General features: G+C 35.3%; 53 protein-coding genes and 1 riboswitch (2 of these 54 cut by a window edge). Of the genes, 39 read left to right on the plus strand and 14 right to left on the minus strand.

Translation table 11 applies throughout. The annotated features are described in order from the left end of the window. The 3 genes from pglX to FA727_RS11525 all read left to right on the plus strand — a co-directional run. Positions 1–1,209 carry the 3' portion of a BREX-1 system adenine-specific DNA-methyltransferase PglX gene (gene pglX / locus FA727_RS11515; RefSeq protein ID WP_136831109.1) on the plus strand. The gene continues 2,319 nt to the left of window position 1, outside the view, so 1,209 of the gene's 3,528 nt are visible here — the last part of the coding sequence; the start codon falls outside the window, past its left edge; its stop codon occupies positions 1,207–1,209. Positions 1,210–1,300: 91 nt separating this feature from the next. Beyond that, a complete protein-coding gene (gene pglZ, locus FA727_RS11520) occupies positions 1,301–3,811 on the plus strand; it encodes a BREX-1 system phosphatase PglZ type A (RefSeq protein WP_136831110.1) in 2,511 nt (836 codons plus the stop codon). Positions 3,812–3,937: 126 nt separating this feature from the next. Further along, positions 3,938–7,111, plus strand: a complete 3,174-nt coding sequence (locus FA727_RS11525) for a DEAD/DEAH box helicase (RefSeq protein ID WP_136831111.1) — start codon at positions 3,938–3,940, stop codon at positions 7,109–7,111. A gap of 643 nt (positions 7,112–7,754) precedes the next feature. On the opposite strand, the gene FA727_RS11530 is transcribed toward FA727_RS11525, so the two are convergent. The 4 genes from FA727_RS11530 to FA727_RS11545 form a co-directional block, all read right to left on the minus strand. Then, positions 7,755–9,320: a replication-relaxation family protein gene (locus FA727_RS11530; protein WP_136831112.1), complete on the minus strand. Its 1,566-nt coding sequence runs from the start codon at positions 9,318–9,320 to the stop codon at positions 7,755–7,757. A 79-nt stretch (positions 9,321–9,399) separates the two neighbouring features. Continuing rightward, complete coding sequence (locus FA727_RS11535) at positions 9,400–9,969, minus strand: hypothetical protein (protein ID WP_136831113.1); 570 nt, start codon at positions 9,967–9,969, stop codon at positions 9,400–9,402. A 195-nt stretch (positions 9,970–10,164) separates the two neighbouring features. Next, entirely contained in the window at positions 10,165–10,377 is a 213-nt protein-coding gene (locus tag FA727_RS11540) for a hypothetical protein (protein ID WP_016201516.1), read from the minus strand. 335 nt (positions 10,378–10,712) lie between these two features. Beyond that, entirely contained in the window at positions 10,713–11,270 is a 558-nt protein-coding gene (locus FA727_RS11545) for a hypothetical protein (protein ID WP_136831114.1), read from the minus strand. Between the two features lie 427 nt (positions 11,271–11,697). On the opposite strand from FA727_RS11545, the gene FA727_RS11550 reads away from it, so the two are divergent. Beyond that, entirely contained in the window at positions 11,698–12,789 is a 1,092-nt protein-coding gene (locus tag FA727_RS11550) for a phospholipase D-like domain-containing protein (protein WP_158318840.1), read from the plus strand. A 208-nt stretch (positions 12,790–12,997) separates the two neighbouring features. On the opposite strand, the gene FA727_RS11555 is transcribed toward FA727_RS11550, so the two are convergent. Further along, a complete protein-coding gene (locus tag FA727_RS11555) occupies positions 12,998–14,614 on the minus strand; it encodes a YfjI family protein (protein ID WP_136831116.1) in 1,617 nt (538 codons plus the stop codon). A gap of 347 nt (positions 14,615–14,961) precedes the next feature. Next, positions 14,962–15,330 carry a helix-turn-helix domain-containing protein gene (locus FA727_RS11560; RefSeq protein WP_136831117.1) on the minus strand — a complete coding sequence of 123 codons (369 nt, stop codon included), beginning with the start codon at positions 15,328–15,330 and terminating at the stop codon, positions 14,962–14,964. A gap of 126 nt (positions 15,331–15,456) precedes the next feature. Here FA727_RS11560 and FA727_RS11565 point away from each other — a divergent pair, with 126 nt between their 5' ends. From FA727_RS11565 to FA727_RS11605, 10 genes are all read left to right on the plus strand, one after another. After that, positions 15,457–15,753: a hypothetical protein gene (locus tag FA727_RS11565; protein ID WP_136831118.1), complete on the plus strand. Its 297-nt coding sequence runs from the start codon at positions 15,457–15,459 to the stop codon at positions 15,751–15,753. Between the two features lie 14 nt (positions 15,754–15,767). Beyond that, the gene (locus FA727_RS11570) at positions 15,768–16,019 is read left to right on the plus strand and encodes a hypothetical protein (protein WP_136831119.1); all 252 of its coding nucleotides are present in this window, start codon (positions 15,768–15,770) and stop codon (positions 16,017–16,019) included. 76 nt (positions 16,020–16,095) lie between these two features. Beyond that, positions 16,096–16,392, plus strand: coding sequence for a hypothetical protein (locus tag FA727_RS11575; protein WP_136831120.1), 297 nt, complete (start codon positions 16,096–16,098; stop codon positions 16,390–16,392). A 182-nt stretch (positions 16,393–16,574) separates the two neighbouring features. Further along, on the plus strand, positions 16,575–18,179 hold the full coding sequence (locus FA727_RS11580) for a hypothetical protein (RefSeq protein ID WP_246041839.1): 1,605 nt from the start codon (positions 16,575–16,577) through the stop codon (positions 18,177–18,179). Positions 18,180–18,182: 3 nt separating this feature from the next. Continuing rightward, positions 18,183–18,449 (plus strand): hypothetical protein, encoded by a 267-nt coding sequence (locus FA727_RS11585; protein ID WP_246041841.1) that lies wholly within the window; start codon positions 18,183–18,185, stop codon positions 18,447–18,449. A gap of 280 nt (positions 18,450–18,729) precedes the next feature. Beyond that, entirely contained in the window at positions 18,730–18,924 is a 195-nt protein-coding gene (locus FA727_RS11590; protein ID WP_016201525.1) for a hypothetical protein, read from the plus strand. A 177-nt stretch (positions 18,925–19,101) separates the two neighbouring features. Next, positions 19,102–19,956 carry a recombinase family protein gene (locus FA727_RS11595; RefSeq protein WP_136831122.1) on the plus strand — a complete coding sequence of 285 codons (855 nt, stop codon included), beginning with the start codon at positions 19,102–19,104 and terminating at the stop codon, positions 19,954–19,956. Positions 19,957–19,983: 27 nt separating this feature from the next. Continuing rightward, a complete protein-coding gene (locus FA727_RS24040) occupies positions 19,984–20,160 on the plus strand; it encodes a hypothetical protein (RefSeq protein ID WP_019382811.1) in 177 nt (58 codons plus the stop codon). A gap of 216 nt (positions 20,161–20,376) precedes the next feature. Beyond that, positions 20,377–20,859 carry a hypothetical protein gene (locus FA727_RS11600; RefSeq protein WP_136831123.1) on the plus strand — a complete coding sequence of 161 codons (483 nt, stop codon included), beginning with the start codon at positions 20,377–20,379 and terminating at the stop codon, positions 20,857–20,859. Between the two features lie 62 nt (positions 20,860–20,921). Beyond that, on the plus strand, positions 20,922–21,161 hold the full coding sequence (locus tag FA727_RS11605; RefSeq protein WP_246041880.1) for a hypothetical protein: 240 nt from the start codon (positions 20,922–20,924) through the stop codon (positions 21,159–21,161). A gap of 510 nt (positions 21,162–21,671) precedes the next feature. Here the strand turns inward: FA727_RS11605 and FA727_RS11610 are convergent. Next, positions 21,672–22,679 carry a DUF3231 family protein gene (locus FA727_RS11610; RefSeq protein ID WP_136831124.1) on the minus strand — a complete coding sequence of 336 codons (1,008 nt, stop codon included), beginning with the start codon at positions 22,677–22,679 and terminating at the stop codon, positions 21,672–21,674. Between the two features lie 573 nt (positions 22,680–23,252). Between FA727_RS11610 and FA727_RS11615 the strand changes: the two genes are divergently transcribed. Next, on the plus strand, positions 23,253–23,507 hold the full coding sequence (locus FA727_RS11615) for a hypothetical protein (protein WP_078989023.1): 255 nt from the start codon (positions 23,253–23,255) through the stop codon (positions 23,505–23,507). A gap of 146 nt (positions 23,508–23,653) precedes the next feature. Here FA727_RS11615 and FA727_RS11620 read toward each other — a convergent pair whose 3' ends face one another. Then, positions 23,654–23,857 (minus strand): hypothetical protein, encoded by a 204-nt coding sequence (locus FA727_RS11620; protein WP_078989024.1) that lies wholly within the window; start codon positions 23,855–23,857, stop codon positions 23,654–23,656. Positions 23,858–24,476: 619 nt separating this feature from the next. Between FA727_RS11620 and FA727_RS11625 the strand changes: the two genes are divergently transcribed. From FA727_RS11625 to FA727_RS11635, 3 genes are all read left to right on the plus strand, one after another. Beyond that, entirely contained in the window at positions 24,477–26,510 is a 2,034-nt protein-coding gene (locus tag FA727_RS11625) for an ATP-dependent nuclease (protein ID WP_136831125.1), read from the plus strand. After that, the gene (locus FA727_RS11630; protein ID WP_158318841.1) at positions 26,491–28,374 is read left to right on the plus strand and encodes a UvrD-helicase domain-containing protein; all 1,884 of its coding nucleotides are present in this window, start codon (positions 26,491–26,493) and stop codon (positions 28,372–28,374) included. The genes FA727_RS11625 and FA727_RS11630 overlap by 20 nt, the downstream gene beginning before the upstream one ends. A gap of 519 nt (positions 28,375–28,893) precedes the next feature. After that, complete coding sequence (locus FA727_RS11635; RefSeq protein ID WP_136831127.1) at positions 28,894–29,526, plus strand: copper homeostasis protein CutC; 633 nt, start codon at positions 28,894–28,896, stop codon at positions 29,524–29,526. 188 nt (positions 29,527–29,714) lie between these two features. On the opposite strand, the gene FA727_RS11640 is transcribed toward FA727_RS11635, so the two are convergent. Further along, the gene (locus FA727_RS11640; protein WP_246041843.1) at positions 29,715–29,978 is read right to left on the minus strand and encodes a hypothetical protein; all 264 of its coding nucleotides are present in this window, start codon (positions 29,976–29,978) and stop codon (positions 29,715–29,717) included. Between the two features lie 425 nt (positions 29,979–30,403). Continuing rightward, positions 30,404–32,296 carry an asparagine synthase (glutamine-hydrolyzing) gene (asnB, locus tag FA727_RS11650; protein WP_136831128.1) on the minus strand — a complete coding sequence of 631 codons (1,893 nt, stop codon included), beginning with the start codon at positions 32,294–32,296 and terminating at the stop codon, positions 30,404–30,406. Positions 32,297–32,603: 307 nt separating this feature from the next. Here asnB and FA727_RS11655 point away from each other — a divergent pair, with 307 nt between their 5' ends. From FA727_RS11655 to FA727_RS11670, 4 genes are read left to right on the plus strand one after another with little or no spacing between them, the layout of a single operon-like run. Further along, a complete protein-coding gene (locus tag FA727_RS11655; protein ID WP_246041844.1) occupies positions 32,604–33,860 on the plus strand; it encodes a VCBS repeat-containing protein in 1,257 nt (418 codons plus the stop codon). Positions 33,861–33,873: 13 nt separating this feature from the next. Further along, positions 33,874–34,566, plus strand: coding sequence for a response regulator transcription factor (locus FA727_RS11660; RefSeq protein ID WP_136831130.1), 693 nt, complete (start codon positions 33,874–33,876; stop codon positions 34,564–34,566). Between the two features lie 3 nt (positions 34,567–34,569). Further along, the gene (locus FA727_RS11665; protein ID WP_136831131.1) at positions 34,570–35,958 is read left to right on the plus strand and encodes a sensor histidine kinase; all 1,389 of its coding nucleotides are present in this window, start codon (positions 34,570–34,572) and stop codon (positions 35,956–35,958) included. A 14-nt stretch (positions 35,959–35,972) separates the two neighbouring features. Then, positions 35,973–36,611, plus strand: a complete 639-nt coding sequence (locus tag FA727_RS11670; RefSeq protein ID WP_136831132.1) for a lysozyme inhibitor LprI family protein — start codon at positions 35,973–35,975, stop codon at positions 36,609–36,611. A gap of 201 nt (positions 36,612–36,812) precedes the next feature. Here the strand turns inward: FA727_RS11670 and FA727_RS24045 are convergent, their stop codons facing one another. Beyond that, positions 36,813–36,971 (minus strand): hypothetical protein, encoded by a 159-nt coding sequence (locus tag FA727_RS24045; protein ID WP_158318842.1) that lies wholly within the window; start codon positions 36,969–36,971, stop codon positions 36,813–36,815. Positions 36,972–37,459: 488 nt separating this feature from the next. Between FA727_RS24045 and FA727_RS11675 the strand changes: the two genes are divergently transcribed. The 8 genes from FA727_RS11675 (at position 37,460) to FA727_RS11710 (ending at position 45,975) form a co-directional block, all read left to right on the plus strand. Next, positions 37,460–38,353, plus strand: coding sequence for an endonuclease I family protein (locus tag FA727_RS11675; RefSeq protein WP_136831133.1), 894 nt, complete (start codon positions 37,460–37,462; stop codon positions 38,351–38,353). Positions 38,354–38,566: 213 nt separating this feature from the next. Further along, entirely contained in the window at positions 38,567–39,721 is a 1,155-nt protein-coding gene (gene ltrA, locus FA727_RS11680) for a group II intron reverse transcriptase/maturase (RefSeq protein ID WP_281280895.1), read from the plus strand. Positions 39,722–39,965: 244 nt separating this feature from the next. Next, positions 39,966–42,389, plus strand: a complete 2,424-nt coding sequence (locus tag FA727_RS11685; RefSeq protein ID WP_136831135.1) for a choice-of-anchor I family protein — start codon at positions 39,966–39,968, stop codon at positions 42,387–42,389. Positions 42,390–42,435: 46 nt separating this feature from the next. Then, positions 42,436–43,014: a class D sortase, LPxTATN-specific gene (gene srtD / locus FA727_RS11690; RefSeq protein WP_246041845.1), complete on the plus strand. Its 579-nt coding sequence runs from the start codon at positions 42,436–42,438 to the stop codon at positions 43,012–43,014. Positions 43,015–43,484: 470 nt separating this feature from the next. Further along, entirely contained in the window at positions 43,485–44,225 is a 741-nt protein-coding gene (locus FA727_RS11695; protein WP_136831137.1) for a hypothetical protein, read from the plus strand. 97 nt (positions 44,226–44,322) lie between these two features. Beyond that, a complete protein-coding gene (locus FA727_RS11700; protein ID WP_136831138.1) occupies positions 44,323–44,808 on the plus strand; it encodes a hypothetical protein in 486 nt (161 codons plus the stop codon). After that, positions 44,805–45,335 carry a hypothetical protein gene (locus FA727_RS11705; protein ID WP_136831139.1) on the plus strand — a complete coding sequence of 177 codons (531 nt, stop codon included), beginning with the start codon at positions 44,805–44,807 and terminating at the stop codon, positions 45,333–45,335. Before FA727_RS11700 ends, FA727_RS11705 begins: the two co-directional genes overlap by 4 nt. A gap of 142 nt (positions 45,336–45,477) precedes the next feature. Then, entirely contained in the window at positions 45,478–45,975 is a 498-nt protein-coding gene (locus FA727_RS11710; protein ID WP_136831140.1) for an LURP-one-related/scramblase family protein, read from the plus strand. A gap of 108 nt (positions 45,976–46,083) precedes the next feature. Here the strand turns inward: FA727_RS11710 and FA727_RS11715 are convergent, their stop codons facing one another. After that, complete coding sequence (locus FA727_RS11715; RefSeq protein WP_136831141.1) at positions 46,084–47,268, minus strand: MFS transporter; 1,185 nt, start codon at positions 47,266–47,268, stop codon at positions 46,084–46,086. An 80-nt stretch (positions 47,269–47,348) separates the two neighbouring features. Here FA727_RS11715 and yeiL point away from each other — a divergent pair, with 80 nt between their 5' ends. The 3 genes from yeiL to FA727_RS11730 all read left to right on the plus strand — a co-directional run bounded on the left by yeiL (position 47,349) and on the right by FA727_RS11730 (position 50,097). Beyond that, positions 47,349–48,020 (plus strand): transcriptional regulator YeiL, encoded by a 672-nt coding sequence (yeiL, locus tag FA727_RS11720; RefSeq protein ID WP_136831142.1) that lies wholly within the window; start codon positions 47,349–47,351, stop codon positions 48,018–48,020. 280 nt (positions 48,021–48,300) lie between these two features. Then, positions 48,301–49,470, plus strand: coding sequence for a ParM/StbA family protein (locus FA727_RS11725; RefSeq protein WP_136831143.1), 1,170 nt, complete (start codon positions 48,301–48,303; stop codon positions 49,468–49,470). A gap of 12 nt (positions 49,471–49,482) precedes the next feature. Next, the gene (locus tag FA727_RS11730; RefSeq protein WP_136831144.1) at positions 49,483–50,097 is read left to right on the plus strand and encodes a hypothetical protein; all 615 of its coding nucleotides are present in this window, start codon (positions 49,483–49,485) and stop codon (positions 50,095–50,097) included. A gap of 73 nt (positions 50,098–50,170) precedes the next feature. On the opposite strand, the gene FA727_RS11735 is transcribed toward FA727_RS11730, so the two are convergent. Beyond that, positions 50,171–51,271 (minus strand): DUF2804 domain-containing protein, encoded by a 1,101-nt coding sequence (locus tag FA727_RS11735; RefSeq protein ID WP_206663837.1) that lies wholly within the window; start codon positions 51,269–51,271, stop codon positions 50,171–50,173. Positions 51,272–51,422: 151 nt separating this feature from the next. Here FA727_RS11735 and FA727_RS11740 point away from each other — a divergent pair, with 151 nt between their 5' ends. Next, the gene (locus tag FA727_RS11740) at positions 51,423–51,764 is read left to right on the plus strand and encodes a zinc ribbon domain-containing protein YjdM (protein WP_136831145.1); all 342 of its coding nucleotides are present in this window, start codon (positions 51,423–51,425) and stop codon (positions 51,762–51,764) included. A gap of 46 nt (positions 51,765–51,810) precedes the next feature. Here FA727_RS11740 and guaD read toward each other — a convergent pair whose 3' ends face one another. Further along, complete coding sequence (guaD, locus tag FA727_RS11745; protein WP_136831146.1) at positions 51,811–53,175, minus strand: guanine deaminase; 1,365 nt, start codon at positions 53,173–53,175, stop codon at positions 51,811–51,813. A gap of 206 nt (positions 53,176–53,381) precedes the next feature. Further along, positions 53,382–53,483: riboswitch (purine riboswitch) on the plus strand. Positions 53,484–53,623: 140 nt separating this feature from the next. Between guaD and FA727_RS11750 the strand changes: the two genes are divergently transcribed. From FA727_RS11750 to FA727_RS11765, 5 genes are all read left to right on the plus strand, one after another. Continuing rightward, entirely contained in the window at positions 53,624–54,979 is a 1,356-nt protein-coding gene (locus tag FA727_RS11750; RefSeq protein WP_136831147.1) for a nucleobase:cation symporter-2 family protein, read from the plus strand. A 16-nt stretch (positions 54,980–54,995) separates the two neighbouring features. Next, the gene (locus FA727_RS11755; protein WP_136831716.1) at positions 54,996–56,006 is read left to right on the plus strand and encodes an aromatic ring-hydroxylating dioxygenase subunit alpha; all 1,011 of its coding nucleotides are present in this window, start codon (positions 54,996–54,998) and stop codon (positions 56,004–56,006) included. Positions 56,007–56,264: 258 nt separating this feature from the next. Next, a complete protein-coding gene (locus FA727_RS11760; RefSeq protein WP_136831148.1) occupies positions 56,265–56,864 on the plus strand; it encodes a hypothetical protein in 600 nt (199 codons plus the stop codon). Then, the gene (locus FA727_RS24050; protein WP_158318843.1) at positions 56,861–57,019 is read left to right on the plus strand and encodes a hypothetical protein; all 159 of its coding nucleotides are present in this window, start codon (positions 56,861–56,863) and stop codon (positions 57,017–57,019) included. Before FA727_RS11760 ends, FA727_RS24050 begins: the two co-directional genes overlap by 4 nt. A gap of 486 nt (positions 57,020–57,505) precedes the next feature. Continuing rightward, positions 57,506–57,671, plus strand: partial view of a tyrosine-type recombinase/integrase gene (locus FA727_RS11765; protein WP_136831149.1) — the 5' portion only. Its footprint extends 653 nt past the window's final position; 166 of the gene's 819 nt are visible here — the first part of the coding sequence; the start codon lies at positions 57,506–57,508; the stop codon falls past the right edge of the window.

Here is a 57,671-nt window from a genome sequence, read left to right on the forward strand (position 1 = left end):
CCAAAAGGTTTCTTGTTTGATAATGCTGGATCTTCTTGTTTTGTGGAAGATACTTTCGTATTAAAATATATACTTGCTATATTATCATCCAGCATTGTGGAATTCTTACTACCATTTATTAATCCTACGATGAATTATCAGCCGGGTACAATAGGTGCTTTGCCTATAGTTATCCCTGATGACAATGAAATTGAGACGATTAACTTATACGTAGATGAAGCAATTTCTATATCAAGAGAAGATTGGAATTTAAATGAAACTTCGTGGGAGTTTATAAAAAATCCTATTATTAGTTATAATTCAAAATATATTAATGAAAATTATTTGGAATATCAGAACGAACTTTCAAATCGAATAGAAGCATTAAAAAATATAGAAGAAAAAATCAATAATAAACTGATAGACATTTATCAGTTAAATAATGAATTGTCTACTCAAGACGATTCAATAAAATTAAGTTTGTATTGCGCAAACAAATTGAAAGATTCAAGGAATTTTTTATCTTATTTTATTGGTTGTTTATTAGGTCGTTACTCATTAGATGTAGAAGGGCTAGTATTTGCGGATGGAAATTGGGATAATAGTAAGTACACTTCATTTAAGCCAAATCCTAGTAGTATAATTCATATTACAGAATCGCCCTATTTTGAAAATGATATTATTCTACGTTTACGTGAATTCCTTGCAACTGCATTTTCTCCAGATACAGTGGACGAAAATATGCAATGGCTTGCTGAAGCTCTCGAAATGAAAAAAGGGGAAGATGCGGAAACACGTTTACGTCGTTATTTCTTAGATGAGTTTTTTGCAGACCATTGTAAGATGTACCAAAAACGTCCGATTTATTGGTTGGTGGATTCAGGTAAGCATAAGGGATTGCGTACACTGATTTATATGCATCGATACCAACCAAATACAATGGCAACAATCCGTTTTGAGCATTTGCAGGAGATTCAAGCGAAGTATCAAAATGAAATTAATGATTTAGAAAACCGATTAGTGAATCCAAACTTATCAGCAAGTGAGAAAAAAAAGCTAACAGCAGAAAAAACTTCTTTTGAAAAGAAAATGGATGAGCTACGGGAATTTGATAAGCGTTTAGCTGAAATTGCTAACGAAGAGATTGAAATTGATCTAGACGATGGTGTGAAAGTGAACTATGAGAAGTTCTATCGTGGTGGTAAAGGTGTATTAGCGAAGATTAAATAAATAATCATGGCCTTCTTACTTTTGTAAGGAGGCTTGTTTCATATTAAGGTATAATACATATTATTAGTAATATTCATAATGAGGTGACACAATGAATGTCATTGAACTGTTAAAAGAGCGAATAGAGGACGAGCTATATAAAAAAAATAAGCCGCGCACGGTTATTTTTTGGTTTGACGAGCAAGGAGAATATACTGTTTCTGATTTAGAAGAAACATTAGCAGAGCAACCGATTCATATCCGCCAATTAACGCGAAATAATTTCTTTACGCTTAAATTAGAGATCGAGTTGGAAAAGAAAAAGGATTCTTTTTTACTATATGCTGATTTTGCAAAACCAGCGATTGAAGACAACTTTTTACTGGATATGGAGCTTTACGGTACAGAGTTTAAAGCTGATACGAACGCTTTACTTGCAGAGCAGTTGCAAGTAAGTGATGCTATTTTAAGACCTTTGATTAAGGAGTATGGAGAGTTTTTTAAAAGTGCAGAGCGTAAAAATAAATTAAGGAGAGTTGTACCTCCTAATGCTAGTGAACGTGATATAGAGTATGCAATGTTAGCGGTGCTAACAGGCGCACCCATTGCAAATATGGAAGAAATTACTCGCTATTTATTGTTGCGTGGTTTAAAAGAAGAAACAAATGAAGTATATAAAGCCATATCAAAACGGTTTAGCACGAATCGCATGTGGGAGCTTATTTCGGAATACTTTGGTTTGCATTCAAGTGATTTGACATTGCAGTATTTAATGGAACATGTACTATATGCGCATTTCAAACGTCATGCACAATTCGAAGAACAGTCATTACAAAAGAATTATGAAACAACACGTGGAAATGTATGTGCTTTATTTATTGATGACTGGCTACATACAAAAGAAAGCGAAGTAGAAGTCTTAGAAAACTATATGAAGGAAATCGAACAAAAATTTTCGATAATTGATGTGTTACGCGAACGTCCAATCGAGCTATTTGCTGACATTTCAACTTTCCCAATAATTGACCATTTAATGATAAATAGGCTAACAGCGGAACTTCTTCATCAAACATCCAATTTTGATACTTGGACAGAAGTTTTGAATAGACGGTTGAAGATGCATTGGGCGAAACGAAATGAACGAATCCGAAGCTTGTTAAATGTAATGATAGATGCAGTTGATTTGACAAAGTATAAATTGTACTTGAAGCAATATGATACTCGTGAGCCTTTATACGTTCAATACACAAGTGAACTTTACTTAATTGATCAAGCTTATAGACGCTTTATGACAGGGTTTATTCAATTAGAAAATAAAGAAATGCTTGAAGAACTAGCTGAGCAACTAACAAACTGGTATGAAAATAAATATTTATTGAAAATTGCTCAAGAGACCAATTATCTTTTAGAAACAGAAGTGGTAGGGAAATTAACTAAACAGGCTAAGTTTTATAAAGATGTTTTGCAGCCAATACTTGAGAAAGAATCAACACGCGTATTTGTAATTATTTCAGATGCTGTACGATATGAGGTAGGAGCGGAATTAACATCTCAATTAAATTTACGTTCAAATGGGGTTGCCTCTATCAGTCCGTTAGTTGCGAATTTACCAACGTATACACAGTTAGGTATGGCTTCATTATTACCTCATAAACAATTAACAATTACTGAAAATGGGATAGTTTTAGCAGATGGTCAACCGACAAATGGACTGGCTAATCGTATAAAGATTTTACAAAATGCCCACCCAGAAGCAATTGCCTATCGCTTGACTGATTTATTAGACTGGTCAAGAGCGACAGCAGATGAAAATTTAAAAGGAAAACGTCTCGTTTACTTATATCATGATGTAATCGATGCAGCAGGTGATTCTGCAAAATCCGAACGAGATACTTATAAAGCTGCAGAACGAGTAATAAAAGATTTATCAATTGCTGTTGATCGATTATCTAAATTGCAAGCAAAACGAATTTTTATAACAGCAGATCACGGATTCCTTTATCAGTATCCAAGAATTGAAAATGATATTAAAGTAGTGAGTGTTAAAGGTGAAATTATTGATTCGAATCGTCGCTTTGCTGTTGGTCATAATCTACTTATAGATGATGGGGCTATTAAAGTGCCAGATGATTTTTCAACATTAGAAGGTGTTGAAAAAGTGATTGCTAAAGGCGTAAACCGATTTATTGGTGGTGGAGGATTACAGTTTGTACACGGAGGTGCAACACCTCAAGAAGTAATAGTACCACTAATTGATTATCGTCGTACTTCACAATCGCTTTCTGTTGAAATCAGTGTAGCAATGCCAAAACGTGTAATCACAGGTTACCGTATCCAAGTACCAATATATCAAGAACAAAGTATTTCACTGGAATATAAGGCACGTACAATTAGGGCTGCATTTTACCTGAATGATTTGCGAATTTCAAATGAAATTGAATGGACATTTGATATGGTGGGAGAAAACCATGAACGTACGGATCAACTAACATTTAATCTTGTAGAAAACTATTATCCAACAGGGCAAACGTGTGAGCTAAAAATGGTAACTGTGGAAGATGATAAAGTCATCCCATACCGTGAAACGGAATTTACGATTCATATGTATAATGCGCTTTACTAAAGATAAGCTAGAGAACTGATTATTCCGTTCTCTAGCTTTTTTGTCTTATATTTCTTCTAACAGTATCTGGGAGTTTACTATATAATTTAAACTAAGAGAACGTAAGTAATGAGAGGGATGTTATTTTTGTTAAAGATTGGAGAAATTATTAAAGGATCTTTTTGGCCAGAGATTGTTGAAATTAAGCATTTTGAAGAAATTGATGATGATTTATTTTTAGTTGAATCAATTGGGCGTAAAACAAATAAATATTATGAACAGTATTTAGATAGGGCGCAACTAGCACAATTAGAAAATATTCAAGATGAGGAAAGTTCATTTAATTCTGAAAGATTGCAACACTATCTAAAATATTACATATTAAAGACAGAGGATAAATTTTCGAAGTCTCGTGCGCGAGGAAACAAAAAGATTATCCCTCTCCCACACCAAATTGAAGCAGTGTATAGCCGCATGTTACAGTCACCTCAAGTACGATATTTATTAGCAGATGATCCGGGAGCAGGGAAAACGATAATGTCAGGAATGTTAATACGTGAGTTAATTGCAAGACAAGCAGCAGAGCGTATTTTAATTTTAGTTCCCCCTCTAGTATTGAAACAATGGCAGGAAGAGCTAAAAGATAAGTTTGGTGAAGAGTTTACCATTGTAAATCGAAGTTTATTAAATAGCTCAAGTGAAGTAAATCCATTCGAATCACATGACAAAATAATTGCATCAATTTATTGGGCTTCACGTGAAGAAATTAAAGCATTTATTTTAAAAGCACAATTTGATTTAGTAATTGTTGATGAAGCTCATAAAATGGCTGCCTATACACATGGCGTCAAGAAACGTAAAGTGAATCGTACGAAAATTTACCAGCTTGGTGAGAGTTTACTTCGTCATACAGAGCATTGCTTATTACTAACGGCTACACCCCATAAAGGAGATAAAGAAAATTTCCGACATTTAATGAGTTTGGTAGACCATGATATTTTTTCACGGTTAAATACAGGTGATTCTATATATGAAAAGAGTAATCCTTTCGTTATTCGTCGATTAAAGGAGACAATGAAAAATTTTGATGGTACACCGTTATTCCCGAAAAGAACAACAACGACAATTACATTTGATTTAAGCTATGGTGAACGTGAGCTTTATGAAGATGTAACTGCATATGCACGCGAGCATTTTAATCGAGCAAAGCAAAATAATAAACCAAACGTAGCATTTGCGATGATGATTTTGCAACGTCGCCTAAGTTCATCGCTAGATGCCATTTATTTATCACTTAAACGACGTAAAGAGAAGTTAGAAGAGTTATTAGAATCTGAGTTAACGGCCAATAAATCAGTTGAGCCATTTGAATACGACGAACTTTCAACAGAAGAGCAAGAAGAAATAGAAATTTTAGTTGAAGGAGAAACGGATGTTATTGATATAGAGGAACTAAAGCTAGAAATAGAGATTCTAGATGGTTTAGTTTATAAAGCAGAGATGCTGGTAAATCAAGATATTGAACGTAAATACTTAGAGCTTGAAAACACATTATTTGGTCCGGATGGATTGCTTTCTAAAGGAGAAAAAATCCTCATCTTTACGGAATCAAAAGATACTTTATATTACCTTGAACGAAAGCTCCTACAGCATGTCCCTGAAGTTACAAAAATCGTTGGGAACTTTTCGATGGATCAACGTCGTGAACAAGTCGAGCGATTCCGAAATGATGTACAAATCATGCTTGCTACAGATGCCGGGGGAGAATCTATCAACCTTCAATTCTGTAATCAAATGATAAACTATGATATTCCGTGGAATCCAAATCGTTTGGAGCAGCGTATGGGGCGTATACATCGGATTGGACAAAAAAATGAAGTGTTCATCTTTAATCTTGTTGCTAGAGATACACGTGAAGGAGATGTACTGATAAGGCTACTTGATAAGATGGAACAAATGCGCACAGATTTAGGGCAAGATCAGGTATATGACTTTATTGGTGAGGTGCTTGAAGAAAATAATATTGATTTATCTCACTTAATGGAGGAAGCAATTAGCGGACGAGAAAATTTAGATAAGCTGATTGCACAAATGGAAAAAACATTATCTGAAGAACATGAACGATTATTAGAATTAGCAAAACAAGAACGTTTAGATGATTCCAGTTTTGATTTACCGGGTGCAAGACGGGCTTATCAAGAAATTTCAATTAGTAGTATGCCATCGCGGGTCTATGGTGAGTTTGTAGTAAAACAGTTTGAAGAAACACGAATTAAAGTAAATATCTCCAATGATGGTAATACAGTTCGAATTGATCGTTTCCCTAAAAATATTCGTGAACTAATTAAGAAGCGAAAATATTCTTTAAGAACTGATGAATCATTACGGTTTACATTAAGACCAGATAAACAAACAGAAGAGTTATTTATATTACAAAATGACCATCCATTAAAAAAATTAGCAATGGAATTAGCGAGTCAAGAGTTACAACAAGTGGCTTTACCAATTTGCACAGTAAAAACACATGTTAGTGAACCATTAACATTAGAAATTAGCCGTATTAGTGTAGTTGATGGTACAGGACGAGAATTAGAACAAGAGTTAATGTTATTAGCTAAAAGAGAAACTGGTGAGTTCATTCAAGTAGATTCGTATTTTCTATTCCAAAAGCAATTTGAAGTAATCAATACAGTAGGTACAGAAGATAAATCATTTAAAAAAGAATCGATTCTTCAAGCGAAAAAGATACTTCAATCTGTTCAAATGAAACGCGATGATTATTTAAATCGAAAGAGTACTTATTTACGACGTTCATTTGATGAACAAATGCAAACATTACAGGAAAGAGTAACTAATTATTTAAGTGATAACGTAAATAATAAAAATAGCGCATTAATTAACCAAACCTATACTCAAATTGAAGACTTGGAGGAACGTAGTAAAGATCGACTTGAAAATATTGAAAGAGAAAGAAGTATTCAGTTACAGTCCATTAAGCCGATTACACAACTTCATGTACAACCAATTTTAAGTGCAGCACGTGTTATTCCAAAAGATTTCGTAGAAGTTGTAAAAGAGTATGAATATCAAAATGGACGATTAAACATCCGTGTTAAGAATGCATTTGGCTTAGTTGATTTCACGAGTGAAGAAGCAGAGGGTAATACACGGTTTATTTTATTAACACCGTCTTTAGAGTTGCTTTCACAACAATTGGAATTAAATGATTACCGCGAATTAAATGGATCGGTATATGTTTATGTAGTAAATCAAAATAAAATTGTTGAAGAATTGAAAATGGAACAAATCATTGGAATCTAGTTAGAGAGAAAGTTATTTGATATAAAAACTTCATTTTTCTCAAGAAGAGGTATTAAATAATCTAAAAATTTGAATCAATGCTTAGTAAATATTTATTTGATCAATTGTAGAGAAAGTAAATAATATTATCGAATTAATGCTGGTAAATTGAAAATTAGATTAAGAGTGCGAAAATAGATATTATAGCACTCTTATTTTATTCAGTTACATAAATTGTCTGTTAGCAATAAAACCTTTTAACGAAATGCACAAGGTAAAGAGAGTACACTAAAATGGAGAACTTTTTAAGATGAATGCGCTGATAATACATATGTTAGGGGGAAATCCAGAATAATTGCTAACAGCGGATGTACATAAGGTAAAGAGAGTACACCAAAATGGAGAACTTTTTAAGATAAAATGCGCTGATAAGAGAGATCTTAGGAAAAAACCTATTATAAATGCTATCAGCCGGATGTTTATAAGGTAAGAGGGTACACCGAAATGGAGAACTTTTTAAGAGAAAATGTACAAAAAGAGTACTTCATGGATAAAAAACCGTTCAACTACTACCAGCCAGCGAGGTGTTTACAAGGCAAGAGAGTACACCAAAATGGAGAACTTTTTAGGAGGAAGTATATACAAAAGCCAGTTATTCATAAGACTAGAATAACTGGCTTATATCGATCTGCTTCTTATTAGCATTGTAAAGAAGGAGTTTACCGTTGGATATTTCATCTATAGCAGCGAATACTATATTGTCTATATTCATTCCGTTGTTATCAACTATTTCGTTTGTTATCTTATTGGTGTTTACTTTCTTTGTTTTCCGAATGACATCATTAACTAGTTCTTCTTTTCTTTTATACAATGCCAAGATCTTTGCAGTGTATTTGAACCGACCATTGGCTGTAGGAACTGCATAATATGCCAACCTCTCCATGTCTTTTACGTTTCCTTCTCTAATAAATACAGGAATAAAGTATTGTTCGTATTTATCTTCTGTATCCTGATAGTATCTAAACAAAAAATCTGGAATAAAGTTTAGACTGTTTGTCGATATGCCAAGAGTTGGATAAAAGTGTTTACCGACAACCATAAACTTTAAATTTTTCCAATTCGGTTTCAACCCTGCCTTAATTAAAGTGATAAATGTTTTTTTGTAAACTTCATAGGAATATGATTTTATGTTATTGATCAGTTCTAGATATACTGCTTCAACAACTGTGTAAAATCTTTTCATACCGGTAACATAAACCTCAATTTTCCAGTCTTTGTAGTCGTTCATATGAGCAATTTCATGTTTTAGGTTGGCAATACGAATGTCTTTGTTGCTATGGATGTTCTTGGTTATTACCACATCACTATCATCCATTAAAGCGAAGATGACTTTGTGGTTATGCTCTCTATCGTTCTTAGCCAACTCTTCATATCGGTACAGTTTTCCTTCGATAGATCTAACATCATGCTTTTCGATTATCGTATTGGTATGATCACGTTTAGTTTTTATTTTTTCATTTCCACTATCCACTTCGATGTAGAGGTATGTGTCCCTAATTTTGAATATCCAATCTGGTATTAATCCAGTCTTTTCACCAAGTTGATTATTAATAAGGGTGAATTCCTGTGGGACAAAAGATTGCAGCACATCTAATTCTTTGTGTCTGTCGATGAATGTAGCCTTGTACTGTGATAACGATTTTAATGGAGGAATAAAATCATTACCGAAGTTTTGTTTCTTAAAGATAATGATAGGTTCTTCTAACTCTTCATCCTTATCTTCTCTGAACGGAATAACATATTTTCCTCCATCAGCAATATAAAAAGGCTCTTTTTGACTAACGCATTTTAAAACTTCTATAACAGATTGTTTAATAGCGAGGGTATGATCTAAGTTGCTTTTTGCTTGATATTTCAGTTTTTCTTCCATACCCAAGTAGCCGAGTTTTTTGAGAATTGTTTGGCCTGCAGGTGTTAAGTTGATAATTGCCATTTCATATCCATTTTGCATTTTTTCTTTACTTTTTTCTACAATGTTAGCATTGTCCCAACGACTCATTTTTCTACGGAAAGCAGCATCACTTATATGTTTTAAGAGAGAGTAAAATTCATAAAACTGAGGTTGTGATAATATGCCCTGTTCGTTCAAGAAAAGAAGTGCGTATATATCGACGCTTTCTAATTGAATACGCCGTTTTTTCGATTTAGATAAATAATAATATACTTTCAAATGACTATTCTCCTTTTTTCCTTACAAAAGATAAAGGCACACTCCTTAGAGGAAAATGTGCCATCGGGTTATTCGTTCTCTATGAAGTTAGCAAGTGTTTGTTATACTGCTTTAAAAACTCATAAAAGGTGTTATTATCCATTTCCTTTATGCTTTCACATTCGCAATTTTTTTGTTGACTGTTTTCTTTATTGCTAAGGGATCTTGAATTATTGATGGCTTTTTTATCTTCAATAATTTCTTTGATAGAGAAGGTTTGACTGAAGATATCTATATTCCATTCGACATATACATTTGTGAATTTACTCTTTGCCTTCTCAATTTCAATATGGTCACCTAAAAATATTTTGTGGCTTACCTCAGTTTCAGTCTCGAAAAGATCGATAACATTTTTAAGTGAATATTCATGAATGAATCCAAGCCCAGAAAAACAGTACATGCCTTCCCCTTTCCAAGATATTTTCAAGGAAAGGTTTTCATCAATATCTTTGTCCTTCTCATCAATGTAATTTTCATCTATTAAAAATTGCAACGCTTGCTCTTCTAGATCCTTAACATTTGTTACATAAAATTTTCCTTGATAATTCTCTTCATTAATTAGCATTAGCTCTTCGTAAAGCGCATCATAATCCTTTTTATTTAATATCACATAGATTCCTCCAATATATTTTAATCAAAAATAAAAGCCCCATAATGACGTTTAAACGCAATAGTACGTTTGTTTAAACTCAGCAATGGGGCTTTCCCTTATTCCGTTTTAAATTTATATAAATTACACGTAACGACGATTTTATGAATGGTTTAATTAAAATGACATGTCACTTAAAGGAAGTTAAAAAGTGTTTTACTTTCTTCTGCCGGAGAACCACCTATCCCAAAGTTCTTGAAATAGTGTATTTCTTTTTATCATGACAACATATCCAATTGCAAGCATAGCAACAGCAACAGGCTGAACAGGGAGGCCAACGAAAATGTTAACAACAATTGTATATGTCAGAGCCACAGTAAAACAGATACCTAGGATGTTAGCGTATAGTATTATTTTGTTGAAGTCCATGAGCTGTCCTCCCTTAAATTATATCCTGACTATATTTCCCGATTATAAATCAGGAGCATCCTAGTAACAATCTAGTAAAGGTTATTGGATGCGATTAATTTGTGTAGGTTTAATTTATATCAAAAAGGTCTTTCTTTTTCTATATAGTCGGCATTTAAAAGGATTGTCCATATGGCACATAAACCATTGATATTACTGGTATTAGACAAAGAGATAGTATATTCGTTGAACGGACCCCTATAACGGATATACTTCAACGTGCATAGTTCTCCTTTTTGTTGCTTGAAAAGCTCGCTTGATCTAGCTTTAATATGCTTCTTTACACTATAAGTTTCTTATTGGAAATTGCCATCATATAAATCTAAAAAGGTCTCAAGTGCTTTGTTAACAATAAACTTCTTCTCAAGTCCACTAGTGTTGGCAAAGTCGTCTAGTCGCTGCATTACATGCTCTTGGACTGGAACGTTCAGCTGTTTTGTTAAGGAATCTGTATTCCTATAAGCAGCATGTTCAAACAGAAGTTTTCCAAACAATTCGTATTTTAGCGTTTCAGTCTTCCTTTCATAATTCCCTTTTATATATTCTTCCGCAATTTTCTTTAGGGTGGTTATTTCCTGTTCATTCAAATCGAAATTTTCAAAGGTGGTTTTTGATCTATCTTTTGAATAAGATATTGTCCAAAATTGCTTAGTAAGGATTCTTGGATCAATTTTGGTGAAGTTCCATGCGCCGTTAATCTCACAGGTGGCTCCAACGGCTTTTAATCTATTAGAAACAGTAGAAGCAGCTTTGTAGCCTTTCGAGTTACAGATTTCTTGTTCTGTAGTTCCACCTTCAATTAATGAAATGATATCTTGTAAAGTTGCTTTGTCGATGTCTATCTCTATCTCCATTTTAATTATTCCCTCCTTTCATTTAAAGGTAAAAACATTTTAGCTTGGATTTTAGCTTATTCGAATAGAGAGAATAAAAAAATTTACTTTAGCTTAATTTTCATTAGTTTATTTGTTATTAGAATTAAATAAATAGAAATTTAGTCTTTTCTAATAAATTCAATTAAGTTAGTGGACAACTTTATTTAAGTTAAATACAACTTAATTGAAAGTTATGTATGACTTAGGAAGATAAGGCCTTAATTAGAAGTTAGTACTTGACCAAGATAGACTTTTTTAAGAACTATATATGGATAAAGGGAGAAAGAATAAACAGATTTTTCATTTGATAAAATCCTAATCTCTTTTGAAAACAAAAAGGTTTATAATAATAATTGGTTAAATACCAGAACTTAACCAATTATTATTAGCGATGGAGATGACCTTATTGAGAAAAGAAATCGAAATTACTAATGCAAAAATTGTTATGACTAGAGATGAACTTGGTTACAGTGAGGTCCTAGAGGATTTTTCAACTGCGGAATTTATATACATCGTGACCTACAATATATCCGGTAATAATCCGACATTGCTTGATAAGCTAAAAGAAGCCAGCGAAGATACTGAAATTAAGGTTTTTACCAATATACCGAGCCGATTTAATTCTTATTTTGCTGATTGGGCATCTTCAAAGGCTAGAACTCAAATTAATACGTATCTCACTAGGTTAAACCCTGACCAGTTTAATGAATTTTTTTCGAGCTATTTCGTTTTTAATAATCATGCAAAAATCATTATGACGAATAATATTGCATATATTGGTTCTTCTAATTTTTCATCTGAATCAGCTAATAGTATTGAAGCAGGAGTTATTATTAAAGATGAACAAGCAATATTACAACTAAAAGATATGGTTAATAACGAAGTAGAGTCGCAAGCAGAATCATATTACGCTTATGATATTCTTCCACTAATATTCCATGCTAGAGAACTCGAAGAAATAAGAACCTTCCTTAGTGAAAATATATGGGGTTTATGGGACATGCATGGTGTAGAACAAGGACAATATTATAAAGGAGTTAATATTATTCTTGATACAAAAATTATAGCAGCATTCAAGAATTTAACAGTTGATATAGAAAGTACCCTGTCTGAGTTAATCCAAGAAATTGAGTCAAAAGAGGAAGACCAATTAATTTGTTCAGAAAATGTAGTTATTGAACAAATACTGGATCTAAAAAACACTATTAGCAGTTATGAAATTGATCAAGAAGTGGTTGATTTTCTTGAATTTGATGAATCAAGTTATATTAACAAGGAGATGCACGAAAACGCAATCCTTATGACAGAAGATGTATTAGATGAGTATGTACATGACTTTACGCAACGAGCCTTTGAGATTAAAGACGAACTGGCTACTGAGGCACATGCAGGATTTATTGAATTCGAGTCTTTTTTAACTTCAGCAATTGAGTTACTATCAGCACGAATAGAAGATCTACGCTCCCTAATTAATTATAGAATTGATAATACAAGGTAGTTAAAAGTTTTTTAAAGACATACTAAAAAGAGGGGGAGGATTTTAAAGGAGTTTTTAATAATAATTGTTGTCATAATAATAAGTACTAGTAAAAGTTTATTATATGATTATATGAATTAGGGGAATGAGGGAACTTTAGGATTCTCTCATTCCCTTGTTTTTGAGTAGGGATATCAATAGTTTACAGTATTTTAGGGAGGTTAGGACCTTAATTGCTACCATTTTTCAATAGAGCAGGATTTACTAGGATCATTCCCTTGTTTCCGTATTTACCGCCCTTTACTTGTTTAATATAAGAGTGATATTCAAGCAGGTCATAAGCACGTGAAAACCGATCTTTGCCTTGAATCCTCTTTTTCGTTTTCTGATGAATTGTCTGTTTATCGACTACTAGTTTTTTCTCATTTAAGATTTTATCACGTAAATAAATTGCATCATTGAATGTATCATTGCGTTTCATCACCCCAAATACCTTTTGTGCATGAGTAATGAAGTAATCTTTTAGCAAAAAGGCCTTTTTGCAAATGTCCAGACTGACTTCGGATGTTATTTCCTCCAGATTAGAAGAATCAGCTGAATGAGCAACATGCAATAACCCAGCTACCCGTAAAATCTGGCCAACCAATTTACTTCCCCAAAATCTTAGATGACCTTCGAAAATGCCATTGTCTCTGAACTCTTTTTCAACATCCATAATGAGATCTTTTAAAATGTTTATAGAGTCTTCACTTAACCGTAAGCAAATTGTTTCGTTCGGCGTAAACATCAGCAGCTTTCTAATCAATTCTTTATATGCCCTAGAAATTTCGACTGCTGTTGAAGGAGGAAAAGGCTCACGGAAGCCCTGATTATCGTTTGGCATAGAAAATAGAAACCTTGCAGGTATTCCTCTTTCATGGACGTAGGATGGGAAATTTTGAACTACTGTTGGCTGCGCTACGATGCAGATGGTAAGTAACGGCTCAGTTAAAATTTCCCCCGGTCGTGAAACACGGCCTACTTGGAGGTGATCTCCACTATATCCTTTAAGATAAACATCATGCTTTCCTTTTTCAGCTGGATCATTAAATTTAATAAATAAGTCACCTTCGGGGGACATAATAGAAATTTTTTCGTTATTCTTCTTTAATTCTATAACCAAATTTTCAGAAGTTTCATTATCGACCGTTAGTTTAGGCGCTGAAAGCTCTGGATGTTTTTGCAGTTCGTCGCTGATGCCTTCAATTTCTTGTAGTAATTCAGGATTATTCGTTTTTGCATAATCGGTTTGAAGTTTATCAATCCTTTTTTCGAGAGCCTGCCTCTTTAATTTCCTTTTTTCGATTTTTGGTTCCATCTCTTCATAAAGTTCTTGGGCATATTTATATAAAACTTTCGTCATAGCATTATAAACAGCTGATTTCCTTAATCCCGAAGGTAAAAGTGTTGCTGTATACGTATTTAATGGTTCCTTCCAACCTGTTTTTGGTTCAATTGCGAATTTCTTACTTAATGCAGTCGATAACACTCCAATGCAAACCATCGCGGCTAAATCGATTGGAGTTTGAGTATCGATAGCCACTGCTTTCACCATATTTTGAATGGTGGCTGGAAAAATTTCGATTGGAAATGGAATTGTATCATACTCATCAAAAGTTACAGGCATTGCCCACTCTTCTTCTTCGGATAAAGATGGTTTACTTACACGGTCTGTCTCCAATGCCTTTACGACATCATTAAAGAGTTCAGTATTTCCTTCTGATTTCTTTCTGTTTTCTTGCATAGCCAACTTCTCATCGACTGTTAAATATTCTTTTTGGCTTTTTACTACGTTTTCTTTTGTCATTAGTTAAACCGTACCTTTCTGATAGTAATATATTGTTTGCCGAAGCTGTAATACGATACCACCAGTCTTTTTTCGTTCGAACCCCTTTTATAAAAAAAATATAGTTTTTTTCACTAAAAGGGTCCTAAGTACCCTAATTGCACTTGAAAGTAAGTCTATCAAGGAGAGAAGTTAGGGGGAGTAACATTTACGAAAGTACCCTAAATACCTTAAATGCTAGGTAACAATGGGAGTGATGCGGATAGAATAGAACAATGCTGCAAAAGAAAAAGACCTGAATCATGGATGGAACAAACCCATGATTTAGGTCTTTTTGATATAAAAAGTTAAAGTTTTGAAGAGTATTACTATTCTCTGCTACTGGAAAATAAAAAAATGAACAATGCTTTTTTTTGTTCAAATGTCATCTTTGAAACTAATTCTCCGATTTTATGTTCAATTTCTTTGTCCGCATCGACAACTTCTTCAAAATTTATATCCGAAGAAGTTTGGTGATATATACTATCCTTTTCAATCATTTGAAAAAATTGACTTCTTGTAATGTCAAATTCATGACATATAGATTCTAACAAGGAAAATGATACTTCCTGTCTTCCTGATTCAATCTTAGATAGGGACGGCTGGGATATTTTAATTTTTTTAGCGAAGTCAACCATTGTCATATTATTTTTCTTTCTAAGTTCCTTTATTAGTCTTCCAATTATTAAATCACTCATATTTCAACCCTCTGAAAATCGTCATTATTAGTAATCGTATCGTTATTGCATTTTACAATCAATATAAACCATGTTATATTCTAAATATAAATATATTCTTATTAAGAATAAAAGAGGGTGACAATAATGATCGATGGATTTCAAAAGGTAGTAAACAAGTTAATTGAAGAAAGACTCGAACAAATTATTACAAGTGAAGAGTATGTTATGTACTCGGAATTGCTTCATAAGGATCTAGATGAAAAGCTTGGACAATTTGAAAAGTTCGAGGATGAAACCAAAAAAGATGAATTGATTGATGATATTAGAGCTAACATTTTTGAGCAGGTACATATCCAAACGAAATTAGCATATCGCACTGCTTTTAATGATGCACTCGTGTTTGCAATAAACACCTTAGTAAATCCGCAGAAAATGTTTTAATGGGAGGCTCATCTTTGGCATATTCTAAACATTTAGGATTTATTCAAGTGGACTTATATAGAATTACAGAAATATATCAGGATCCTCGTACCGATATTTATGATGAACTTTTAATGGATATAATAACCGTCCTTGCAAAGTACGAGGTTGTAACTGAAAACTTTATTTTTGACTTTAATAGTAGTGAAGATTGCGACAAAAAGGATATTTTTCACCTGTCACTTATAAAGGCGGGTAAGAGAATAGAGAAGGAAAATAACAGCTGAAAAAAGCAGTATATTCGCTATTAAAGGTGAGCGCTAGGGAGGACTAATAAATAGTTATAAGAGGGAGGCATCTGAGATGCAGGTATATTCAGGAAAGCTGGTAATAGATTTAGCAACAATTGTTGATGATGCAGATGAAAACATTATGAAAAATAATGCTCATGAAGCATTAACTTCAGAAGTGACACACGAACTGCGAACGATACTGGGGGCAGCTGGATATTTGGCTGGAAGTGTAGGAGCAACATTGGAGAAAGTTGAAGATGCTAACCCGAACGATTATTCCATGATTAAGTCATATGTAGAACAATCAAAGAAAGATGTACAACGAGTATATAACAAAGCTAACAGATCTACTTTTAGAATTGAGTAACATGGTGCAATAAATGCAGCTGTTCTATAATTCTAGGAGGCGCAGTCAATTCCGGAAAAACAACTATAAAAGGTTATCTTATTAATGTTGGGATAGTCTTTTTTTCGGCGATATTAAAACATCGAAATAAAGGAGAAGCGAGTTCTCTTTTAATTGTAACTGAAAAAAGGGTGTGGTTTTGGGTGGGTACTTATGTTCGTCTGTCTATTCTTCCTCATCAGATTTCACAACAAGATTGGATAAGTGTTTATAAAGAAACCGTGAAATTACTGAAAGCTTATGATTTTGCAGATTTAGGAGAAAAAAAGTTATTTGATATTCAGATGCCTGTATATGTTAAATCCGAAGAACATGAAGAGACTTCTCGATTTTGGAGAACATGTGGGAACTTAGGCAGTAAGAAATTTGCAGAAACTTTCAGGCTTTACTCTGATATTAAAATGTATAGGGAGGCTGCGCCAGCTTTTAATAATGAAACAGATATTTTAAAGGGATACGAAAGCTCAGTTGTTGTTTTTAATGCTAAGACTCAAGGATATCCATACCATCTTTACATATTAGCCATAGCTATGCTAATTGAGAGCCGTTTCCCAAAGTTTGCTAGTGTAAGTGGAGATATAGATCATCTGCAGTGTGTAAAAGCAAAACAATGGGCAGACACTCATCTCTCAACCCCAATAAAGTTACCTTTACGCGTTGATCCACGGCAGTTGCTTAACCGATTTTCTCCAAAAAATGAAAGTGAAAAAATAGAATTGATTGAAAAATGGACTATTGCAGATCAGGAAAAAATCTTAGAGCTAGTTTATACGTACTCTGATAAAGAAACCTTCCACAAGTGGATTAAGGAAAAATTAGTTAAGCACTCTTCTCCAACACAAATTGGAGCTGTTAAGCTCTTGGTCTATTATCTGAATCTAGTTAGGGACGTTAATAGTTTGTTTTCAATGGCTTGCAAGGAGGAAGGTGGCCCCAAGTATAAACCCGAAGAAATGCTAAGGGCAATTACTCTTACTTGGGTAAGTATCCCTCCACAAAACTATGATTTTTTGGAGGCATTTCGCAAAATTGAAGGTCATCCAGCTATTGTTGAAAGAACATTTGGAATGATGGTAATGGATATCAAATTTTCGGGCCGGGAAATTAAAACCTATATACCTTTAAATGAGGTTGTGGAGAACTTCACCAATTGTTATCCAGAATGGGATAATAAAGCGAATCTTTTATTGCAACAAGGTAATAGTAGGATAGAAGAAGAACTTCAGGAATTTTATAGAAGTATTGCTCCTATATTGGATCTAAATAATGAGAAGGAAAGCGAAGGTAGTTTTTTTGATAATGAAGATGCTTTTCTTTATTTTAATAATCATTCGGTTTTGCTTTCCGAAGAGCAGGACTTTCATTTAAAAACAGTAGCATATAGCATTGAAAAATTTTTAACCAAAAATCCTGAAATTAAAGAACGGTTGTATGGGTATGATATTGGATCGATGAAGCTAATACTCGGAAAGATGCTTACTGAAAAGTTTCGGATGTTTCTTACAGAAGATGCTTGGCTATGGATTGAAGGAATTCGGGAAGAAGAGTTTATTATGACGTTACTTGCAAAGCTAATACTCGATGACTCTTATAATTTTAAAATGAAAGCTAATAACTATAGGCTGTTAAGAGGCATGTTTGAAAACAAGCTAATCACTGAAAAAATAACAGAGTATAGAAAAGACCCCAGAGTAATAACCCACATTCAAGAAATGATTGATAAGGAAAAGAACACTAATGAAGGTTGAGGGATGCAAATGAAGCTTCTAATGTGCCTTGAATGTAATGATATATTTAATCTGGATCTGTCAGAAAAAAGCTGCAGCTGCGGAAGAAGTAAGGGGAAATATATAAATCAGCAACTTGCCGAATATACTGGTGAATTTGCATTGCCCCTTGGCTTTACTAATTCATCTTTGATACAGGCAATTAAGCATCAACCGAATGAAGGAATGGGTAAGGAATTCACCGCTTTTGTCATCCCTAAGAACTGTGAGACTTTTTTTAAGAGGTTCTAAGCGCTATTTTTTTACTTTAGAAGTGTTAAATAGATGAATAAAGATAAATTGAGCATCTAGCGATGATAAAATTTTAATCATAGCAATTGGGTTGGCTAAGAAGGATTTCAATGAAAGTAATCAATAGAAGTTTATTTTATCAGATGATGATAAAGATTTGATTCATTTCATTATTAATGAATTCTATTTGCAAATAAGCAAAGAATTATCAACCGCATCGTTAAACAGACCCTAAAAATAAATGATATGTTATTACGGAGTAGGTTGTAGGTGAATTTCAATGTCAGTTTCTTTATATGATAGCCTGATAGAAGAGATAATCAAGAAAGGCGAAGTAAAAGTACCATTAACAGATTGTGATGCTCAATTTTATCTTGAAGATGTTTTAAGGGAGAAAGGAATACGATTTAAGAAAATTGTTCCTCTTAGAAATAGAGGAAGAGCGATTAAAACCCTAATTTTTAAAATTCAATAAAACTATAAATTAGCTATTGCAAAATGCTAATTTAGGTGTTATTATATTTACAACTTAATAAACGGACAAGGGAAAACCCCAACAAATAAATTTACGACATTTTATTAATTCGTAGGTTTATTCGTTGGGGTTTTTTTGTCGTATTTAATCAAAAATATAGAAAAGAGAGTGATTTATATGTCAAAAAGGGACAGTTTAGAGCAAGGAAATAATGAAAACTTATATCAGTACCTTTTAGAAGAAGAAAGAAAGCATAAAGCTGCGAGGATAGCATTAGGATTAAAAAGAGCAAGAGAACAAGGGCAGGTTATTATTAGCAGAGTACCTTTTGGTTACCGTTCCTCATATGGAAAACTACAAATCGATGTACAAGAAGCTAAAGTTGTAGAAAAAGTATTTCAATATTTAGCTGAGGAGAAATCTTATAAGAGTGTTTCTAACATGCTTAATAGTCATGGATATTCTTATAAGAATAGGCCTTGGACTCCAAGTAATATCAGATTAATAGCAAAATCTCCTATTTATATTGGAGAACTATATTTTAACAAGACAACAACTCGGTATCTAGATGACGGCAAATCTCAAATCATTAAAAATCCTCAAAGTGAATGGAAAAAAATAAGTGTGCCATCAATTGTGACACCAGAACTTTTCAACAGAGTTCAAAGGATTTTATCAATGAAGACAGATAAAAAGATTAAACTGGAGGAAAATAAAATGACTAGCAATAAGAAAATCGTATTTTACCATAGAACAAATTTTGGAAGTAAAGAAGATTACCAACCAAGCGCTCAAATACTAAAGAGTAGACTTAATAATATTGATAAATTTTATATTGACGATTCATGCTCAGGTATATCTGATCCTTTTAAAAGAGGTTCGTTTCAGAAAATGAAAAAAGACATTGAAGCTGGAATGATTGGAAAGGTGGTAATAAAGGATTATAACCGTATTAGCAGAAAAAATGAGGATTTAGCTAAAGTATTAGACTTTCTTCGTACAAACGGTGTTGAAGTAGTCATCTGCAATTAATAAAAATATTTGAGAGGTGTTATAAGCTTGAGAAAACACACGAATGACATTGTATCGAAAAAAGGATTAGGCTATGTAAGAGTAAATGATAAAAGGATGCTACAACAATTTGAAGAAAAATTGTTAAACGAGTTGAACTGCTTCTTAGAAGAATACAGGCGAATTAGAATAGCTACGGAAATTCTTCAGAATGGATACCAATAATGAATTAAAAACCGTCTTCAATTTAGACGGTTTTTTAGGTTCATTAGGAATACCCCTATTTTTACCAATATATTGGTGGATAACTAATTTTACTAGTGTGAATTATTCCACAAGAAAAATTGTAAAATTATTTGTATATTTCTGTTAAAATAAAAGGAATATTTATAATAAGTTAGGTTGAAAATCAATTTCATATATTAAGGGGGAACCATCGTAATGAAAATTACAAAGGGGATTATAATTGGAATTATTTTCGGTTTAATTTTATCGTTCTGTATTTCATTTATATTTATGGTAGTTGCACAAGGATTAGCAGGTGGCTTTACATCTTTATTTGGAGAGAGATGGTTATACTACGCAACGTTTATTCCCTTTGTATTAACCTTTTCAATATTAGGATCTTATTTTGCAAAACGAGAAAATGTATCAAACAAAAAACTTTGGTTATTGAGTCTAATATCGGCATTGTTTATAACCCTCTATAGTGGAACTATTGGGGCTTTATTTGGTGAGTATCTTGTCAGGGGAGGAAGCCTTAGAACTTATACAGCGGGTGGTTTTACTGGCGTTAATGTAGAGGGTGTCTTAGTTTGGGGAACCATTTATGCTTTTATTATGTTGCCTTTGACTGTACCATTGGCACGTTTGAGCATCCAAGTATTCTTTCAATTGCTTAGTAAATATAAAATACCGTGTTGAGCAGCAAAAAGTTATCTCTTCGGGTACTGTTATTAATTTGAAAAGGAGAAATTCCATTGGTGATGGTTGAAAAGTTTAACCTTAATGAAGAAACGTTAAATTTTATACTTGATTTTGAAAAGAAAGTTGAAAAGGGTAGAGTTTTTACAAATAAGGAAATGGTAAAGCTGTTTGAATCGTCCTCTTTCTACAACGAGGTGGTGCAGTCTTATTATAAGACGGCAATACAAAAATCTATCTGGTGGGCTGTTAAAAGGAGTAATAACTGGCTCATGGAGAGAGGGAAATATACGAAAATGTAATAGAGTTTAACTATGGGAAGATAGCTTCCAAAAAAAAATCGTAGTGAAGCTACAGTCGAGAGATATGAAATGAATCTGTCGCCTTTCTTTACCTCTTACATAAAGAATTAATTGTATGTTTTCATAAACTAATTAATCCAGAAATATCTAGAGAAATAGACTCACTGCATTAAATAACTATTTAATGCAGTGAGATAGTTTTCAATAAGACCCGTCTTCCATAAACGGGCCAGATTGTGGAGTAACTCATGTATTACGTAGTAGACATATACTGTGCAGCAACCTTTGAAATGACTTTTGGAAAATTAGGACCGTGACCTGTTATTTACTGGTATGATTTTAGTATGAATAATTGTTATGTTTGTGAATTGTTTCACTTAAACTAACGAAGTTGGTTAGTGGAATAATGGCTTTCATATATCTGGTACACTCACCATTTTTTAATGGAGATTTGGAATACTCCTTTGAAAAAACAAAAAAGCTACCGTGCTTTGGTAGCTTTATTTTTCTTTAGCCTTGAGCAAGCTTATCCCTATTTAGTGCAACAGGAGGTTTCTCCATCCACTCATTTTTTATCATAAAGGTTTTTATATTTTCTTCATATTGATACACATCTGCAATTATCTTTGCATATGTAGTTTTTAAATCTTTTCGGATACTTACTGCTGCACTATATCCATAACTGGCGATACCATCACGATTAAGTTGGTCTAATAGATAAGATATTAATTTATCTGAAAAAGGAGATGTTTTACCATCCAAAACATTCGTATCCCAAGTCATTGAAATAGGCAAATCATTTTGAACTAAAATATCACCTAATTTGTCTATAATATTTAAAGATAATTCTTTTCCATGTTGCAATAAACTCATTAATTGCTGATTAGATGTAGATTGTATAAATCCAATTAATAAGTTTTTACCAATATAATTCATAAAAACATTTTTGTGTAGCTCATTTGCTTCTCTAGCCGTTAATTCTCTATTATCATTAAAGAAATTACCCAAAAATCCTTTATCTGCAATCGGGTTTGTTTCATGAGTGGAGGTAATTGAAGGAGGTCTTACAAATACTCCCTTTTCCAATAGAATAGTTGTTGTCCGTTCAAATAAACTTGAAACGTTTTTTAATTGTTCGTGGAAAAAATTGCGGATATCCTCCCTTACTGAATCGGATAGTGCCATACTCGTTAAGGACATTCCAATTTTTGACATATTATTTAAATAAAATAGAATAAAAACATCCGTATACATCTTAGGGGCATTTGGGTTTAAATCGTCTTTAATGTTAAAGCCTTTGGGGATTGGATAGTTTTCACTTCGTAGAACAGATTCAAAAAATTGTACAGCAGATTTAGAAATAGAACCCGCCTCACTACAAAGAGATTTAACTTCTTCTAGTTCTGTTGTTAAGGTCAGATACTCCAAAACAACATTTGACATACTATAATTCATTAACTGTTCCCAACAGTGTGCTAACTCACCAGCAGTTAACTTTGCAGCATTTTTATTATCCATATAATCAATTCCTTTTTAAGATTAATTTATATTCTATAACAAGTATCTGGTATTTTATTATCAAATATGTAATATTGCATGGAAAATTAATAATTTATTGGTTTGACAAGGGAGATTTCATAACTAAGGGGGCTTTTCAAATATTAAGCAATGGGGGAATTTAAAAAAGTTTGTGAAAGATTGTACTTAAACTAATGGGAGCGTTTGTTGAAGAAGCCCCTGTGTTTTAAATGGATCTCTTAATGAACAGTACAACGATACTATTCAATAGACTAATGTTATCTTCAACAATCGACGCGTTTGTGGAAAATCAAAAGCCTAATCCCTCGCAAAAAATATAGAGGGAATAGGCATTTTTTTCTTTCGAAATCCTTAACGTTGTAAATACGACTTTCCTGATGTTACCCATTGGTAACTGCATTGGTGATAAGTAGTAAATCTTCGAGAAAAAACAAGGATATTTAACATTATGTGGTAAAATTTACTTAAAGATTATGAAAACACTGTTATTCAACTAACGCCTTATTAGTTGAAAAGATATGGTGAAATATCTTGAAGAAAGGAGAGCTTTAATTGCGTAAATACTTAGGAATAGTATCCATCTTAATCTTAATTGCCACTTATTTAATTTTACAAGCTCTCGTTGGAAAACAAATTGGACATTTGTGGGTATTAATAATAGTCACTGGATATTTAGCTTCAGCAATTGCTTCTTGGTACAGTAAGAGCGGATTTTGGAGGAAGGCATCAGCGACTATTTTAATTGTACTTCCTTTGGGATATCTGGTCATTATCGCTTTATTTATATTTGGAATGTCTGACTTTTAGATATTTTCTTCTTGAACAAAGGGGAGGCTTAATGGAATAAGAGCACCCACATTTAAAACAAAAAGCTTGGGAAAAGCTTTTTTGTTTTAATTTAATTGTTAATTTACTTGCTATTTATGTGGAGAAATCACTTTTTAGTTAAAATTTTATGTTTTCTCCACGTTATCTGAACTACTTAATGAACTATCCATCTGTTTTTTTGCGTATTGTGTATTTTGTTTTATAACGGCGTAACCTTCTTCATGAATTAGTTGCAAAAATAAATCGATAATTTCTTGCGCTTGAATTAAATCTATCCCTTTTTTATTGGATATTTCTTTAGCTAATCTATCGCGAGTATTTCTTATCATTACGTAACCCCCTATTGTTTTAGATAAAAGGCTGGAAGCTCAACATTTCACTCCGATTTTTGTAAGTAATTATTATTTTACTCCATTACTAATAATATGGAACACCTTGGCTGATTGACCTCTTACCTCCTAACATTGCTTTGTATGAAAAAAAGAATGGCTAACAAGAAAACTTGTCCTTGTGAATGTGGCAAAAGGTTAGGGTACTGCAATTTTCACATTAGATTAAACAAATTAAGGATGGTGGCACCAAGATCATTCTATAAAAAACATTTATTAGAACTTATTTAGTAACCCTATTTTAACTGAGAAATATGAGAACCGTCCCCATGTATCTTGACTTTGTATCTCTAATTATTAGAAAGCGCAGACATGCAGCACAGACTGGAAATATATATCTGAAATGTAGTGAGATTTTAAATGATTATTAGAATGTCTCTTTATTAATTCTATCAAGCACAGACATAAAACTTGTATATAGATAATTATAGACCTGAATGTAAGGGGTATTGAAACTTGTTGGATTATATAAAGGCGTTAGAAGTTAATTATTCAGGTTGATTAATGAAGGTTTTTTTAGGGGTTATTTGTAAAAACTAATAAAAAGGAGTTGTTTGGTATGAAAATAACGAAATTGATTATTAATAATTTTCGATCCTTTGGTCCGACTAATACTGAGTTAGAATTAGAAAAATTGTCAGTTCTAGTTGGAGCAAATAGCAGTGGTAAAACTTCTGCAATCCAAGCTCTACTTAAACTTTTTAGTCCGTATCAAAGAGATAGACTAATAGAAAGGTCAGATTTCCATATACCTGCTAATGAAAATCCATTAGATTATGACGAGTCTTCACTTTCTATAGAGGCTGTAATTGATTTTAAAGAACTGGAAAATGATGCTGAGAAGGTAAATACTACTATCCCCCCGCATTTTAATCATATGGTTGCAGGTGAAGTTGATGGAAGTCCTTATGTACGTATAAGGCTAAAAGCTGAGTTATCAGAAGGTAATACTTTAGAAGGAAATATTGAGCAAGCATTATATTATGTCCTATCTCCATTAGGAACGAAAGCAGAGGATGAAGATTTACAGCCAGTTAAAGCTAGTGAGCGATCCCAAATTCAAATGATATATATACCTGCAACAAGAGACCCGGCCGTACAATTAAAAAATGCATCAGGATCTATCTTAGGGAGGATTTTAAAAGGAATTAACTGGCCTAAAGAAATTAATAGTGACATACAAGAAAAAATGAAGCAAGTTGATGGAATTTTTGATGAAGTAAATGGTGTTAAACGGTTAAGAGAAATACTTAATAGTCAATGGAGAAAATACCATAATGATTTTCGCTATCGTTCAACTATGGTGGCTTTCAACCATGCAGATTTAGACTCAATTCTAAAAAAGGTAGAGGTTTATTTTGAACCAACTGAAACAGGAAGCAAATATAAGGTGGATCAATTAGGTGATGGGCTACGCTCAATTTTTTACTTAACTATAGTAAATTCTTTTTTAGAAATTGAGAATGAGGCATTACAAGATGAAGCTGAGGAAGATAAAAAAGTGTATAAACTTCAACCACCAGTGTTGACGTTACTAGCCGTAGAAGAGCCAGAAAATCATATTTCTCCGCACTTGCTTGGTCGAATAATGAAAGCCTTAACTGACGTTTCTGAAAATGATAATGCACAAGTTTTAGTTGCTACCCACTCACCTTCGATGATTAAAAGAGTTGACCCAAAGTCAATTCTCCATTTTAGAATCGATCAAAAAGCAATAAGAACTATCGTAAATTCAATAATACTTCCTGAGAAAGATAAAGAAGATGAATATAAATATATAAAAGCTGCAATTATGGCATATCCAGAACTGTATTTTTCACAATTAGTTGTTTTAGGAGAAGGTGAAAGTGAAGAGATTATACTTCCAAAGATAATTAACCTTTTAGATACTGATTTAGATCAAAGCAATATTTCTATCGTTCCATTGGGTGGAAGACACGTAAATCATTTATGGAAATTACTACATCAGTTGAATATCCCTTATTTAACTTTATTGGATTTAGATTTAGAACGAAATGGAGGTGGATGGGGTCGAATTAAATATGCATTACAGCAATTGATCGAAATAGGTTTTGATAAGCGTGAGTTACTATCTGTACAAAACGGAGTATTAAGTGATGATCAATTTTCTCAGATGCATACATGGTCTATAGAGAAGGTAGATGAGAGGGAAAATCTATATTCTTGGGTTGAATTTTTAGAGAGTTATGGGGTTTACTTTTCAGCTCCACTAGATATTGATTTCCTAATGATTGAAAGTTTTTTAGAGGCATATAAAAAACTAGTTCCTATACATGGAGGCCCAAAGGGTGTAGATAAAGCGAAAGGTTCTATTGAATATTCTGATCGCTTGGAAAAGGGAGTCAGAGCAACCTTAAAAACCGAGGGAGGTTCTGGATTCACTTATTCAGAAGAACAGAAAGAATTAATGATTTGGTATGATTACTTTTTCTTAGGTAGAGGTAAACCAAGTACTCATATTATGGCATTAGAAAATATAGATTCCAACCTATTAAGTGAGCAATTGCCAATTCCACTACAAAAGTTAATGAAGGGAATTAAATCAATTATTGATGGTGATTTTTCTGAATAACTATGTAAAAAAAGAATCTTGGATTCCAAAAGACGATGTAGTTTTAGAAAGCGCTGCGCAAGATGTAGTAAAGTACGAGAAAAACGCTTATGTGTTAGCTGGTCCCGGAGCAGGAAAAACCGAATTGTTGGCACAGAAAGCTTGTTATTTGTTAGAAACAAACACGAGCACTTATCCTGCCAGAATACTTGCTATAAGTTTTAAGAAAGATGCAGCTAAGAATTTAAAAGAACGAGTTGAAAAACGATCAGGAAAAGAATTTGCAAATAGGTTTGTGTCCTTAACATATGACTCATTTGCAAAACAACTGATGGATAGATTTCGTTTAGCTATACCTGAATTTTATAGACCAACTCCGGAGTATGAAATAGTTAATTTTAATAGAAGAGATGTAACCAAACTTAGAGAAGAAGCAGAAGAACCTAGTGAGGGCAATGGGTGGAATTACTACTTTGATTATGAACTTTTTGCTAAGACTTACGCCAATGATAGACTACCATTACAAACGGACAAAATAAATTCAATAGAATCATGGTATAAGTTTCAACTTTGGAAAAACTATATTAATGATAAAGAAAATTCAATGTTAACCTTCCCCATGATTTCAAGAATTGTTGAATACTTATTTAGGTCAAACCCCAAGATTTTAAGAGCAATCAGAGCTACATATAGTCATGTATTTTTAGATGAATTTCAGGACACAACATTAATCCAGTACGACTTAGTTAGAACAATTTTTATGGATTCAACTGTTTCAGTGACCGCTGTGGGTGACCTTAAACAAAAGATTATGGGTTGGGCAGGTGCGATGGAGGGCGTATTTAATCAATTTAAGGAAGACTTTAAGGCTAAAGAATTTGAGATGGTTTTAAATCATAGGTCTGCTCCTAATTTAGTCCGAATTCAAACATCAATAATAAATGACATGATGGGTGGTTCAACAGTAATATCACCATCTGACAAATGGAAGAATGAGAAAGAGGGAATATGCGAAATATGGAACTTTGCCTATGCTTCTGAAGAAGCAAAAAAATTGGCAATAGAAATTAAAACGTGGATTGATCAAGAAAAACTTGAACGGAGAGATATAGGTATTTTAGTTAGACAACGGGCAGATATGTATTGTGACATGCTTATAGATGAATTAAGTAATTTAGGAATACACTCAAGGATAGAGGATCAATGGCAAGACTTACTATCGGAAAATTTTATGAAATATATAATCGATGTATTTTTTTTAGCCACAACAGATCGTGATCCTAATGCTTGGTCTAGTTTAATATCGAATGTATTAAGTTTACGTGGCGATAATGAAACAGAATCTTATCAAGTAGAAAAAGAAATTAATAGTTTTATAGTTGAATTTAAAGAGACTCTAAAAGATGAGGCAATAAAAGTGACCGAAAAAGTAGTAGAGCAATGGTTATACAAAATTTTAACTTTGATAGGTTTAGATTTAATTAAAAGTAGTTATCCAGAGTATAGGAAAGGGAAATATCTGGAAATAAAAGTAAGGCAAACAGCGGAGTTCCTTTTTTATTCATATGAAAAGCATAAGGTTTGGAATAAAGCAATAGAAGATTTTTTGGGGATTTATTCAATCCCAATTATGTCAATTCATAAAAGTAAAGGTCTTGAGTTTGAGTCTGTGATTTTATTGGGACTAGAAGATAGAGCTTTTTGGAATTTTGAGGATTCTCCAGATGATGAAAAATTTACATTTTTTGTTGCAATGTCTAGAGCAAAAACTCGAATGATTTTTACCTTTTGTAAAAACCGCTTCTATGGACAAGAAAGATCTAAGATAAATGTCATTTATCAAATGTTGGAAAATGCAGACGTTAAACAATTCGATTGGACATAAATAATGTTGATTTTAAAATCAGAAATATCACTAATAAGAAAAAGGGCATTGGTAAAATCGTTTACCAATGCTTTATTTTTGCCTCTTAAATAACTACGGTGAACCTTATCATAAGTAAGTGATGTTTTACCCAAACGTCTCCCCTTAAGGTTTGGGAGATTAGGTAAAGTGCCCGATCTAATAAATAGTTGGAATAACTTCCCTTAATTAAAAAATAGAATAAAAAATACCTTAAATAGACGGAGAAATTCCATCTATCGACTCGAAAAACGAGTAAATGAGTGATTTTTCATTGCGTAATCGGAAAAATTCCCCTTAGTTACTTCCGAAACGGCACCATTCTGTATATAACCGAAAAATCTCCGATTATTTAACTATCTTTATTTACCTTAATTAAGTACCAGAATTCTTTTTGTTATCAAAAAATCCAAGAATACTTGGTTTTAAAATATTTATGTGAACCATACCAATAGTAAATGTTGATTTCTTCAAATGAACTCAATAAAGGTGGATGTAAGTATGCTTAAAGAAGCTTGTGTAGAGAATTTTACGAATGTCCCTGAGGTAATTGCTAATGGGGCTAGAAGGATTGAACTTTGTGACAACCTTGCTGTAGGAGGCACAACCGTAAGTCCCGGTGTAGCAGTAGTGACGATTAACTACTGTCACAGTAAAAACGTTAAGGTTATGAGCATGATCAGGCCAAGAGGCGGCAATTTTATTTACAGTAAAGAAGAAATAGAAATGATGAAGCAGGACCTTGTCCATTTGAAGGAATTAGGAACAGATGGAGTGGTGTTTGGGTGTTTAAATGACTCTGGCTGGATTGATGAAGAGGCTATGATCGCCTTACTAGATTTAGCCAAAGGACTAGAGGTAACCTTTCACATGGCATTTGACCAAATAAGCCCTGAAAATCAGTTTAAAGCTATTGATTGGCTGGAGAAACACGGGGTAAGTCGAATCTTAACTCATGGTGGTCAACCAGATACCAAGATCGAGGATAACCTTGGCAGGTTGAAGGAATATATAGACTATGCAGATGACAGAATCGTTATCCTCCCTGGCGGCGGAATTAATACTAAAAATCTTCCATTAATCACTTCCGAGTTAAATGTTGAAGAAGCACATGGGACAAAAATAGTTGGGTAACCTTTCGTATACTTAGTAAACAAACTCCCTTAGGTACTTAGCGATGAACCTTATCATAAGTAAATGAGGTTTTTGTTTATAATAAAAATAAGCCAAAAATATGCAAGATATGATTAAAAGCTTGCTTATTTTTGGCTTTTATTATGGTTGTCATACCCTTATAAACCTTCTTCAAGAACTACTGGGTTTCATTGGACTATTAGGAACGCAGCAAGGTCAGTCCGTCTCAAGAGCGCTCTAGCACGGTGGCGAGGCATGCGGTGGACAACCTCGTGGTCAAGCGGATCGTGGTAGTCTTTGCCCGGCAGTGTGTACCACTCCTCGGCGCCAACATACGTGATGGCACCGTTGTCATCGCAGGTGGTGCTCAATTCGAGCTTCCTGCTGATCACGTCGACCACATTGGTCATTACACCGTGGGTTGCGATGAAAATTGACGTCTTCTTTTCCATACGAGTGACTCCTTTTTGTGGTTGGATGTTACGCTGCAAGTGCTATAAACGGTCGGGTTGCTAGTACTTGTAGAAGCACTAATGGACTGAGTAGGAGTCGGTCTTTAGCATGCTCTGCAGCGCGGCATTCTCAGACGACTGAAGGTGCTGACCCCAGAGGTACTTGGTGTTGATCCACATTTTTGCGTACGCGCAGCGGGCACCGGAACGCGGTGGCTGTCACGTCGACTGATCCTGGTCACCCTTACTCCGGTTGGAGCTGGCAGTCGCTGCGATGAAAGCAAGCACCTGGAGCGGAAATCCACGCTTTTTTACTGCGATTACTTGTTTTGTTAATAGATTAGCGGGGCTTTATTCTATAATTTCAAAGGATAGGAAACCACTAACATTTCAAATTTCCTCTATGCAGATTGACTCGTATCAATTTATGATGGAACAAATGTTTTGTTTACTACTTGGTTATCAAACTGATATACTTTTTCAATATAAATTTGATGCCATATCATGAATGTGAAGATTGACCATAGCTTTCGACTGTTATCCTTCTTTTCGAGAACATGATCAGCAAGTAACGTATTGATCTCTTCTTTATTAAATAAAGAGTCTGTTTGGCTGTCATTGATTAACTGGATAGCCCAATCATACATTTCATTTTTTAGCCAATGTCGAATAGGCACTGGAAATCCCAGTTTTTTTCTGTTCCTTACATGTTGTGGTACTATTCCTTTTGCTGCTTCCCGCAGAAGGAATTTGGTCTGGCCATTGTTTATCTTTTGGCTGCTGGTAAGTTTTGAAGCAGCGCTGAAAACCCTTTTGTCCAAGAAAGGCACTCTTACTTCTAGCGAGTTAGCCATCGACATTTTATCTGCCTTTGATAAAATGTCTCCTTTTAGCCAGGTTTGGATATCAATATATTGCATTTTTGTGACATCATCATAGGATAAAGAATTAGAGTAAAGTAGATCTGTTATTTTTTCATTTTCTACATTAGATAGATATTTCACCAATAGATGTTTCTTTTCTTTTTCGTTAAAAATATTAGCATTGCCGATATATCGTCTATTTAGGGGGGTAATGCCTCTCTCTATTAAACTTTTTCCTCTGACCCCATCCGGAATGCGACTCGCGACCACTCTTAAAATAGCTTTTATAGGAGATGGGATATAGCTAAACACTTGTAATGATTGGGGTTCTCTATAAATATTATATCCCCCGAACAATTCGTCTGCTCCTTCTCCGGATAGGGCTACCTTTACATGCTTCCGAGCTTCTCTGGACAGAAAATATAAAGGGACAGCAGCAGGATCAGCCAGCGGATCATCCATATGCCAAATAATCTTCGGCAATTTGTTCATGAATTCTTCCGGGCTGATTAAATATGATATATTTTCTACATGTAAATGATGCGCTGTTTCTTTGGCTATATCAATTTCACTGTACCCTTTCGTTTCAAAGCCTACTGAAAAAGTTTTAATCATAGGATTTACTTCTTTTGCTAAAGAAACTATAAAAGAAGAATCAATCCCTCCAGAAAGGAAGGCCCCAATTGGCACGTCACTTCTCATGTGAACGTTTACTGAATCTATTAAACTATCTTGGATTTCTTTAATTAACTTAGAATTTTCCATGTTAGATGGTTTAAATTGTGGCTCCCAATAAGAAACAATCTTCATTCTTTCTCCTGGCTTTTGGGTGAAATAATGCCCCGGTGACAATTTTTTAATAGACTTTGTAATCGTATTAGGTTCAGGAACATATTGAAAGCTTAAAAAATGCTGGAAAGAATGAATGTCCAACTCATCTTTAATAACTTTTAACATCGACTTTTTTTCGGAAGCAAAATAAGTAATATCAGACTGTTCGCTATAAAAGAAAGGCTTAATCCCAAAGTGGTCTCTGGCACCATACAGTCTCTGCTCGAGCTTGTCCCAAATGACAAAGGCAAACATGCCCCGCAGTTTGCGAGCGGTTTCTTCCTTTATTCTGCTATAGAGAGCAATGATGACTTCCGTATCGGTATCCGTGCTGAACATGTGCCCGCATTCCAGCAATTCTGCTTTAAGCTCGACATAGTTATATATTTCTCCATTAAATACAATCCAATATCTTTCATTTTCATAAGATAGAGGCTGACTGCCCTTCTCCACATCTATGATACTTAATCTTCTAAAACCAAAATTCACATATTCATTGAAAAAATACCCTTCAGCATCAGGGCCCCTATGGATAATCGTATGAGTCATTTCCCTTAGTTGTTCTTTATCTTCATTATTCAGAGCCAAGGGACGACTGCTTAAACATCCTACAAACCCGCACATTATCTCCACCTGCTTTTTACTTCATTTTTTGTGTTGATGGTATCGAATTGGTTCTGCATACGGCCATCAAATTTCCTTTTCATCTCACTTGAATTAGTATAAAAGGATGGTTGCAACAATTGGTTACAAAATAGTTACAGAATAGCAGTTAAGAAGATTGATTTCAGATTTGAAAAGTCGTCCATTCATCCAAATTTAACTGCTAATAATATTGTAATTTTTTTGTAACCCTTTATCTGTTATGGAATTTTATAATGAAGTTATCCCATTAGGGGTCAAGTTGGATTAAATGTTAGGAGTATACAGCGTGGATAATAGAGCGAAATGGAAGTTATTGATGTATATCTCGATTGGAATTATGTTATCAGGCTGCAGCATGGCAAAATCGCCCGGAGAATTAATTGAATCCCCTCAGCTGCATGACGGGCAAAATCTGAAAGTAAAGGAAACATTAAAACAGCTTTTGCCATCTGGCATAGAGTATATGACACCCGAACAAGCTGCCATAAAACGGTCCATAATTATTGAAGATATACATGGTGACGGGAAACAAGAAGCCTTTATTTTATATAGAAATATGAAAGAGAACCAGCAAGTGCATTTACTGGTTTTACAGCAAAAAAATCAAAAATGGACGAAAATATCAGATATCGAAACGGATTATAACAATATTCATTATTTCGGACTTCACGATTTGGATGATGATGGAGTAATGGAAGTAACAATGGGTTTAGGAACTTCAGATTTCGAAAATGAGAAACAGCTGATCATATATCAGTGGGATAAGGCTGGGCTCAAGAAACTCATGAAACGAAGCTATCATTTATTGGACATCGCGGACTACGACGGAGATAAAAAAATCGATGTTCTACTTGTAGACGGAAAAAGAAGAACATCCTTTACAGCAGAGTTGTTCCGCTATGAAAACGGCGCGCTAAAGTCTCGGTCGGCCGTGGATTTAGAAGCATATTCCTTTCATGAGAATATGGTGAGCGGTACATTAAACGATGGCAATAAGGCATTATTTATTGATAGCACCATTGGTGTCCATTCCATGTTGACTGAAATTATAGCGTATGATCATGGGGAACTTGTGAAAGTCGGGGAGAAAAATGGGGGCCCACAAATAAAAAAATATCCCCTGTACAGCAAAGATATAAATGAAGACGGTGTAACAGAGGTAGGCGAGATGTATATCCCACAAGGCTGGGAAGATGCCTTATATGAGGACATCCCATTTATCGAATTTTATTCAACGTATTCCATAGATGGGACTTCCAAAAAGATCACGGAACGGTTTATCGACAGGGTACGCAGGTTTTACATAGAGATTCCTTCTGAATGGCATGGTAGGGTCACAGTGAAAAAGGTCAAAAATGGAATTCAATTACTATCGGTTTCCAATCAGAAGCCAGTATTTGAGGTAAAATGGGTAAAAAAAGGATCCTCTGAATCTTCAAAAGCAGTTTTGAAGGAAACAAAGGATACCATTTTTTATTCTGATCGGAAAGAAAATGAAACATTTCCTTTTAATCAGTTTCATTTGCTGGAAAATGAGTTCTAAGTGAGGGAGAGAAATGCATAGAATCCTTGTTGTTGAAGATGAACTATCTATACGCAGTTTTGTTTGCTTAAATCTGAAAAAGAGAGGTTACGATATACGGGAATCGGAAACAGGAGAAGATGCTTTGTCCTTTTTTCAAAAGGAACAATTTGATATCGTGCTGCTTGACCTAATGCTTCCTGGGATAGACGGGTTTGAAGTTTGTCAAGAAATTAGAAAGTTAAATCAGTCGGTTGGGATTATTATGCTAACAGCAAGAACCCAAGAGAAGAATAAGGTGGAAGGTCTTATACTTGGAGCCGATGATTACTTGTTTAAACCATTCAGCATGGTAGAGTTAGAAGCAAGAATTTTCTCGCTTTTACGCAGGATCAATCTAAGTGACAGAGTTTCACTAGAATACAGTGATAGGTTTGTCTCAGGTCCCTTCCAGTTTGAATCAAAAAACAAAAGACTGCTATGCTCAGGCAGAGAAATCAACCTAACACCAACTGAATATTCGATTCTCCATTTTTTAATGAGCCATCCGAACAGAGTGTTTACAAGAGACGAACTGTTAGATGAGGTATGGGGTGAGAACTATGTAGGTGATTTGAAAGTAGTCGACGTCAATATTAGGCGCATTCGCCAGAAAATAGAGAGTAATCCTTCTTCCCCTGTCTATTTATGTACCGATTGGGGACATGGATATCTATGGAAGGGTTAGCCAATGAAACGTAAAGTCATTCTATATTTCATGATTATCATCATCCTGACTTTGGGCTTAGTAATGGCTGTGTATGGGGTTGCGATAACAAAGTATTATTACCAGGGAATAGCTAATACTTTCCAAAACCAAGCTGAAGCCATCAACCCAATTTGGGAAACTGGAAATGAGCTCAATTATGGGAGCCTTGAGGATTATAGCGATCTTGTGATTAAAAGCTATCAATATGAAGGAGCTGAATTACAGCTATTGAATAATGATGGAGAACTTATACAATCATCAACAGGCTTTTACGAAGAACAAAGCTACTCCATCGATCCTGATGTTTTTTCCTATCACACTATATATAAAAAAGAAGAACTTGAACAATCAGGAGAGAGAGTTTTGGCTGTGTACACTCCTCTACTGCTAGAGGGGCAAACGGTAGGTGTCCTTCGCTATGTTTCTTCATTAACTAAGGTGCAGGATTTAATTAGCAGTTTACTAGGATACGGATTCTTGATATGTCTTGTTGTTGCAATTATTGTCTTTCTTGTCAGTATTCACCTCGCTGATTCCATTGTGAGGCCCTTTAATAAAATTATTCAGTTCACTCAGGAAATGTCAAAGGGCCGGTTTGAGAAGCGAATAGAAGAAACCTTTCATTATGAACTTGGTGAAATGTCGAGAACGCTTAATTATATGGCAGAAGAAATTGTTAAGATGGATCGGTTAAAAACGGATTTCATCTCTTCGATTTCACATGAACTTCGAACGCCTCTGACGGGGATAAAGGGTTGGGCAGAGACAATGGAGTCATCGGAGGACCTAACGGAAGAAGAAACCAAATTCGGCTTGCGTATGATTAACAGTGAATCAGAACGCCTCATGAATTTAGTTGAAGAGCTATTAGATTTCTCAAGGTATGAGTCAAATCGGGTCACACTTTTACCAACTGTGGTCAAATTTGATCGACTTATCAAAGATGTAATTTTACAGCTTCAAAATAAAGCTACCGGGAAAGATGTTCAGATGAAGCTAGTGTGTACACCTGCTTTAATCAATGCTGATGGCGACAAGATAAGACAGGTATTATTAAATTTGTTGGATAACGCAATTAAGTTTTCTGAAAGAGGTAGTGAAATTCAAATATTTCAGTACTTAAAAGAAGATATGGCCGTCCTAAAAATCCAAGATCAAGGTATTGGGATTGAGCAGGAAAAATTAAAATATATTATGGATTCGTTTTACAAAATTGATTCAAAATCGATTGGGACAGGGCTCGGATTAGCCATTAGCCGAAATATCATCGATAAACATGGGGGAACCATCAAAGTGCAAAGCAAGTATGGTGAGGGAACAACTGTAATTGTTTACTTGCCTATGAATGGGATGAAAAAGGAGAAAGGCTAGAAGTCGATACGCTCATGATTTATATTAAAAACTTTCAATATGGAGGAATAAAAATGAAGGAATTCATAGCAATTACCCTTGGCATTTTCCTGTTATTAGCGGGATGCGGCACTACATCAAATGATCTGGTTACAGATGAGGCAAAGCCAGTGTCAGAAAAAGGGAAAGTAGAAAAATCAGAAGAAGCAGAAAATATGGAACAGAAAGAAGACAGCAATACAGAATCACGAAATACAAAGAACAGTGTAGAAATCAATGCAGAAAAAAAGAGTCAATCCGCTCCTGTGACAGGGGAAAAGGAAAAATATATTAAACAACTTAATGATATAAAAAAAGGATTAAGCGAATTTGATAAAGCATTGGAAACTGGAACACAATTTGAAATAGGCCAGGCTTATGGGGAAATTTTCACAAGATGGGATAATGCTTTAAATGATATCTATGGAGCTCTAGAGAAGCAACTTTCCGCCAGTGAAATGGATAGGTTAAGAGAAGAACAGCGAAAATGGATCACATACCGAGATGAGACGGCAAAGAAGGCATCACTAAAATTTGAAGGCGGCACCATGGAATCACTAGAATATATAAGCACACAAGCACGGCTTACAGAAGAAAGATGTTATGAGTTAGTTGAAAGATATATGAAGCAGTAAAATGTATAGCCATCAAAAACATTGCTTAACCTCTAGTAGTAAAGGTATAAAGGGAAAACCTTCTATTGCTTTAAGAGTTGACTAATTGGCAGAGTTTGTTAGTTTAATGTTTTTTATTAAAAAGAGGCTTACCCCTCTTTTTTTACTTTATATAAGCGTTCTAGAATCAGTCTCTCTGTTATACCCAATAATCTTCAATACTCAGGCACGATTGTTGAAAAGTATATTTAATGATTCCCATTCATTTTGTTCTAGTTTTGTTGTTTTGGTTAATATCTCTGTTGGTACTTCAACCTTCCCGATATCTTGAAGAAGAGCACCATATCGTACATTTTTTACTTCTGTAGGAGAAAGACCCATATTCTTTGTAGGTGTTCAGCGTATTCATAATTCTTCTGTATGCGTTAGGTGTACTGAACTTTGGAATGTATAATCATAAGAAAAGTTCTTGATGATTGGAGAATTTCCTCTTCATCCTCAGATGAGAATACATGACTTCCTTTTAATTCATCAATAACTGAAGTATAAAGCTGTACTTTGTTTCTACTACCGTATTTTGTTTTATAGAGAGCTTGGTCTGCAACATGATTAATTGCTCTCGTTTTATTTGCCTCATTTAGATAAGTAACGGGAAATCGTAGCACAGTTACAAAAAAATAACAGCACTCTAATTTTGATAGAGATATGCTGTTATTTTTTTTCAGGACTAGATAGGGACTCGTTATTGTCCCTATATTTAACTAGATTCAAAAACCATTCAAAAGTAACTAGGAATCAAAATTTTGAATTGTTAAACTATTAATAACATCATGGGTTGTCTTCAATTTAATCCTATTAGGAGGGAAAAAATGAAGCGAAAAGTGCATGTGATTCCAAATCAAGAAGTAGAACAGGTGGAAAGTGTAAATGAAATCCCGCAAGGAGTAGAGTGGATTCAGGCTCTGAAAATTGGGGACAAAGAAATACTGACACAAGAATTGGACACAGCAAAGGCGGCCTATTTAGAGTACAGCAATAACCAGCCCTACTATGAGGAAGACAGAGACAAAGAAATCAAACAAACCTATTATAAAAATGAGCTTGATAGAAATGAACTTCAAGAATTACTAGAAAAAACACATCGAAATAAGCTGAATTATACGCCTCACCGATATGTCTATCCTTGGGTAGATCTTCAAGAGAATGGGAAACTTAAAAGCATCTATTCAGGGAAGGAAATGGATCCGCTTGCTGTTATGGAAGAGGATATACGAATTCTTGAAGATAGACGTGTGAATCTGACTAGTTTATCAGATGACATGAAGTTGAATTGTGAGCATGTAGTGCCTCAGTCATGGTTTGATGAGCGTGAGCCAATGAGGGGAGATTTGCATCATTTGTTTGCCTGTGATCCTACATGCAACAGCCGTCGCGGCAACAGCCCTTATGAAGATTTTCCTGACTATGTTCCGGAAAGCCTTACTTTAGGGATTGCGGAAGGCTGTGGTAAGGCAGATGAAGGGAAGTTTGAACCTGAATTTGGAAAGGGAATTGTTGCAAGAGCCACCTTTTATTTTATAACTCGTTATCCTGGAGTAATTAACAACAATCTAGTAAATTTAAAGCTTTTACTAAATTGGCATCAGCAATTTCCAGTGTCTATATATGAAAAACACCGAAACCTTGCAATCTATGAATTACAAGGAAATCGGAACCCATTTATTGATTTTCCAGAGCTCGCGGAAAAATGGTTAATTAAATGAATTGAGAACCGAATGTAAAAGTAGGAGGTCGTCAATGACGACCTCTTTTCCAGTTTGCCCAGCATGGGCGAACTCTAACGGGTGAAAGTCCCGAGTGCGACCTGGTAGCGGTAAGCACATAGCCGACAGCAAGGGTGTCCATGGTGACGTGGAATCTGAAGGAAGCTCGAGGCAAACCTCCGGTCTGACGCACAGAAACCATATAAGAGGCAACTGGTACTGAACGAGGATGAAATGATTCGCCAAATTCGAAAAAGAGAATACCAACCACAGCCAGTGCTCAGGGTTGAAATTCCAAAATCAAATGGCGGGAAGCGTCTCCTAGGAGTTCCAACTGTCTTAGACAGAGTGATTCAACAGGCAATTGCACAAGTACTAACTCCGATATTCGATAAACAGTTCAGCGAATACAGCTATGGATTCAGACCGAGACGCTATGCCGAAATGGCTATCTTGAAAGCGTTAGAGTTCATGAACGATGGTTACGACTGGATTGTAGATATAGACTTAGAACGTTTCTTTGATACGGTACACCATGACAGATTGATGAATCTCATATCAAGAACTGTGGATGATGGAGATGTCATCTCACTCATTCGTAAATTCCTCGTAAGCGGTGTATTAATTGATGAAGAATACAAAGAAACAGTGATAGGCACTCCGCAAGGAGGAAACTTATCTCATCTACTTAGTAATATCATGCTTAATGAACTGGATAGGGAACTAGAAAATCGAGGATTACATTTCGTTCGCTACGCTGATGACTGTATTATTATGGTCAAAAGTGAAATGTCAGCAAAACGAGTTATGAGGTCCGTATCGAGATTTATTGAAGGAAAACTAGGGTTAATTGTAAATGTGGAGAAATCGAGAGTGGCGAAACCTAATGAGCCCGATATGAAGTTCTTAGGGTTTGGATTCTTCAAAGATTATCGAGCCGACTTATACAAAGCGGAACCTCACCAATCATCATTAGAAAGTTTTAAGTTCAAATTAAAACAACTAACAAGAAAGAATTGGAGTGTTGATACGAAGTATCAAGTGGAGCGAATCAATCAGTTAATAAGAGGATGGGTCAATTACTTTAAGGTTGGTTATATGAAAACAGCACTTGGGGAAATAGATGCCCACACAAGATTTAGACTGCGAATGTGTATATGGAAGAAATGGAAAACAGCAAAAAATCGCAGGAAAAACCTTATTAAACTAGGCATGGACAAACATAGTGCATACAAAAACAGTCAAACAAGTAAGGGGACGGCTCGAATCGCTAGCTCCTGGGTACTCAGCACGACAATAACCAATAAGAGATTAGCCCAATTCGGTCTAATCTCGAGCCAACAACATTATATTAAAGTGCATGTTTAGGATAAAATTGAACCGCCGTATACGGAACCGTACGTACGGTGGTGTGAGAGGCCGGATAATCAATTAATGATTATCCTCCTACTCGATATTCTCCTGCCTTCCTAAAACGATCATTCTAACTAGTTCTACAATAAAAAAATATAAATTTAACAAAGACTCGATAATATTCTAAATATTTAAACATTATACTGAGGAAGATGTCAAAATTTGTAGTATTTAGGATGAAAAACAAGGAGGAAATTAGATGAAGAGTAGTGGAAAGTTCAGTTCGTTCAGTAAAGTTATCTTAGCCGGCATAATACTAGCTTCAGGTATTCCAATGAATAATGCCTTTGCAGCAACAGGTATTCAGAACTCAATTGATGTGAAAAAAATTGCAGGGTACAAAATGGGCGAATCGAATGAAGAGGGCGGCGTTGCGGAAATTGTTAAATACAATTCGGATAACGAAAAGTTTTACGTTATTAATGGGCAAGAACAAACTCTTGATATCGTAAGTCTCAAAGGTTTAACATCATCCGAAACAGTGCAAGAACTTCAGAAAGAAAAATCAATTAATATTGTCGAATCAATGAAAGATAACGCGTTTACATATGGAGACTTAACGAGCATCGATATAAACACATCTCATGAAATGATCGCGGTAGCCGTTCAAGAAAAGGATTATACAAAACCAGGAAAAATTGTTGTTATGGATTATAATGGAGTCATTCTAGATGAATTCGTCGCAGGTGTTCAGCCTGATATGGTCAAAATAACAGCTGACGGAAAGTACATATTATCTGCTGATGAAGCAGAGCCTCGTCTTGGTCTTGGAAATGTTGATCCAGCAGGATCTGTTACGATTGTTGAAATTGAATCTGGAAAAAGTACGCAAGTAAAATTTGATGACGTAAGTGTCATTGGAAATGATGTTCATATTCGTAATAAAGGAACAAAAGCGGATGCAAGTAAAGACTTTGAGCCTGAATACATTGCAGTTTCAAAAGATGGAAAAAAAGCATATGTCACTCTACAAGAGAATAACGCGATTGCAACAATTGATATTGAGGCAGGAAAGGTTTTAGCAGTAAAATCACTTGGATATAAAGATCATACTTTGCCAGGTAATGAACTCGATGCTGCCAGAGACGAGAAAATCGGGTTTGAAAGACTTCCTATTTTAGGAGCATATATGCCAGATGCGGTTGCCTCAGTAAATATTGGTGGCGTTGAATATTTAGTGACAGGGAACGAAGGTGACGCAACTGAGTGGGGCGAGGATGCTACCGAATTTATCAATATTGCTGACTTTGAAGATGTGAAGGATTCAATTACACTGACTAAACAATTCAAAGGAATGACTACTGAAGAAGCCAAAGCAGCATTTGATAGAATGAAAACTTCAGAGGCTTATGAGAAGCTTGAAGTATTAACAGATCGTGGAACAGATGCTATTTATACATTGGGTGGCCGTTCTTTCTCAATTTGGAAGGCTGACACAATGGAGCTTGTATACGACAGTGGAAGTGACTTCGAAAAAATTACAGCAGAACGTTTTCCAGATTATTTTAACTGGTCAAATGATGATGATGAAATGGACAAGCGTAGTGCGAAAAAAGGACCGGAGCCAGAAGATGTAAAAGTCGGGATGATTGGTGACCAAGTCTATGCATTTGTCGGACTCGAGAGAATTGGTGGAGTTATGACTTATAATATCTCCAATCCAAAAAATGCGGAGTTTGCAAACTATCTAAACAGTAGAGATTTTTCATCTAAAATTGCAGGTGACGTTGCACCGGAAGGTCTTGAATTTGTTGCGCAAGGGTTGAGTCCAACAGGTCGTCCACTAGTTATCGTAGGAAACGAGGTAAGTGGTACAGTTTCTGTGAATGAATACCAAGTTCCTATTCAACAAACGCCGCCTGATGAACAAACTCCACCTGAAGATCCAAACAGCGCATATAAGGATTTGGACAAGAGCTTGTTGAATAAGGATGGAGAAATCATTTTAGATTTCTCATCATTTGCACAGTTAAGCTTGGAATTAACTACAGATAAGGTTAAAGATATATTAAGTAAAAATCCGAACGCTAAAGTAAAGGTTAATAAAGGTGATGTTGAAGTTGAATTACCTTTGCTTATACTAAAAGATATGAATCAAAACGTAACGCTTAACATCCTTCCAAAAACGTATGACGGAGCAATTGGTCCAGTTTATGACTTCTCGATTCAAGCGGAAGATGGAACTTTTATTGATAAATTCGAAACGAATAAAATAGCTCTTCAGTTTAAAGTTGATCCAACAATGGTTAAGGATTGGAAAAACGTCATCATTTACTACATTGACGAGAATGGGAAAAAAGCAGAAAAAATTCTTCCTAAGAAATATGATTCTACAAATGGAAGTGTAGTGGTAGAAGTAAGCCATTTTAGTACATTTGGAGTATTTGAAGAAGCATCATCGGATAATGATAACTCTAATACAGATGGAAACCAATCAGATGATTCCAAAACGGATGAAAACCCATCAGAGAATAATCTTGATGAAGAACAAACTAATAATAATCAGTCTGGAAATAAACTTCCGGACACAGCAACAAATCATTTCAACTTCATTGCAATTGGCTTAATTTTAGTAGCTTTAGGTGGAATTGTAGTGTTTATAAGAAAAAGAAGAGCTATGTAAGATTAGAGATCCCTTTGCTTTCAAGGAGATTTTGTAGAAAATTATAATGAATAAGAGGGAGATTATGAAAAGTGGCTACCTAATCATGTTCATTGGTCTTTGTCTGATAGGCTATGCTTCATGGGGAATCATTCAATCCAATGTTAAAACGGGCCAAACATTGGTGGAAGCGAAGAAGGTCATTGCAGCGTCACATTCAGATAGCTTAAAAGACAAGTTTTCACCGAAGCAAGGAGATACGGTGGGCCTATTAAAAATTCCTGCAATAGAGTCTGAATTAGCCATTGTTGAAGGAACCGATCCAGAAGAGCTAGAAAAAGGTGTAGGACATTATAAAGGTTCTTACTTTCCAGATCAAAACGGCCAAATTGTTCTATCTGGACATCGAGATACCGTTTTTAAGCAACTAGGAAAACTAAAATTGGGTGATGAGCTTCAAGTAGAAATCTCTTATGGGGAGTATTCTTATAAGATCGTTGATACCAAAATAGTTGACGCAGATGACACCAGTATTATCACGCTTCAAAATGAAAAGGAAGAGTTGATTTTAACAACCTGCTATCCTTTTGGATACATTGGAAATGCACCACAACGTTATATTATTTATGCAGAAAAGCAGATTTAGTTTTGAATAATGCGAAAAGGGAGTTGGCGCTGCTAACTCCCTTGCTATATTTCTTAAATGGTTTTATCTTTTTCGCAATGAGTTCAGTTGCTTTCTTCGGGTTTAATCGATATAAAAAGTCCATGACCATTTGAATCTGTTCCCGCTAGTACTCTATATTTTTTTATTTTCCCTCGCTCTTTTGACTGGGAAATATTCATATCGAAATTAATTAATCAAATGCAACAAATATTAGTAAGTAAGTAAGGGGAACTATACCAAATTAAATGGTAATAATTCACTGGAAAGTGAGGCATGATATACTCAAACTGGCTTGCGGAATAGGAGCTTATAATGATGGGTACCGATTTTTGGAGTCATACGGTTTGGTTTATCCTGCTAGGGTTAACGACAATCATTGAGCTAGTTGTATTTTCTCAAAAGTAACCTACCGAAAAACGGTCTTTGCTTTATATCTTACGATTAGTGGAATGACATTTTGTTTTGAAATGATGATCTTGTCGTATTTGAAAGCTTACACTTATTATCCGATGCTAGTTCCTAACTCTCCGCCAGATGATTCGATCGCAGGGAATCTTTTTTCGCAATTTTCAGTATCAGCTACAGCTTTATTGATTGTCTCCTTGAATATGAAGTATTACTGGTATTTTATCTTCGCACTGGTTTATAGCATAATCGAGGAATTGTTTATCGTTTTGGGCGTGTATAAGCAACACTGGTACCAAACTTGGATGACCTTTGTTTTTTTGCTAATCCTGTTCTGGGTAACAAAGCATGCGTATCGTATATGTTTTAGTGGACTGAAGGGTTCAATTCGATATATATTCATTTTCCTTGGATTGGTCACTTTACATGAGAATTCAATTATTTGGGTTTTACGGCTAATCGGCATTCAAAAATTTAGCGAAAATTTGCAAGATGATAAACAACATAGTTTAATTTTGTTGGCCAGCTTATACATGTTGTTACTTGGCATCATCTGTATGCTTTTATATTTTTCAAGAGTTCAATGGGGATGGAAACTCGCGGTGATTCTGTTACTTTATATTATGCATTGGCTGGCTATGATGTTTGATTTGATCATATATAAAGCAGGCTGGTTTTGGATCTCTACGTCCATTTCTATATGGGGCATGTACTTTTTTACTTATCTCATTGATAAAATATATGAGAGCAGGGTGGAGACAATAAGTGACTTTGGTCAAGAATAACTGAACAAATCATTGCAGAGATGTGATAAAAGAGGAAATTTTATTGTTCTATAGATATATCCAAATAAGGTACTTCAAACTAAAGCTGGTGACCTCGGTGAAAACATTATGGATTCTTCTAATTTTAGCTGTAATATCGCTTGCTTCCTTATACATTTTGATAAAGAAAAAGAACAGTATTAATGTTTTAGGCTCTTATTTTTTTTCCAATATTCTTGTTACAAATACAGGAATAATCATTAATTTAAATTTAAAATTAACAAAGCAAGATCCAACAGATCAATTTATTTTTTGGACACAAAAAATTCCTGAGTTTTCACTCAAGCCAGCTTTACTTTTATGGTTGATATATATTTTGTTTTCTAAGAGAACCATTATTAATAAACTTATTCATCTCTTCATCTTCTTAACTGCACTTGTTTCAATTGAATTATATTTCGTTCATATTGGCTATTTAGAATGGATCAAATGGAATGTGTTTTATTCATATTTGAGGTACAGTCTAATCATATTGATATTGGCTATTTACTCCGTCTATTTAGAAAAGCTTATTTATAGAGACAAAGAGGTGAATATGACATGATTCTACCTTTTCCTGAGAAATTTGATGCGAATGAAATATTTATTATTTTTTCAACAGTATTTAGTTGGACCCTTATGTTTATATTGCCTAGACGAATATCTTCAATTTCTATCACGATCATTTGGACATTTAATGTCTTTCTTGCTTTGGTAGCGGATATTACCATTAGCATAAAGCCATATGACTTTTACTATACGATCGATCATAATACCCATGAATTGTTTGATGTATTATTGCATTTTTTTACTTACCCTACTGTTCCATATTTTGTAGTAACTTTCTATCAATATAATAAACCCAAAGGTGCAAAGCATCTGTTTTACATTTTATTTTGTGCAGGGGTAGCAATCGCTTTAGAATGGATCTCAATGAAATTTCACGTTTTTACGTACACTGGTTGGAAATTGTATTTATCTTTTATCACTTATGTAGTTGTATTTGCCGCTAACATATGGCTTGCGAACTTTATTGAAAAAGAAACAAAAAGTTCTTATTTAGATACAAAATATAAACTTCACCATAAATAATTTGAATAGAATAGGAAGGAATGCAATGGTTATGTTTTGCATTCCTTTTTTTGTTAAGCAGGTATTTCGACAAAACACATTGAATATATTTAGTGAAAATAGTTCTACATTGAGTGGTGTTGCAAGTAGGAGGGGAATTATTATGAAGCAACTTTATATAAAGCAAAAGGTATTCAGTTTCGGAGGAAAATTTACTGTTAAAAATCAACAGGAGCAAGATGTTTATTTTGTAGAGGGAAGTTTTATGCAAATTCCAAAGACTTTCTCCATTATGAACGCAGCGAGGGACGAGGTTGCCCTCATTACGAAAAAAGTCTTTAGCTTTTTGCCAACTTTTTTTGTTGAGGTAGATGGTCGGGACGTGTTAACGATAAAGAAGGAATTCTCGTTCTTTAAAGCGCGTTATACGATTGATGCGGCCGGCATCACGGTGCATGGAAACTGGTGGGACATGGATTTTGAGGTACTACAGCATGGAGAAGTCGTTGGGAAAGTGAGCAAGGAGTGGTTCACCTGGGGTGATAGCTATAAGGTTGAAATAGTAGATGAAGAGATGGAGAAGATGATGATTGCGCTCGTTGTTGCGATTGATTGCGTAAAGGCTGACCAAGCAACAGCATCGTCTGCAGCAACGCACTGAAATAATGATAGGAATCTGCACTTTGTCGAAAATTGAGTTTTTTTATTTCCCGGGAATAGAAAAGGAGTCTTAGAATCGATCTAAGACTCCTTTCTCTATTGAAATTACTCAGCTATGTGAAGTACGAGGAACTAAAACGTCTTTTCTAAGTTCCATTTTTCGATATAAAAGGGCTAGTAGCATCGAAGGAATGGTACAAGCAATCATTCCAATGAAAGCATATCTTGGCTCGATTTCGTATAAAAAGCCACCGAAAATGGTAAAGACGGCTGTGCTCCAGCTAAGCGCGAGCGCAGAATAGATGCCTTGTGCTTTCGGAATCTGGGCATGTGGAATATTTTTGATTAAGTATTTCATAAAAGCATAATGCCCCATCGCAAACGAGAATGCATGAAATGTTTGCGCGATCGAGAAAACTATAACGTTCGGAAAGGCGAATACTAGGATCCAACGTAGAGTTGAGCCAGCAGCTGCTAAGGCTAGTAAAGAGCCTACTGAAAATTTATCAAAGTGCTTATCTGCGATAGAGAAGAAGATGATTTCTGCAATTACAGCAATGTTTATGATGAGACCAATTAGATAGATAGGTGCATGGATTTCTTGTAGAAAAATATAGCCATAGTTGTAATAAGTAGCATGGGCAGCTTGTAGTAAAATCACAACCATAAGGACCAAACCAAAATATTTAATGCGGAAAAGCTGTAACATGCCTACTTTTTCTTTTTGAGCAACTTGCGGCTTTGCGGATAAAATAACAGGAGCTTGCATAAAACCAAGGCACACAAATCCAAGAATGCCAAGTAAGAGCGCCCATAAAATGACTTCGTCCCCAAGTATGCCTGTAAAAATGGTTAATACCATCCCGATAGAGAGAAATCCAATGGAACCCCACTGACGACTTCTTCCGTAATGTTTCAACTGTTTACTTTGTACGAGTACACTAGCTGCACTATCTAAAGCAGGCATTAGTGTTGGATAAAATAGATGCAATACGACCGTAACGATTAGTAAACTAGCAAAGGAATTAGCCGGGATGTAACAGAGAATCGCAGCTAGTGAACCGAATCCTGATAGTTTTAACAATGTTTTACTGCTATATCTTTCGGATAAAATAGGAAACGCAAAAAGTGTAGAAAGTCCTCTTGCAATCAGTCCTAAGCTCATAATTAAGCTAGCTTCGGAGACTGTAATCCCTTTTGTATAAATCATCCACCCTGACCAATAAGGTAGAAATATTCCCCAAGTTAGAAAAAAACTAAAAAACTGCATACTCATCCAGCGTTGTGTATTCATGATTATCCCCCTCAATGATTGCATGATATCATGGAATTAATGAAAAACAATATGAGATATCTCATATTTTGAGGTGAAATATGGAAGTTTATAAAGCAGAGAAGAAAAGGTTGTATTTGGAGAAACACTCAATTGCCCATTTACTTTCCTTTCCAATTGAAGAGTTTATCGAAGTGCACGAATACAAGAGGGATGAATGGATCATTCAAGAGGGAATGCGACCGGATTTTTTATTTTATGTAATCGAAGGAAAAGCTAAAATTTATGTTACCCATCAAAATGGAAAAGTATCCCTAATCAACTTTATTAATGCCAATGAGTACATCGGAGAAATGGAATTATTGAATGATGTGTATTACACGAAGGGGATTCAAGCATCCACAAAGACCGTTTGTTTTGCGCTACCGTTCTATCGCTATCGCTCACAATTACTGGAAGATGCTAAGTTTCTACGTGAATTAACTCGTTTTTTAAGTGGAAAGGCAACCTTTATGGCAGCGAAGTATTCACAAAGTCTCGCTTTCCCGCTTGAAAATAGACTCGCTGATTTTATTTTACAGACTGCAGATGAAGGGATATATAAGGAAAAACATGTGACAGTCTGCGACTATTTAGGCGTATCCTATCGACATTTATTGCATGTTCTGACCCAATTTTGCGAGAAGGGGTATTTGCAAAAAGAGGGGCGAAACTATCAGATTAAACAATTTGGTTCCTTGAATGAACTTGCTGGGGTAATGAAGAATAACTAATAATAGCTTTTTCTTGGGTACACAAACTCGTTTACATGTTTACCTTTTAGTAAACACAATGTATACAAATGCGTGTACATGTAAACAAACCTGTATACATGTTGTTAGGTCCGGATGTACACAGGTTTGAAACCAAAGATTACAGAAGTGTATACAAAAAGCCGTAGTTTACGAACTGTTTACAGTTGTGTTTCTTTTGAGCAAATCGCATTGAAGAATCTAGTAATCTCTTATAGCCTTTTAAATAGAAATAAAAATTTATGAAAAGGAATGATTAAAGATGAACTCTAGGATTGCAGCTGTAGACGTTGGTAATGACTCCATTAAGGCTATTTTTGGGGAAGTAGAGTACGAATTAAATATTCCTAACATTGTAGCAAGAGATACGGAAGATCGTCCGGTAATCGGAATAGAAGAGTTGAATAATAAAAATCCACTAGAAGGAATACATATCAAGGTCCACTCCCCTGCATTGAAAGACAATAATGTGATCTATCGTGTTGGTCATCTGGCCACAAAAAGTAGCAATGCATCTGAACTAGATCCAGGTAGTGCTAAGTCTGAAGAGGATCAGACATTAATCATGCTTTTAGCTACTCTAGCATTAGATGCTGTGAACGAGGAGAATAGTAATACATTCCCTCGTGTTAAAAAAGTCATTGATGCTAACTATACACTTGGAACGGGCCTTCCTTTACGAGAAGTTAAGGAAGGAAAGGACGCTGGATACCGTTCTAAATTAGTTGGTTCTGTCCATCAAGTCGAATTTCTCGTCACACCGAAATACCAAGGACTAAAGGTGAATATTAAATTTAATGAAGTGAAGATCTACCCAGAGGGATTCGCGGCGTATATTAATCTTGTCATGGATAATCAGCTAAAAATCATTAATAAGGATTTAATTGATAAAAGAATTATCATCCAGGATATCGGGGGATTATCCACGGATATTGCGGTCATTAAGAACCGAAATGTGGATGACGATAAGGCCCAAGGTTTTAATCTAGGCGTCTCGGAATCATTAGAGGCAATCAGAGAAGAAATTAGATCAAAGCATGGGATAGAATTAGATAGCCGTCGTGATGTCGTTGAAATTATCACGAGAAAAAATGATCGAAATCATATTATGGTAAAGGGCAGTAGGACTAGTGTCCATGATATTACGGACCGGATCTTACTTGAACTAGCCAAAAAACAATATCGTTTATTACGTAATATGTGGCAGAAAAATTCACAAACCGAAATTTGCTATTTTGTTGGTGGCGGAGCAAATGTTTTAAAAGAATATATTAAAACATTAAATAACAATCTAGATGGCTATAACATTGATTTCTTTGAAGATGAGAAAGAGAGCATCTGGATGATGGCAAATGCTTATTATAAGCTCATCGCTGATTTTGTTCGAAAAAGCGAGAAGCCGAAACCACCTCATGAACCGGTGAAGAGTTAATAGGGTGATGATATGAAAAGCACTAACTCAAATGAGATTAAGAGGGGACAAGCGATTTCCTTTCGTGTCCCTTCTGATATCCCAGATCATCTATTAAAGCATTTGCAAAAGCTAAAGGAAGTAGAAAGAAGGAATTTTTCCAGTAAAATTGCTGAGTTTGTGCTACGTGGGGTCGGGCAATCTTTTTCAAAGGAACGGGAAACGATTACGCTACCTCTTCCTCATAATTTAAGTAAGTCACAACGAGATTGGTTAAAGCATGAGCACTCGGAGGCTTTGTTAGGTACCATTGTCTATCAGCTTTTAACAGACCCCGTACGTGCGACGTCTCTGCTTGCATCATTAACTAGTAACTCTTTAGATATCAATGAGGCCCTCTATTTGCAAGAAGTCTTGCCCAACGAAGAGGACTCTTCTATGGAGGAAGAGTTTGTAGCAGGTGACTATTTGCAGGCGATTGAGGAAACGGCTGTTTCTGAGGAATCTGATAAGATGGACGATTTGGACTCGTTTGAATGGGATAGGGCGACCCAAGACTTTTCCATAGCAGAGGAAGAGGCGCAGGTAGAAGAAGAAAATGATTTAGATAATCTGCTAGGGGATTTTCTAAATGCGATGAATAAGTAGTAGGTTTATACACTAGAAGATCACCAGGATGGTGATCTTCTGTGCGTTATCCGATAAAGTTCGATAATCTTATTTAGAGGCGTGCTCGCATGGATTCACAAACACCGCGAACGCCGCTTACCTCATGACCTGCAACAGTGCCAGTGTAAGTGCCGACGAGTTGCCAGTAGTCGATTGATGCGACGACGAGTTGATGCATGACGTCCTTTCGATCCTCTGGAGTAAAGGTGACGTCAAGTCTTCCATCCGCTGATGTGATGTGCCATGGTGCGAGCGGGTCGTTAGACGCTTGTTTGAATGTAATATCCGCAAGAGGTTCGCATGCTCCTGGCGTCCACAGGCAAGACTCTTCCTCTGTACGGGGGACGATTGGTCTTTGAGCAAAGTTCGCACCAATTACTCCATCTGGGGTAATCGCCGCAAATGTGCCCCATAGCCAATTCGTTCGATAGGGAAGGAAGGTACGATGCTCGTCGAGAATAGCAATATCGCGGGATGAGTCAAAGCTGTAAGTGCGGTCACCGACCGTGATGCTGCCGGAAGCAGGATATGCGACTTTGTGCGTGTACATCGCTCCTCCCGGTAGAGGGGAACTCACGGATAGTGGGGCCGAAGCTTTTGATCCATCAAGCTCAAGGTCCATCTTAATTGCCGCCTGCTCTGCTGTTGCGTCGACAGACACTCGAATCCGGTGACGGCCGTTTGGTTGCTCTGCCCAATCATATGCGATCCAATATCCATTGGCATCGATCGCAGGAGCACTTGGAAAGAGTTCATGGGGAAGTTTCAAAGAACCACCGCGCACGTTACGGCTATGCTCGACCATGCCGTGCTTGTCGCGTACATAGATTTCCGAACTGGCCAAGTAGTGGGCTTCCTGAAGGATCATGGAAGACGATAGTTCTGGGTGTAGCAAAGTGAACCCAACCCACTCTTTAAGGCGAAATCTACGTAAACCTCTTGGAATTAGTGATGACTCATCTAACGGATCAACATCATATGGCCGTGTTTTGAATCGCCCATGGCGTCGTATGCCATCAACGATGAGAAGCTCTTCTTCCTCTTTTTCTGGTTCGGTATCGCTTTCAGTTTTATTCGCATCAGATGTACTTTCAGAATCTATAACGCTATTATCCTTTAGAACCTCATGTTTCACACGAGTCAACTCCTTCAACTATACATCACTCTATTATAACGAAAATTCAAAACTATTAAAATTTAATATGGTGGGTAAAAATAATGATCGATGGTTATAACTGGTTTTCCTTTTGACAGAAAAAAAGGTACTATTAGAGGAAACGTTTTTTGAGGAGGATCTACAAACAATGAGTAATTTACCTAATTGCCCAAAATGTAACTCTGAATATACATATGAGGATGGAGCTCTATTAGTTTGTCCAGAATGTAGTCACGAGTGGGAGCCAAATAGTGATGGGGCAAATGGTGATGATGAAAAGGTTATAAAAGATGCTAACGGGAATGTATTGAATGATGGGGATACCGTTACCGTAATCAAGGATTTGAAAGTAAAAGGAAGTTCATCTACCCTAAAACAAGGTACGAAAGTAAAAAATATCCGCTTAGTAGATGGCGACCATGATATCGATTGTAAAATTGATGGATTTGGTGCCATGAAATTGAAATCAGAATTTGTTAAGAAAATCTAACTAAAAGAGAAGCCAAACAAATAAGTTTGGCTTTTCTTTATAGATATTAGCGTGCATGAACTCGTTCACCCTGAACCCAAACTTCACGAATATTTTCTGGTCGAACGTTATAGATGATTTTTTGAAAAATATCGTACAAATCTTCGTTCGGATCAAAGATTGGGAGTTTGGTAGTTGGAACTTTTGTATCTATAATTTGGACATCCCACGCATAATTTTCTTCAATTCGACCGATGGGCAGGCTTAGGCTTTCTCCACCTCCAGCCGTTGCAAAATAGAAGGCATCGTTCATCGTAAGGCGGGAATTCGGAACTCCTCGTTCTTCGGCTGGAAGCTCTGCATTAACACCATCTTCTAGCATTCTAGAAGAAATCACGGCTTGTTTAGCATTATCATAAATACTCGGAGTGGCGCCTGCCGAAATGTCAGTTCCAAGTCCAATATCGATTCCCAAACCTTTAAATCGTTTAATTGGAATAACGCTATTGGCAAAGTAAGCATTGGATAATGGACAATGCCCAATTGCTGTGCCTGTTTTTGCAAATAGAGCAGCGTCTTGGTCTGATAAAAAATTACAATGGGCCATGACGGATTTATCGCCTAATAAGCCAAACTGGTGTAAGGCGAAAGCGTCATTTTTCCCATAACGTCCGTGAACATATTGGTGTTCCCAGTCGCTTTCACTGCAGTGCGATTGGATATGAGTATCGTATTTTTCTGCTAGTTCTCCTAAACCTTTTAAAGCCTCGTCTGTGCAACTTGGGATAAACCTTGGTGTCACAACAGGATATACCCCTTGTTTTACTGTTTCTCCTAAGTTTTTCACAGCAAGAATAAACTCTTCTGTATCTTTTAAGGCTGTTATTGTATCGAAATCTCGATAGTAGTCAGGATTTTGCTCGGGATCATCCATGACGACTTTTCCAATGAGTCCACGCTGTCCTTTTTTCGCACAAATCTCAGCAAGCAATAGACTTGCTTCTTTGTGAACGGTCGCAAAATAGAGGGCTGTCGTCGTACCATTAGATAGTAGAGTTTGAACTAAATCTTCATAGACATCTGTGGCAAAGTCTAAGTTAGAAAATTTCGCTTCGAGTGGAAATGTGTATGTATGTAACCAATCATGGAGCGGTCGATCAAGTGCAGTTCCGGATTGTGCCCATTGTGGGGCGTGAACATGTAAATCGACGAATCCAGGTAAAATATATTGGCCCTCTGCTAAGCGGTGGAAGTTTTTCGTACCTTCATATGAATCTAGAAAAAGTTGATATTCCGCGTCATTAGGGGCTATGATTTTTTCGATTATCCCATTTGCGTTTACACAGAATAGATGGTCTTCCAGTATTGCTACTTGTTCAGGAGCTTGACTTGTAAAAGCGGTGCCTAAGAAAATAAACGTATATTCATTCATTTTAATCACCTTAATGTTCGTATTTTAGTTCTATATTGGTCATTATATTGAAAATAATCGAGTGAGTCTATAAAAAATACGAATTATTTTTTGAAAAGGGAAAACCCTTGTCCCATCTGATATTAGCCCGAATTTTGTCCTAATACCCCTATCAAAACAGTGGAAATTCTCTTGCAATTGGGAAAGTAGGTGCTATACTACAATCATCAAAAAAATATTTCTTTTTTCATATAATCGTGGGGATATGGCCTACAAGTTTCTACCGGTTTACCGTAAATGAACCGACTATGAAAAGCGGAAGAGAAGATTGATCTTTTCTTTTTGTATTTCGATTGCCAAGAGCTCGAAGTACACTGCTTTTCTACCTAGTAGAAGGGGTGTGCTTCGAGCTTTTTTCATAGGAGTTAGATTATATGAGAATCACAATGAGGAAGAGGAGATTGGGTCAATGGAAAGTACTGCTAGAAAACTAGAAACAGAGGAAGTTAAGGTTGAAAAAACGCAAGTCTCTACGATGCAGTCTATATTCTTAGGACTTCAGCATGTATTAGCAATGGATCTTTTTATTCCGCCAATTATTTTAGCGGGATTATTATCTTTTTCAGTTCCTGATAGTGCACTACTCATTCAAATGACATTTATCGCTTGTGGACTTGCAACCATTATTCAAGCTGGATTTGCGATGAAGCTTCCAGTTATGCAGGGTCCTTCTTTCGTTCCATTAAGCGCTCTTGCTGCAATTGGAACAACTTCTGGGATAGGAGCGATGATCGGAAGTTTGATTCCAGGGGCATTGTTAATCGCTGTGTTAGGTTATCCACTTCGAGTTTTCAGTAAAGTGGTTAGAAAGTTCATTCCTCCGATTGTAGCAGGTACAGTTATTGTCGTTGTTGGGATTTCTCTTATGCCGAGTGCGATTAATTCAATTTATACAGCTCAAGGAAGCTTTGGTACAAATATGCTTGTTGCACTTATCACGGCGGCAGTTCTTATTTTCTGTATGTATGTAGGTGAAAAAGCGAAAACGAAATTAAAATATATCAAAGTAGCAGCAGTTATCTTTTCTCTCGGAATCGGGTCTATTACGGCTTCATTCTTCGGATTAGTTGACTTCTCATCTGTTGGAACAGCTTCATGGTTTCAAATGCCGAGTATTTTTGCATTCGGAACACCGAAATTTGAATTGGATGCCATTCTTATTATGTTGTCTATTTATTTTATCGTTACGATTGAAACAACAGGTACTTGGTTTACGGTTGGCAAAGTGACAGAAGAAGAGCTTACAGATAAGCGACTAAATGGTGGAGCATTTGGTGAAGGCTTAGGATGTTTTGTTGGGTCTTTCTTTGGAGGAACACCTGTAACAGGTTATTCTTCAAACGCAGGGATTATTGCGATTACTGGTGTGAAAAGTCGTAAGCCAATTATTGCAGGTGGAGTTATTCTACTAGTTCTTGGCATGATGCCGAAGTTGATGAATGTAATTGCAAGTATCCCATCGGTCGTGATCAACAGTGTGTTTGCGATTCTTTGTGTGGTTATTATGATGAACGGTTTTAAGGTTATAAAAGAAGTGCCGTTTACTGAAAGAAATATGCTTGTGATTGGTGTATCCATTATGGCTGCGATGTTTGCGGTATTAATGCCAGCTGACATTTTAAGCGGCTTGCCAAGCTTAGTTACGTATTTTATTTCATCTGGTACAGCAACTGGAGCGATTACAGCGTTAGTACTAAATTTAGTACTGCCGCAAAAACGTGAAGATAGCAGCTTAGTTAGCAATCCTAGTGTAAATCTTAACTAGAAGGGGAAGATTCATGATGCAGCAAGACCGCCTATGGAATGAGTGGCATCCAGTAAGCAAGGCAGTGGATCTATTGGACGATCCAAAACAAGTATTTGTTCTTGGGGAACGAGTGGTAATTTTTCGCAACGAAAAAGGGGTTCATGCCTTTAAAGATTTATGTATTCATCGCGGAGCGGCACTTTCACTAGGAAAAGTTAAGAACGGCAATCTGGTTTGTGCATACCATGCGTGGGAGTATGATTGTGCAGGGGCTTGTGTGAAAATCCCGGCCTTACCGAATGACCGACCGATACCAACGAAAGCGAGAGCAACGGTGTATCATTGTCAGGAGCAATATGGATTAATTTGGGTCTGTCTAGGTGATGAACCGGCACCACTTATATCCTATCCTGAATATACACTAGATGGTTATCATACGGCGATTTGCGGACCTTATGAAGTGAAGGCGAATGCACCAAGAATAATAGAGAACTTCTTAGACGTATCGCATTTGATGTTTGTACACCAAGGGATGCTTGGAGACAAAGAGCATGCCCACGTGGCTGATTATGATGTGAAGTTTTTGGACAATCACTATATCACGAGCAAAATTCCAGTATATCAACCTAACCCTGATGGACGCTCAAAGGGTGGGTATGCGAATTATGTATACGAAATCTTAAATCCAACAACTGCGCGTTTCACGAAAACGACGGATGGTTCGGATGAAGAGTTTACGATCTTGGTTGCAGTAAATCAGGAAGATAATGAAAAATCGAAGGCGTTTATGCTTTTAACGCGAAACTATGATTTGGATAAGCCGGATGACACTTTTATTGAATTTCAGGATTTGATTTTTAATCAGGATCTCGATATTGTTGAAAGCCAAAAACCAGAACTTCTTCCATTAGATTTGCAAGCTGAATTGCACTTGAAGTCAGATGCGCTCACAATTGCTTACCGCAGATGGTTGGACGAGCTTGGTGTGGAGAATGGCACGATTGCGATTAGTGAGGAAAAACGAAAAAGAAGAGTTGTGAAGTAATGACTTCCTGAAGGCTTGATGAAATAGTAGGTAATTAGTAAAATCCAAGCAGAGTATTAAATGAGATTAAATACACAGGACTACAAAAGCCACAAGATAAATAAAATATCTTGTGGCTTTTGTTATTCGAAGGACTCTTTGAATATTGGTAGAACTAGACTAAATTCATTATTAAATAAGTAAATAAATGTGAATAAAATCATTGGTATTCTATCCCTTAAATGGTAAATTCTAATTAAAAATAAAGAGATTAATAGAATGGAAAAATTAATATTATTCCATGGAAATACAGAGTCCGCAATAAATGAAATTATTAACAGTGGAAATATTCCTGAAAAGTTTATTTCAAAAGGGGATACTTATTTTTTAGGTGATGGGTTTTATTTTTACAATGATTCCATACAAGCTAAAGTATGGGCAAAAATGAAGGTAAGTAGAAATACAAAATATATAGGGCAAAACTGGGCAGTATTAAAGTGTGAAATGTTTTATAACGAAGAGCTCTTTTTAGACTTAGATAAAAGAGAAGAACAGAATTTCTTTTTTGATGAAATGGTAAGATTAAATGATCAGATTCTAGCAAAGGATTTGGAAATTGAGGAGTACAATGATGCGTATTTGTGTAATCATTTAACAAATAGGTTAGATTTAGAAATTCTAACAAAAACCTTTGTATATAAAGATAAACATAAAACACTCCCTACACTTTTTTCTAATAAAAAGAACTCTCCTTATTCAATAACTAGGCATTTTAGAACAGAGAAACAATATGCAATTAAGCAAGATAAGCTTATTATTTCTTTCGAAAAGATAGAATCGGGAAAATCTGTAAAAAAGGGAAGAGGTGAGGCAAATTGAGTAAAGTAGAAATGTGGAAATCAAAAATGGATTTTTACTATAAGAAAGTGTCTACCGACAGACTTAAATTTGATCTTGAAACATCAGGATTTAAATTAAATCAGGATAATAATAAAAGTGAACAAATAAAATGGATAAGTATTATAAAAGAGTGACTAAGGAAGAACTAAAAAAAGATTTAAAAAAAGCAGGATTTAAAATTAAGTAAAAGAGTAATTGTCTTTTAATTTCCATTTCATTTTATATGTGTTCGTTTTTGTGAACATAACATAGTAACCTACTAATTTATCGTTACTGAAATAGCCAATAGTACAAGTGTGTCTCAGAATCATCTGGGGCACATTTTTTTATCTCTAAAAAAGTTTGAATCCTGGATGAATGGGTTATAGAAGAAATCAAGATGAGTATCGTGTCTGTGGATTTTTGAATCAAAGTAAAGGGGAGGATGTTTGAGAATAAGGGAGGATTTGTAAGGGATCAAGATGGTAATCTGGGCTCATCTTAAATAATAACTGAATTTTAAGAAAAATAAAAGAATTTGAAGTTTGTGTAAGAATTATTTTATTTTTATAATATATTCATCGCAGAATTATTTTCATCATAGAATTTCAAATTTCGGATTTCACATGTAGGTGTTAGGTATGAAAGGGATTTTGAAACAATACGAAGACTATCTTAAAAGAAAGGACAAAGAAGAAAGCACCATTAAAATGTATGTTCAAATAGTAACTCATTTTATTAGATGGTTAGAATCCAATCAAAAGCGATTAGAACACTTAACCCGAAATGATGTTCTAAAATATCGAG

It is taken from the genome of Robertmurraya kyonggiensis (genome assembly GCF_005116465.1).
In the GTDB taxonomy this organism is placed as follows: Bacteria; Bacillota; Bacilli; order Bacillales; family Cytobacillaceae; genus Robertmurraya; species Robertmurraya kyonggiensis.

Coding starts and splice junctions, on each gene's coding strand:
- pglZ (WP_136831110.1), top strand. CDS start 1,301: ATGAATGTCATTGAACTGTTAAAAGAGCGAATAGAGGACGAGCTATAT.
- FA727_RS11540 (WP_016201516.1), bottom strand. CDS start 10,377: ATGGACTTCAACAAAATAATACTATACGCTAACATCCTAGGTATCTGT.
- FA727_RS11545 (WP_136831114.1), bottom strand. CDS start 11,270: ATGGAGATAGAGATAGACATCGACAAAGCAACTTTACAAGATATCATT.
- FA727_RS11555 (WP_136831116.1), bottom strand. CDS start 14,614: ATGACAAAAGAAAACGTAGTAAAAAGCCAAAAAGAATATTTAACAGTC.
- FA727_RS11560 (WP_136831117.1), bottom strand. CDS start 15,330: ATGAGTGATTTAATAATTGGAAGACTAATAAAGGAACTTAGAAAGAAA.
- FA727_RS11565 (WP_136831118.1), top strand. CDS start 15,457: ATGATCGATGGATTTCAAAAGGTAGTAAACAAGTTAATTGAAGAAAGA.
- FA727_RS11575 (WP_136831120.1), top strand. CDS start 16,096: ATGCAGGTATATTCAGGAAAGCTGGTAATAGATTTAGCAACAATTGTT.
- FA727_RS11585 (WP_246041841.1), top strand. CDS start 18,183: ATGCAAATGAAGCTTCTAATGTGCCTTGAATGTAATGATATATTTAAT.
- FA727_RS11590 (WP_016201525.1), top strand. CDS start 18,730: ATGTCAGTTTCTTTATATGATAGCCTGATAGAAGAGATAATCAAGAAA.
- FA727_RS11595 (WP_136831122.1), top strand. CDS start 19,102: ATGTCAAAAAGGGACAGTTTAGAGCAAGGAAATAATGAAAACTTATAT.
- FA727_RS11600 (WP_136831123.1), top strand. CDS start 20,377: ATGAAAATTACAAAGGGGATTATAATTGGAATTATTTTCGGTTTAATT.
- FA727_RS11605 (WP_246041880.1), top strand. CDS start 20,922: ATGGTTGAAAAGTTTAACCTTAATGAAGAAACGTTAAATTTTATACTT.
- FA727_RS11610 (WP_136831124.1), bottom strand. CDS start 22,679: ATGGATAATAAAAATGCTGCAAAGTTAACTGCTGGTGAGTTAGCACAC.
- FA727_RS11620 (WP_078989024.1), bottom strand. CDS start 23,857: ATGATAAGAAATACTCGCGATAGATTAGCTAAAGAAATATCCAATAAA.
- FA727_RS11625 (WP_136831125.1), top strand. CDS start 24,477: ATGAAAATAACGAAATTGATTATTAATAATTTTCGATCCTTTGGTCCG.
- FA727_RS11630 (WP_158318841.1), top strand. CDS start 26,491: ATGGTGATTTTTCTGAATAACTATGTAAAAAAAGAATCTTGGATTCCA.
- FA727_RS11635 (WP_136831127.1), top strand. CDS start 28,894: ATGCTTAAAGAAGCTTGTGTAGAGAATTTTACGAATGTCCCTGAGGTA.
- FA727_RS11640 (WP_246041843.1), bottom strand. CDS start 29,978: ATGGAAAAGAAGACGTCAATTTTCATCGCAACCCACGGTGTAATGACC.
- asnB (WP_136831128.1), bottom strand. CDS start 32,296: ATGTGCGGGTTTGTAGGATGTTTAAGCAGTCGTCCCTTGGCTCTGAAT.
- FA727_RS11660 (WP_136831130.1), top strand. CDS start 33,874: ATGCATAGAATCCTTGTTGTTGAAGATGAACTATCTATACGCAGTTTT.
- FA727_RS11665 (WP_136831131.1), top strand. CDS start 34,570: ATGAAACGTAAAGTCATTCTATATTTCATGATTATCATCATCCTGACT.
- FA727_RS11670 (WP_136831132.1), top strand. CDS start 35,973: ATGATTTATATTAAAAACTTTCAATATGGAGGAATAAAAATGAAGGAA.
- FA727_RS24045 (WP_158318842.1), bottom strand. CDS start 36,971: ATGGGTCTTTCTCCTACAGAAGTAAAAAATGTACGATATGGTGCTCTT.
- FA727_RS11675 (WP_136831133.1), top strand. CDS start 37,460: ATGAAGCGAAAAGTGCATGTGATTCCAAATCAAGAAGTAGAACAGGTG.
- FA727_RS11685 (WP_136831135.1), top strand. CDS start 39,966: ATGAAGAGTAGTGGAAAGTTCAGTTCGTTCAGTAAAGTTATCTTAGCC.
- srtD (WP_246041845.1), top strand. CDS start 42,436: ATGAATAAGAGGGAGATTATGAAAAGTGGCTACCTAATCATGTTCATT.
- FA727_RS11695 (WP_136831137.1), top strand. CDS start 43,485: ATGACATTTTGTTTTGAAATGATGATCTTGTCGTATTTGAAAGCTTAC.
- FA727_RS11705 (WP_136831139.1), top strand. CDS start 44,805: ATGATTCTACCTTTTCCTGAGAAATTTGATGCGAATGAAATATTTATT.
- FA727_RS11710 (WP_136831140.1), top strand. CDS start 45,478: ATGAAGCAACTTTATATAAAGCAAAAGGTATTCAGTTTCGGAGGAAAA.
- FA727_RS11715 (WP_136831141.1), bottom strand. CDS start 47,268: ATGAATACACAACGCTGGATGAGTATGCAGTTTTTTAGTTTTTTTCTA.
- yeiL (WP_136831142.1), top strand. CDS start 47,349: ATGGAAGTTTATAAAGCAGAGAAGAAAAGGTTGTATTTGGAGAAACAC.
- FA727_RS11725 (WP_136831143.1), top strand. CDS start 48,301: ATGAACTCTAGGATTGCAGCTGTAGACGTTGGTAATGACTCCATTAAG.
- FA727_RS11730 (WP_136831144.1), top strand. CDS start 49,483: ATGAAAAGCACTAACTCAAATGAGATTAAGAGGGGACAAGCGATTTCC.
- FA727_RS11740 (WP_136831145.1), top strand. CDS start 51,423: ATGAGTAATTTACCTAATTGCCCAAAATGTAACTCTGAATATACATAT.
- guaD (WP_136831146.1), bottom strand. CDS start 53,175: ATGAATGAATATACGTTTATTTTCTTAGGCACCGCTTTTACAAGTCAA.
- FA727_RS11750 (WP_136831147.1), top strand. CDS start 53,624: ATGGAAAGTACTGCTAGAAAACTAGAAACAGAGGAAGTTAAGGTTGAA.
- FA727_RS11755 (WP_136831716.1), top strand. CDS start 54,996: ATGCAGCAAGACCGCCTATGGAATGAGTGGCATCCAGTAAGCAAGGCA.
- FA727_RS11760 (WP_136831148.1), top strand. CDS start 56,265: ATGGAAAAATTAATATTATTCCATGGAAATACAGAGTCCGCAATAAAT.